A 49,058-nucleotide genomic window follows, 5' to 3' on the forward strand; every position below is an offset into this window, starting at 1 on the left:
GCTCGTGCTGGTCGAGGACATTGTGTCGAGCGGCGGTGCAATTTCCGACGCCGTGGCGAAACTGCGTGCCGACGGCGTGCCGGTCTCGCTGACGTTATGCGTGATCGACCGTGAAAGCGGCGGCAAGGAAATGCTTGAGGGAATCGGGATTGAATTGAGGTCTCTGTATACCTTCTCGCAGATAGAAGCGGGGCAGTAAGTGGGCCAGTAAGCGGGGATTTTGCTTAGCCGTCCCTCGCTTTCCAGCTCTGCTTCTAGTGCTATTAAGCACTCCACCCTGAGCCTCTATTCCTGAGCGGCCGAGCATGCAGCTTCTCGATCATGTTTCCATCGGTGTTCCCGATCTCGACATTGCGCGGCGTTTTTACGACGCGATCATGAACACGCTCGGCGCAGCGAAGGTGTACGACCTTCCTCACGCGCTGGGATACGGCGAACGATGCACCCCGCAAGATTTTGCGTCGACCTGTCTCGCGGTGTACCTGGATCAGGGTGCGATAGGCGAGAACAAGCGCCACTGGTGTTTCAAGGCCATGTCCTGTGCGCAGGTCGATGCGTTCCACGCGGCCGGTCTTGAGGCCGGAGGCCGCTGCGATGGCCCTCCCGGACTACGATCCGACTATTACTCAGGTTATTACGCCGCGTTCCTGCGTGATCCGGCGGGCAATCGCGTTGAAGCGGTATGCCATATCGCCGGCTAACGGCTAACGACTGATTTGCCCATGCTTGGCTAGGCATCTGCACTCCCAGAAAAATAGTTGTAGGCGCCGGAGAAGTCATCGGCAGAGATGGCTTGGTCGCCGGTTTTATCGATGAGCGTTTTGCCGTGCCGCTGCAGCACAAAACGGGGCGTGCCGGCCCGCGCATCCACGCTGACGTGCGTGACGCCCGCGGGCACATCGAAGCGCTTAGCGGCGTCCTGAACCGACCCCAGCGAGACGACAAGCACGGCCGGCGCTGTCAGGAACACCGACACATGGATCTGCGACGACAGCGGTTCGCTGGTGCGCGGTGGTGTCCTGGCATCGTGTGCGTCCGACGACCCTGGATGATCCTGCCCGAGCAGATTCAACCGATAAAAATAAAACAGCCGATCCTGCATGATGGTTGGCTTGCTGCCCGACTTGAACCATTCGATGTAGTACTTGCTCGCATCGAGATAACCGGTATGCGAGAGCAGATCACCGAAGCGGTCGTCGTAGACATGAGCGCGGCCATTGCCACCGATGGGCGCGACATACGTGGATTCGGCCCAGTCATTCCAGGTCACGATCTGCACCCACGTCGCACCCGACGTGATCGCCGCTTCCCATTCAGTCGCCATGCCGGAGAAGCCGCTGGTTTCGAACGCGCGATAATTGGTGCCCGCCGACAGCCCGCGATAGGTCGGCGTGACTGGCGCCATGAAAACCTTGCTCCGGCTCTTGAGTTCTGCACTTAGTGCTTTAGTGGACTCCGCGATCAGGTTGGGCGAACCTGCCGCGCCGAAGTAGAAATAACCATCAGCACTACCAAGCTGTTCTGCGATCTGGGCGGCGTCACGTGCGGATATCTGCCGCTCGCCCGAGGACGGGAAAAAGTGCGGAACGAAGAAAGCGCCTAGCCGGCCTGCTTCGCGCATAAGCGCGGCGCCACTCGTGAAATCCTTGCCTCCCGCGGCATAGGCTGATAGCACTGGCTTGTTATCGACGAGCAATTGCGCCTTCAGGCCGCGCGTAGTGGCGACAATATCCTCGATTTCGTCCTGCGCCCGGCCGTCGGCGGAGACGAACAGTTTGAAGTCGAAGTCCAGGTGCGCGGCAGCGTCGTAGAGGTGCAGCACGCGTTGTTTGTAATGCGGCTCGCTTCGATTCCAGCCACCGCAATTGAGCGCGAAGCCATCGATCCCGCGCGCGTGCGCGTCGCGGCACTCTGCCTCATAGGAGGCGACAGTTGCGTGCGGGCCGCCGCGCGGCCACGCGACCATGTAGTGGGCGAAAACACGTTTGCGACGGCTGTCCGCTCCGGGCGGCGGTACGGTTGCGTCAACGTTGAGGGGGACAGTGCAGGACAACGACAAGCAGGCAAGCATAAAGCGACGGCGGCCCGTGATCGGACATGATGGCATGGAGGGCAGGCTCAAAGAGTATCTGCTCCGATAGTATCGCGATCATAAGGACTGCATGGGGAAGTCGTGCATGTGGACGCCAAGCCCGAAACCAACCTCGAGATTATGAACGCGAACGCGCAGTATGCCGATTCAAACGAGGTGCGTCAGCGCTTGCAATCCAGACATCCGGCGAGTGTTTAGCCGGCGTCTGGAGAACGGTAAACACTTGAGAAGGATGCGTTGTTGCTACTGAGTTTGATCGGCGCCAGTCGAAGCTTGCTGATGCCTATGCCCATGACCTCTTCCGGTTGCGGCAGGAGCACTGGCTTGAACCGGCGCTGCGGGCGGGTGGTTGATGTACTGGAAGTTCTGTGCGATCGCCGAGTTGGACGTGTCCGGAGTGGACTGTGCGTAGGCGGAAGAAATTGATAACAGACAGGCGATACCCGAAGCAAACAAGATACGGTTCATTAGAGACCCGGTTGTCATGATCAGCCCACGATGTTCCGGGCACGATTCGGTCGAATGGAAATAGCATGCTTCCCGCAGGCAGTGGCCGCTGATCTGGCCTCTTGAACGTGGTCAAAGCAATGTGATCAAGCGGCATGATCAAAGCGTGAAGAAAAAACGGCCCACCCAAAAGGGCGGGCCAAGCTGCAGTCACTTGCATCACTCACAACCGCGTCCTGGGAGAAGACGCATGTTGAGTGTATGTCGTGCTTTGCTCTCTTGCGTTGCAAGGCTGCTTACATGCGTTACGCCGCATGACAAGCAATGCTTGGACTAGGAGGAACACGCCTTGCGAATGGATATTCGCGTCAATTGGATAGCTCCCCCGAACTGGACGGATTACAAAATGCCGACATAGAACGTGGTTCGACTCAAGTACTGCCCAGGCCAACTCTGTATTCCCATCTTCGTCCTGATCCCATGCCCGATCCTCGTAAACCCCAACCGTTTTATTGCAAAAAATCTCGAAAAGTTGTTATCCATTTCGAATTTGCGCCGTTAACAGGGGAGTAGGTGAACAACCATCGACCGGCGGAATTTCTTGGGATCGTGATCAACATCATCAACCGCGGAAGTCAGGTTGATCTGGTTGAAATCGTCTGCCGATGTCGGCGTCTGTATTACCTGTGCACGAAGCCACCCTTTGTGAAGCCACTACATTTTTACCTGCCTCACACTTTTGGAAAAGACCATGAAGAAAATCGCCATCGCTCTCGCTGTCGCAGCAACCACGTTCTGCGCTATCGCCCCGGCCTACGCTGCGCCGTATCATCATCACCGTGAGTGCCACAAAGTGCGGGTGCATCATCATTGGGAAAATCGCTGCCATTGATACGAGGAGCTGACCGGTTGATCGATGTGCCGGCCCGACATCGATAACCGGCAATTCCGCGGCATCCGCAGCGAGATCTTCAAGATCTCCAGCATCGCGATTAAGCAGTTCTTGAAAAAGCCGTTCCGCATTTCGCCGGGACGGCTTTTTCGTATCCGGCATTTCGCTGTTGAAGAGCGAATTGACGCTCTCTTAGTGCAATAACTGACTTGACGGGCAAGCGCGTACAAGAGAAGGAAACAAGAGAAGCGAGCAATTAAAGAAAGATCGTCGCGGCGCGGCCTGGAACGCATAGAATATTTGCACGATGAATAGGCGGCGGAGCGCACACTAAGGGCCAGGAACAAGTAAGGCAGGAAAAGGCGAGACGCGCAGGCAGGGCAATGACGGATTGCGCGAAGAATCGAAGAATCAAGGCATCGAAGAATCAAGGCATCGAGTAATTGCTGCTTTAAGGAAAGCGTTTCCTGCAAGCGGCGAGGGTCGATCGGCGGAGTGCGAACCAGCGCGGGCCGACTCGGATCCGTTTCCGCGCCAGACAATAGCGCCTTAGCGTTGGAAGCCTTCGAATGTTAAAAAGACCGACTATTTTCTTTCGGCTAAGAGCGGCTTTAGCGCGCCATCCGAATGCAATAGGTTTAGGCAGCATCGCTTTCTCGGTGATCGTGCTCGGGTTCGCCCTGGCGATTCTGGTGCAGGGGCATCAGGACGCGACCGCTCGCGCGATCGAGAATGCGGACAACCTCGCGCGCGTGATTGAACACGACATCGCGTACACCACCGAGCTCACGGACCTCTCCGTCCAGGCGGCCGTGGATGGTGCTCAAGACGCAGATGTCATGCGGCTACCGGATCGCCTGCGCCGCGAACTTCTCTTCGACCGCTCCGCGACGGCTAGCCAATACATAGGCTCGTTGTTGTGCCTCGATTCGAAAGGCAAGATCATTGTGGATTCCACCAATGCGATTCCACGCAGCGTCGATCTGGCCGACCGAACGTGGTTCGTCGTTCATCGCGACAATCCGAAGCTGGGCCTGTTCGTCAGCCGTCCGCTGCAGTCGCGCCTGAATCCCGGCGAGGTCGACCTCATGTTCAGCCGGCGCGTGAACCATCCTGATGGCTCGTTTGCCGGCGTGGTAGTGGCGGCGTTCCGCCTTGACTACTTCGAGAACTTGCTATCGGGCGTCCAGCTCGGCCCGGGAGGGAACATCACGCTCTTGCAGGACGACGGTCATGTGATCCTACGTTATCCGAACGATGGAAATCCGGTCGATGAGAACTTCACCGGACGAAAGAATTTCGAGCGCTTCCAGAAGACGCATGAGACGTCGTTCATCGGCAAGTCTGGAAAAGACGGCGAGGAGCGGCTCTATAACTTTCGCAGGTTCGACAAGCTGAAGATGATCGTGATCATTGCGCCCGCGACCCGTTACGTCTTCGCGGACTGGACGAACCGGGCGTGGTTCATCGGCATTGTCACGGCATTGCTGATTGTCGCCCTGTTATTTTCCGCGCAACTTCTTTCCGTGGAGTTCCGGCACAGGCTGATCGTGGAGCAGCAATTGCGCGATATGACGCGTATCGATGGACTGACGGGCCTGAGTAACCGGCGCAGCCTCGACGATCGTCTCATGCTCGAATGGCATCGTTCAAAACGCTCGGGAAAACCATTGGCGCTTTTGTTCGTCGATATCGACCGGTTTAAAAGCTACAACGACACATACGGCCATCAGGCCGGTGACGACGCATTGACTGCCGTGGCACAGGCAATCGCGCGCAATAGCCAGCGGCCGGGCGACATTGCCGCGCGCTTCGGCGGCGAGGAGTTTGTCGTCGTGCTGCCGGAGACGGACAGCGTCTCCGCGGCCGTGGTGGCCGCCGCCATTCACGCGGCTGTCCGCGGTCTGGAGATCGAACATAACGGCAGCGAACACGGGGTCATCACGGTAAGCATCGGCGTAGCTTGCACCGATACCGAAGAGGTGGCCGACGCGCTCGCGCTGATCAAGGTGGCGGACCAGGCTGTGTATCGGGCAAAAGCCGCAGGCAGGAATCAAACGAGCGTGGCCGAGCCATTCGACGGAGCGGCTGTTACGATCTAAGCGGAGCTGCTTGACGCCTGGCGACCGCCGATGCGCCCTGGCGTCTTCGTTGAGAGCACTTCTAGTCGAAGACGCCAGGGCGGCAACATCCTTTCAACCGCGCGCTTTCATGCGGCGCCGGTCGCCGGACCTTTCTCGCGAATCAGCGTGACATGCTGCCGGGCCGCCTCGTTGCCATGGGCTAACGCGCGTACGGCAAGGGAAAACGCTAGCTGGGTATCGTGGGCGACTGCGCTTCGGTCATCGTCGAAAAGTTTGGCTGCGTGGCGCAAATGCTGCGCCGCTTGACCATGAAGTTCCGCCGCCGTTGCGTGATGCTGCGCTGCGGTCGTGCTCTCGGCTGTACCCGTTGGCGCCGGCAATACCGTCGACGCACCCGCGTTATGTTTGACGACGCTGTTGGCTTCGTCTATGGCGTGAAGCGCGTAGCCGTGCGCCATGACCGCCTGATGGGCGGCATGGTCGTAATCCTTGCCGGCTCCGAAATGATGTGACGCCTCGCGATGAAATCGTGCGGCCTGCTCATGATGCGACGCTGCGGCTTCGAGATGTCCCTTTTTACTTTGTTTTGTATTCATGGTTGCTCCTCCTGTACTGCTTGTCCGACTTCGACGTTTGACCCATTGCGTGAGCCGTGCAACTGCCCCACAACCGGCCGGAACCTATCCAATGAATTTACGCTTGTTCGGTTCGCGGAGGTCTTTTTTTTCGCCAGGCGGCGTACGTCAGCCGTTATCAGAAAGTTGTCAGGAAAGTGCATCCAGCAAGCCGTACCACGCCACGCCCGCACTGATATAAACGCGCTGCAGCGCATGAAAGGGAATGGGCTTGATCGATGTGGGCGGGAGGGGCAAACCCTGTGCCGCACCGCTCATGAACGCGGCCAGATGTTTGCCCAAGGTTGTCGCCATTGCAATGCCGCGTCCGTTGTAGCCCAGCGCGATGGTCAAGCCCTCGGCCGGCGTGTGCACATGCGGCAGGAAATCGCGTGTAATGGCAATGCGTCCCGCCCATCGGTACTCGTATTCGATACCCTCGAGTTGCGGATACATCAACCGCGCCGCGCGTTCAAGATGCGCCCAATCAGCAGCAGTACGCGGCTCGCGGAAGGGGCCTCGACCGCCCATCAGCAAGCGGCCTGCAGCGTCCTTGCGGAAGTACAGCAAGAGCCGCCGCGAGTCCGACGCAACCTCGCGTCCAGGCAGAACGGTCGCTGCAATATCGTCGGGTAAAGGCTGGGTTGCAACAATGAAACTGTTCGCCGCAATCACTGATTGGGCGAGGCCGGGCCAAAGCGCATCGGTATAACCGTTGGTCGCGAGCAGCACCTGTTTTGCATCGATGACAACACCGCTTGCACATCGCACACGCCAGCCGTCGGAACTTCGTTCGAGTGCAACAGCGCGCGTGGCCCCGTGAATAGCGACACCTGCCGCCTTCGCCGCACGTGCCAATCCTCGCGCGTAACTCAAGGGCTGCACGCTGCCGGCGCGTTTGTCGATCCAGCCGCCTATGAAGGTTTCAGTGCCGAGCCGCTTCGCAACTTGCGCGCGGTCGAGTAGTTCGACCGGCGCACCGCGCGCTTCCCACTGCCGCGCGCGGGCGTGCAGCGTGCCAAGCAGCTTGTCGGAATGCGTAGGTTGAATCCAGCCGTGGCGCGTGGCATCGCATTGGATCTGGTGGCGTTCGATCAGGTCGAAAACCGTATCAGCGGCCTTGCCCGCGATCTGCGCGAGGGCTTCGCCATCGCGTGAACCATATCGGCGGACGAGTTCATCTGGATCGTATTTGAGCCCGGGGATCACCTGACCGCCGTTGCGGCCGGAGGCGCCCCAGCCCGGTTCGCTGGCATCGATCACGCAGGTTTTCAAACCCTGCGCGGCGAGATGCAAGGCGCTCGACAGACCGGTATAACCCGCCCCGACAATCAGCACATCGGTCTTGATGGAGGTATCGAGCGGCGGGGTATCGACGGCCGGTTCCGCAGTCGCGGCCCAGAGAGAGGGCGGCAACGGTCGTGCAACTTCAACAAGGCTCATGGTGGATATTCAGGTCGAAGGCGCATCGGAGGAGGTGAGCACCCGGCGCAGGAAATCGCGCGTGCGAGGATGTTGAGGACGTTCGAGCAGATCGGCTGCGGCGCCTTCCTCGCAGATCGTGCCGTCGTAGAGAAAGCACACCCTGTCGGCCACTTCGCGTGCAAAACTCATTTCGTGCGTGACGACAATCATCGTCATGCCGTCGTAGGCAAGTTGGCGCATCACGCTCAGGACTTCGCCGACCAACTCGGGATCGAGAGCAGAGGTCGGCTCGTCAAACAGAATGGCCTTGGGCTCCATGGCGAGCGCGCGGGCGATCGCCACGCGTTGCTGCTGTCCACCCGACAGCTCCGACGGATAGGCATCCATACGATGCCCCAGCCCGACCTTGTCGAGCAGATGACACGCCTTGTGGCGGGCTTGCACCCGGTCTTCTTTTTTCACGAACACCGGGCCTTCGCAGACATTTTCCAGCGCGGTACGGTGAGGCCACAGGTTGAAGCGCTGGAACACCATGCCTACTTGCATGCGCAATTCGTGAATGTGTTTCGAGCGGGCATCGACTGCATGGCCGTCCACGGTGACCGTGCCGGCGTCATGCGTTTCCAGGCCGTTGATGCAACGCAGGAGCGTCGATTTACCCGACCCCGACGGGCCGATCAGACAGACCACCTGACCCGCTTCAACGTTGAGGCTGACGCCCTTCAGCACTTCCTGATCGTGGAAACGCTTATGGATTGATTCGACCTTGATCATCGTTTCCCCTTGAGGCCGAGGCGGCGTTCGAGGCGGCGTTCGAGGCGGCGCAAGCCATAGACGAGCGGCAAGCTGAGCCCGAGGTACAGCAACGCGACGAGCGTGAATACCGTCATGTTCTGGAACGTCGACGATGCGATCAATTGTCCGGCACGCGTCATCTCAGCGACCGTGATGGTGGAGGCGAGCGACGAGTCTTTCAGCATCATCACGAGCGTGTTGCCGTAGGACGGCAGTGAAATCTTGAACGCCTGCGGCAACACTACCCGCCGCATGATCAGCGCGCCGCGCATGCCGATGGATTGCGCGGCCTCTATCTGCCCGTGATCGATCGCCTGGATACCCGCACGAAAATTTTCGGCCTGATAGACGGAATAAGCGATCCCAAGACCGATAAACCCCGCCTGGAACGCTGACAAACGCACGCCGAGATCGGGCAGCACGAAGTAGATATAGAAGAGCTGGACGATGATCGGCAGGCCGCGGATCACGTTGATGAACGTCGACGCCGCGTGCGAGGCGAACTTGTTCGACGACACGCGCATCAGCGCCAGCAGGAGCCCGAGCAGCGTGCTCAGGATGAACGAGCAGAAGGTGATCTCGATCGTGACGACCGCGCCTTTCAGCAGGATCGGCAGGAACTCGATGGCGTTCTGGAAGAACATGGCTCTATCCTCTATGTGCTGAGGATGTCTTTATTCCACCTGCCATTTCTTGATGATCTGCATCAGGGTGCCGTCCGCCTTGATCTTCTTGATGCCCGCGTTCAACTGGTCAAGCGTGGCCGTGTCGCCTTTGCGGACAACGAAGCACACCTGTCCCACCACCTCCGGCCGATACTCCTTGACCAGCCGCAATTGCGGATTCGGGTTGTGCTGAAGCTGGTAGGCAATGATCGGATGGTCGCCGAAGCCGGCCTTGATGCGCCCGAGCGCGACGTCGCGCATGATGTCGGCGACCGAATCGTAGGTACGCACTTCCTTGAAAATGCCCTTCTTGTTCAGCGCGTCGACGAACGCCGTGCCCACTTGAGCGCCGACCACTTCGCCTTTGAGCGAATCCATTGTCGGGTATTTGCCGGTGTCGTCGGCGCGCACGATGAGGCCTTCGCCATACGAATAAACGGTGTCAGAGAAGTCGACGACCTGCTGGCGCGCAGGCGTCTTCAGCATCGCGGCCGAAATGATGTCGATCTTCTTGGTCGTCAGCGACGGAATTAGTGAGGAGAACGTGGTTTGTTCAATGCTGACGTCAAAGCCTGACGCCTTCCCGGTCGCGGTGATCGCATCGACCAGCAAGCCCTGGATCGAGTTGGACTTGACGTCGAGGAAGGTGAACGGCACGCCCGTGGCAGTGGCTCCGACCGCATAACTAGGGGTGGCGGCCATCGACCGCGCCGGCGCGCCCGCGAGCAGCAATCCCGTTACGAAGACACAGGCGAAGCGTTTGACGAACTGGTACATGAGGCTCTCCACTCATTAGGAAGGAACAATTGGACAGACCAATCGAAAAATCGTTTATTGACGTTTTGAGTATCTTATTCGAGACAATAAAATCGTCAATCGAAATATGCGTATCGATATTCGATATGATAGTGTTGCATAATGATCTCGAAGCGTGAGCCACACAATTGGGTGAATCCATGAAGCGAAGCAAACCGGGCGTTCAAACGGACGTGCCTGCAATCACCGACGATGCACCCGACGCACTGTTTAATCAGTCGGTGGAGAAGGGCATTGCGGTGCTGCGCGCATTCAGCGCACAGCGGCGGACTATGACGCTTCCCGAAGTGGCGGAGGCGACGTCGATCACGAAGAGTTCGGCGCAGCGGATGATCTACACGCTGGAAAAGCTGGGGTATGTGAAGAAGCATCCGCGCACGAAGCGCTACCAGCTGGCGGCGAAGGCGATGCAGATCGGCTTTAACTATCTGGCCGCGGATACGCTGATTGATGTTGCCAATCCGTTCCTGTCGGAGCTGACAAACGTGACGGGAGAGACGACCAATCTGACGGAGCCTGATGGCGTCGAGATGGTGTATGTCGCGCGCTTTGTATGCACGAAATTCCTGCCGATTCACATGCCGATCGGCAGCCGCATCCCCATGTATTGCACTGCGTCAGGAAGGGCTTATCTGGCGGCATTGCCGGAGGACGAGTCACGTGCGCTGCTGGAGCGGAGTGACCGTGCGACGCATACGCAATACACGGTGACAGATCTCGGCGAGATTGATTTGCGGCTGGCGCAAGCACGGCTTAGCGGGTACGCGCCGAACAAGGAAGAGTTGTTTATCGGCGATATGACGATTGCCGCGGCCGTAGTTGATGGGGAGCGGCGGCCGGTGGGATCGGTGCATGTTGTTGCGCCCACGAGCCGCTGGACGCTCGCCGAAGCGGAACTGCGCCTGGCGCCGGCAGTCATTGATTGCGCGCGCGGAATCAGCAATTCGATCCGCACGCTGGGATAAGAATTTCGTTCGCACTCCACCAACAGAACCTCTCGACCGGGCGCGAACGAAATCAAGCTTTCTTCAATAGCCCGGCGGCGGAGGCGGCGGCATCCCCGGAGGCGGTGGCGGGGGCGGAGGCTGCGTCGAATAAACGCCCTGTGGCGGCGGTGCGCTCATCATGCGCCCACGCATTGGCACCCGGTCACCATTCGCATACATGCACTGCAGATACGCGTAGTCGTAGCGGCGCTGCACGTCATAGGCCGAACCTTGTGCGTTGGACGCGCCGAACATGCTGCCGGCCAGCAAACCGGCGCCGGCACCCACCGCTGCGCCCGAACCGCCGCCGAACGCCGCGCCTGCTGCCGCGCCCAGCGCCGTACCAACCACCGCACTGCCCACCGCGGTATTGGTCGTGGATTGATTGGCCTGGTCGCCACCCACCTGTCCATAGGCGAACTGACGACATGAACCATCGTCTGCGCGGAACTGGTCGAAAGTCTTGCCAGTACCGGGGAGGGCCATCACGCTCGGTCCCGATGGCACGACGGCGCAGCCGCCCAGAATGCCTAGCGAAACCCCCATTGAAACGAGTAATACAAGTCTTGGATACTTCATGACGCTTTGACCTTCCGTTCAAGAATTACTGAGAGTTGCCTGGTTGCGGCGCGACGGGGCGCCAGCCGGCCGGGCATTCCTTCACATATGGGTAATACGCTTTCGATGCCTCGCAGTAGTACCAGGAACCTCCTTGCTGTCCTGAGACATCAACTGACGGGCCCGGACCCTGCATGGGTTCTTGCACCTGTCCCTGTTCGACATAATTAACCGGCGGAGGCGCCGGTACGGTCACGATTGCAGGCGCGTAAGGGTAGTAATACGGAACCGGCGCGACCGGGTAGTAATAAGGCACGCCCACCCCGACACCCACGAAAACCCGTGCATTCGCCGGCCCGCAAATGCAGGCCGCGGTTACTGCCACCGCCGCCAGCGGTAGCCAAGAATTCAGGCGTTTCACGACATTTCTCCCAACCTGGTTTGACGACAAATCCTTAACCCTTGCTTCGTACTCTTTGTACTATAAGCAGTTATCGGACCGACTCGAAACACTGCATCAAGGGAGCACAACTGAACGCTAATTCAGTTGAACACGAAGTGCCATTACAGACGTTACGCGTCATTTTTCCGATCGTTACAAAACTGCGTTTTATGCGTCTATTCGAAAGATAATCGACAGCGTTAAGTAATATGTTTTGGGTGAAAACCAGTCGGAAAATCATTTGTTTTTTCGCGCGGCGGCGCGGGTTGCAGGCATTCGCTTAAGCGATCCAGCAGCACGGGTCTTACAACTGAAAACGATTATCTCGCCCGATAATTCCCGATGCGCAGTGTTGTTTACATGAGACGCTGAATAGCCTTCAGGCACAAGCGAGCGATTGGTTAGGGAGAATGTGCTGATGCAGCGACTAACGCTGCTGTGGAAGACGCAAGACCGCGACGCCTTCTGGCGCCGGTAAAAAAATCGCTAGCCGAGGAGAGCGCAAAACGCGATGACGCTGCGGCCCAGCTGCGGTTCGTCCGGCGATCAGCAGACCAATGCTCCGCAGACCGCCGTTATCAAAGCCAACGCATTCCCGCTTACTGCCGCGTGCCGGCCCTAATTGCTTCAGCGAACCGCTTGAGGTAGACCGAGGATGCATCGCTGATTGCCCAGTACACCATGCCGTCCTGGCGCCACTCGACCAGCGAATATCCATCGTTGGATTGCGTGGTCAGAGGCGTGGACGACGGTCCGCTTTTGCCATGATCTTCAGGGAAGACATACAAATCGATCGGATGCTTCAGGTACCGGTAGATCATCACGGCAACCGGGCGATGATCCACGTAATCGAGCCGGCCGCCGACCAGCGGAAAGCCTTGCGCCTGCGGATCGACCACCGGCGGCGCATAGTCGATGCGCCCGTTGAACCAGGGCTTGACCGTGTGCTGATCGGTGGACACCACATCTATCGGGCGCTCCGATATCAGCGCCCGCACATGGCTCGATACGATCTCCTGTTGCAGGTCACCGCCACGGGTTGGCTGCTGGGTCCAGAGCAGCGTCAAGAAGACCAGCGAGCACAAGCCAATCCCTGCGACTCCTCCGCCGACGAACGGCAGTCCTGACATATGCCAGGACCAGTTCCAGGGCGACGGACTTTTCTTCGCTGTTTCCGCTTTCAACCGGGCTTGTACCTGCGCACGCAGGGATTCCGGAGCCCGTTCGTAAAGCGAGCCGTCACGCAGCTTTTCAGCGAGCGTTACATTGGACGATAAGTTGGATCTAGTTTCCACGCTTGGACTCCTCGGGACCGGCGGGTGGTTTTTTGACCAGACGTATTGCCTGCTGTTCCGGGCCGCCTTGCGCCGCTCGTACCGCCGCGCACAACAGGCGGCGCGCACGCGAAAGCCGCGACATGACGGTCCCCATGGGTATTCCCGCCACCGCCGCCACGTCCTTGTAGCTCATGTCTTCCAGCTCACGCAACACAATAACCTCACGATATTCAACCGGCAACGTAGCCAGCGCGCGATGCACGAGTTCGGTCTCGTCCTGCCGCACGGCGAGTTTCTCCGGATCGTCGCCGCTTTCATCGGCCCAGCCGGGAAGCTGATCGTCGACATTGAGCGAGTCGTCGTAGGGCGTGCCATCGGCGCGGTTATGTTGCCTGCGCCACTCGGTGAACCACGTGTTGCGCACGATCGCCAGCAGCCAGGCGCGCGGATTGTCGCCCTCGTAGCCATCGAAGAAACGAAAGGCTCTCAGGAAGGCTTCCTGCACGACGTCGTCGGCATCCGTAGGACTGCCGCTCAACCAGCGGGCAAGGTTATACGCCGCGTCCAGATGCGGCAGCATCACCGCGTCAAAGCGATTCGGCGAGGGCTTCGCCATCGGTACTCTCCCTGGCAACCGATGTTGCCGCGGAACGTAATGAACAGGCGTCACGCGCTCATGCGAATGACGGGTCGCCGGTCGGCGCAGACCACGGTATTGCGGTACCGAAGCACCACGATGCAAGAGGCCGGCTCTCAATTGACCTTACCGGCCGGCTTCCCGATTTATTCCCGATTATGGGAGTTTGGCGAAAAAATTTACCGGGAATAAAGCGATGAACGCCTGAGTTTGGTGGGCATGGAGCGATACACACCGACGTGCAACTCCGTTTTGTACACCCACCCATCAGGAGCCGTTCATGCCCGACCTCGACAAGAAAATCCTACCACCGGAACCCCTCACGGAACACGGCGCCAGACGGCGCACCGCCCTGACTTGCATGGCGTGGGCCGGTGCGGGCATGCTGTGGACCATGAACGGCGGCGTGCCGGGCTCGAAGCTGATCAGCGGCACTGCGGAGGCGGCCGAAGTCAATCGTCATGCGTTTAGCTTCGTGCAGATCAGCGACAGTCATATCGGCTTCAACAAGGATCCGAACGTCGACCCGGCGGGTACCTTGAAAGAAGCCGTCGACAAGATCCGCACAAGCTCCGAGAAGCCCAAGTTCATCATTCATACCGGCGACATCAGTCATCTGTCCAAGCCCGACGAGTTCGATACCGCCACGCAGATCATCCAGAGCGCAGGGCTGGACGTGCACTACGTTCCGGGTGAACACGATGTTCTCGTCGACGACGGCGGTTCATATTTCGAGCGCTTCGCCAAACCGGCGGACCCGAAGTGGTACAGCTTCGACCAGGGCGGGGTGCATTTCATCGGCTTGACGAATGTGCTGGATCTGCGTGGCGGCGGCCTGGGATTTCTCGGCGATGAACAACTGACGTGGCTGAAGAAAGACCTGCAGGGGCGTACGAGCAGCACGCCAATTGTGGTGTTCGCGCATATCCCGCTTTGGTCTTTGTATCCGCAGTGGGGCTGGGGCACCGATGACAGCGCTCAGGCGTTGAGCATGATGAAGCGGTTCGGCTCGGTGACGGTGCTCAACGGCCACGTGCATCAGGTCGCGCAAAAGGTTGAAGGCGAGATCAGCTTTTACTCCGCGTTGTCGACCGCGTTCCCGCAGCCGGCGCCGGGCACGGCGGCAGGCCCCGGTCCGATGAAAGTCGCCGCCGACACGTTACGCAAGATGCTGGGCGTGCGTTCGGTCAACTATATCCCGGGCAAGGCTGATCTGGCCGTTGTCGACACGCGGCTCAGTGCATGAGCGCCAACGTGAACAAGTGGAGAACGGTGATGACAATGCCTGCGTCGCGGCGTGTGGGAATGGTTAAGCGGGTCGCTAAAACGATCACCGCATTGTGGGTTGCAATCGCACTGACGGCTGCGCCCGCATTCGCCGATACAAAACCGGCCACCGTGGTAATCGACAACTTTTCATTTAGTCCTGCTCAGTTGTCGGTCGCGGCCGGGTCGACCGTGACGTGGGAGAACCATGACGATATGCCTCATACCATCGTCGATGATGCAACGCCACGCGAGTTCAAATCGGCGCCGCTCGATTCCGGGGACCACTTCTCACAGACGTTCACGAAGCCCGGCACATACAAGTATTTCTGTTCGATCCACCCGCACATGACGGGCACGATCGTCGTGAAATAAGGGGCTATTGTTGTAGACCGAGCCGGTACCACGTGACTTGCCGGTACGGCTCACCGGGCCGCACGATCACGCTGCCCGCGTCCGCCATGTTGACCTGATTCGGGAACGCGCCGGCCTGGAGACAGAGGCCGGCGTGCTTGCCGTAACGCTGTCCATGCCGTCCCACGATGCCATCGAGATGATTGCCGGTGTAGAACTGAACACCGGGTGCGTTGGTGCCCATCGTCAATTCGCGGCCGCTGCCGGGGTCGTAGAGCCGCACGACAGGTTTGAGCGTCTTGCCGCTTTCGCCCACGACATAACAATGATCGAAACCGCCTGCGCGCGCGAGCTGATCGTGCGGCCAGTCGAGGCGTGCGCCAAGCGGAGCGCTGGCGCGAAAATCGAACGCATGGCCCGCGACCTGCGCGCGGCCTTCAGGGATCAGCGCGTCGTCGACTTCGAAGAACGTGTCGGCATCGATGGAGATGACGTGGCCGCGGATATCCGCGGTTTCATCGCCCGACAAGTTGAAGCACGCGTGGTTCGTCAGGTTGAGCGGCGTAGGCGCATCCGATACCGCCTCATATGCGAGCGTTAGCGTGCCGTCGTCGTCGAGCGTATAGCGCAATGTAGTCGATACGTTGCCAGGGAAACCCGCGTCGCCCTCCGGGGACTCATGGGTGAGGACCAGTGCGCCGTCTACTTCCTGTGCGTCCCACAGTGCGCGATGAAAACCTGCCGCGCCGCCATGCAGCAAGTTGTGGCCTTCGTTGCGATCGAGGGAATACGCGACGTTATCGAGTGCGAAACGCGCGTTCTCGATACGGTTTGCCCAGCGTCCGATCACGCCGCCCAGATAAGCATGGCCCGCGAAATATTCGGCAGGCGTGTCGTGACCGAGCAGGACATCGGCCACGCGTCCCGCGCGATCGGCGGTATTCCACGAGACCAACGTGGCACCGAGATCGCTGATTGCGACGCGCATGCCGTGCACATTGCGCAGCGTGAACAGGCGCGCAACATCGCCGCCGGGCAGCGCTCCCCAGCGTTCAACACTGACGCGCGCGGAGCCGGGGCGGAGAGGGGTGGGCATATCGGCGAGGTACATGAAGAGCGGGATCAGCCGGGTTGTGCACAGGGCGCGACCGGCAGGCGTTCCTGATATTCGCGCGGCGTGCAGTCCAGCTCGCGACGGAACACGGCGTACATGTATTGCAGCGACGTGAAGCCGCAGCGGATGGCTACTTCGGCACTCGATAGATCGTGACGCGCGAGGAGTTGCTTCGCGATATCGAGTTTGTGGTTCAGGATCTCCTGGTGGACGGTGCAGCCGAGTTCGCGGCGGAAGTGATCTTCCAGCGACGAGCGCGACACGCCGACGTAATCGGCCACTTGTTCAGTCTTGATGCCTTGACACCCGTATTGCCGGATGTAGTGCCGCGCACGCATGACATAGGGGCTTGAGACCGGTTGATGCTTGGTTGATTCAAGCACGTTGATACCGACCGGCGGCACGAGGATGCGCCTGCCGTGAAAGCGTGCGCCGCCCAGCATCTGGTGCAGCAGATGCGCTGCGGTCCGGCCCATTTCCTCGGTTCCCTGGATCACGGAAGACAGTGGAATGCGGGTGAGCGAGCGCGTCAGCGGGTCGTTGTCTATGCCGATGATGGCCACTTGCTCAGGCACGGGAATACCCGATATGAGGCACGCCTGCAGCAGATGCCGCGCGCGGGCATCGGTCACGGCGATCACGCCCACGGGCTTCGGCAAGCTCTCGAGCCACGAGGTCAGTTGCGCGCTTGCCTGGCTCCAGACTGGTGCGCTGGTGGGCAGGCCGCGATGGATATCTGCCTCCAGCCCATCGGCTGCCAGCAGCGCCTTGAAGGCCAGTTCGCGCTCTTGCGCCCAGCGGTTTTCGGGCGCTTCGGGCAGGCTGTAAAGCGCGAAACGCTGCAAGCCGGCGCCGATCAGATGCGTGTAGGCAAGCGACATCAGCTTTGCATTGTCGGTGGCGATATACGGCAGTCTGGCGGGATAACACGCCGGGTCCGCATAAGACGAACCTACGGCGACCACAGGCAATTGCGAATCGCCGAGCGCTTCGGCGACGGCTGGATCGTCGAAATCCGCGATGATGCCATCGCCTTCAAAACGTTCGATGCCGTTGAGCCGGCAGCGAAAATCCTCCTCGAGGAAGAGGTCCCATGCAACGCGCGTGGACAGCAAATAATTGCCGATGCCGGTAATGACCTCGCGGTCATACACCTTGTTCGCGTTGAACAGGAGTGCGATCCGGTGCGAAGCCTGAGCGGTCTGTGGTCGTGTCATCGGGCTCCAGGGGACTGTACGTGCCGCTGCGTTGCGATATCCACAATCGTCTCCGTTGCGGCGCAATATGCGCCTGTTATTTTTCGGGTGTTTTTAGTGTTTGCTGATTTTAGGCCTGTGCGTCGGCTGACCGCTAGCCTGATTTTCACTTAGCGGTGTTGTGATATTGGGGGGCGTTTGGGTCGGTTTGTGGGGGGGCAGGGGATTTGGGATTTGGGATTTGGGTCAGCGGTCGGGGTCAATGGCGGGTTGCACGGGTTCTGCGTTCGCGGTCTGGTTCATTGCCGGGTTGCTGCTTTCCAGGTCTTCCCGCATTTAGTGTTGGCTTATTTCTTTACCACTATTAGCCACTGCGCGTGGCGGCGCGTCATTTCTTTGTCCAAAGCGACAAAGAAACGAAGCAAAGAAAGCGCTTTTAAAACACGCTACCCTAAGTGTCCACAGCGTGCAGTTCCATTTCATGGGTGCCCCAAAAGCACGGTGCTCGCCAGAGCCACGGATGTGTGAACCCCTCTTTCTCCGAACACGGATACCCCACGCTTCGCCACCAGTGACTGAACCTGCCAAGGAGCACCCCGCGCTATCCGCCTAGAACCATCCTCCGAATTTGTACGCATCCCGAACGACAACGCTAACCCACCTTGAGACAAGGCCTCCAAAATGCGTGGGGCCATATCTAACGAAAACGTCTATGCACCGTCCAACCGAGTCACCGCAATTTGAAGCAGTAAATGCACGTCAGGCTGTGATCCGCGAAGCTGGCCACGCGCCTCTGCTGCGCAGGCCACTCAACCACGCTCCTAAGAAACAAAGCCTCAAAAGCGCGTGAGGCCGTGCTGGTTTGTGGAACACTGGTGCTAGCCCGAGAGCGTACGGGGCGAAGCGTTTTACTGTCAGGATTCGCGAGAAGGAGGGGTTCACACATCCGGTGCTCTTGCGAGCACCGTGCTTTTGGGGCACCCATGAATCAAAACTGCACGCTGTGGACACTTAGGGTAGAGCGGTGAAAGCGTTTTCTTTGCTTCGTTTCTTTGTCGCTTTGGACAAAGAAATGACGCGCCGCCACGCGCAGTGGCTAATAGTGATAAAGAGAAAATCCGACTCTCGCAGACCACTAACCGTGAAAGCAGCAACCCGGCAATGACCCAGACCGCTAACCCAGAACCCGCGCACCCCGGCATAAACCCCAACCGCTAACCCAGAAACCTACCACTCCAACACTCCCCGACCGCCCCCCATCAAGAAACACCATGAACGCTGGCGGATTTCGCAATTGCCCACCCATCGACGATGCTGGCAGCATGGTGTCACATCAAAAAAGAAGGAGACGCCATGTCATATTTCGAACATCTGCCGGCCGTGCGGTACGAAGGCCCCGAGTCCAACAATCCTTTTGCCTTCCGTCATTACGACCGCGACAAGCTGGTACTCGGCAAGCGCATGGAGGATCACTTGCGGCTGGCGGTCTGCTACTGGCACACATTCGTATGGCCCGGCGTAGACATGTTTGGGCAGGGAACCTTTCACCGCCCGTGGCAGCAACCCGGCGACCCCATAGAACGAGCCCATGTAAAAGCCGACTCGGCGTTCGAGTTTTTCTCGAAACTGGGCGCGCCGTACTACACCTTCCATGACACAGACGTGTCACCCGAAGGTGACAGCATCAAGCACTACGTGAATAACTTCAAAGGCGTGACGGACTATCTGGCGGCCAAGCAGGAAGAGACAGGCATCAAGCTGTTATGGGGTACGGCGAACCTGTTCTCGCATCCGCGTTACGCAGCCGGCGCAGCCACCAATCCGAACCCAGAAGTGTTTGCGTTCGCGGCCACCCAGGTATTCCAGGCGCTTGAGGCCACCCACAGGCTCGGCGGCGAAAACTATGTGCTATGGGGCGGCCGGGAAGGATACGACACGTTGCTGAACACGGATCTCAAACGCGAACGCGATCAGCTTGGCCGCTTCCTCAACATGGTGGTGGAGCATAAGCACAAGACGGGTTTCAAAGGCGCCTTGCTGATCGAGCCGAAACCGCAAGAGCCGACCAAGCACCAATACGATTACGACGTCGCCACGGTCCACGGTTTCCTCGCGCAGTTCGGCTTGCAAAATGAAATCCGCGTGAACATCGAAGCGAATCACGCAACGCTTGCAGGACATTCGTTCCATCACGAGATCGCGACGGCTTACTCACTCGGCATCTTTGGCAGTGTCGACGCAAATCGCGGCGATCCGCAAAACGGCTGGGACACAGACCAGTTTCCGAACAGCGTCGAAGAGGTGACCCTGGCGCTCTATGAAATCCTGCGACACGGCGGCTTTAGCAGCGGCGGCATGAATTTCGATGCCAAGGTACGGCGCCAAAGCGTAGCGCCGGAGGATTTGTTCTTCGGGCACATCGGCGCCATCGATGTCATCGCCATCGCGCTTGAACGGGCAGCCACGCTGGTCGAAAACGACAAGCTCGCCGAGTTCAAGACCCAGCGTTATGCGGGTTGGGACACGGAATTTGGCCGCAAGATACTGTCGGGCGGTTACTCTCTCGAATCGCTGGCGATGGATGCGCTGGCACGCCGTGTTAACCCTCAGCATGTGAGCGGGCAACAAGAGCAACTCGAAAATATCGTCAACCGGGCTATATACAAGTAACCCGAACAAATAGTTAGTAAAACCGACGACCGCGAACATTCGATTCGTGGCGCAAGCAGCAGGCGCACGCAGTAGGTTCCGCCGACGTCCCTTCTCTCGCACATGCGTTGCCCTGACCGGCCGCGCAGGGAGACGTATCGGCCCGTCAACCATAAAAAAGGAGTGAGACATGAAGTCTGTGAAGCGGTCTGTGAAACGCCGTGCCGTACTCGGGACGCTGGTCTGTGGAGCGATGTTCGCCACGCTGACCGTGCTTCCTACCCTGGCTCATGCGAGCAAGGACAAGCCTGAAATCGGCTTCTGTATTGACGATTTGCGAGTCGAGCGCTGGTCGCGTGACCGGGATTATTTCGTGGCCGCCGCCACGAAGCTGGGCGCCAAGGTATCCGTCCAATCCGCCGATGCCAGCGAAGAACGGCAGATATCGCAGATTGAAAACCTGATCTCGCGCGGCGTCGATGTCATCGTGATCGTGCCGTTCAATTCGAAAACCCTCGGCAATGTAGTGGCCGAAGCGAAGAAGGCGGGCATCAAGGTGGTGTCGTATGACCGCCTGATCCTCGACGCGGATGTGGACGCCTATATCTCCTTCGACAACGAAAAGGTCGGCGAAATGCAGGCGCAAGGCGTATTCAATGCGCAGCCCAAGGGTAACTACTTCATGCTCGGCGGCGCACCCACCGACAACAACGCAAAGATGCTGCGTGAAGGGCAGTTGAAGATATTGAAGCCGGCCATTGATCGCGGCGACATCAAGATTGTCGGCCAGCAATGGGTGCCGGAATGGAGCGCCGCGACCGCGCTGCGCATCACGGAAGATGCCCTGACCGCGAACAACAACAAGATCGACGCCATTGTGGCGTCCAATGACGGCACCGCAGGCGGCGCCATTCAAGCGCTGGCCGCGCAGCACCTCTCGGGCAAGGTGCCTATCTCCGGACAGGATGCTGACCTGGCGGCAGTCAAGCGCCTGGTGGACGGCACGCAGACCATGACTGTCTATAAACCGCTGAAACTGATTGCGGGCGAAGCGGCCAAACTGGCGGTGGATCTGGCGAAAGGACAGCAACCGGCCTTTAACGCGAAATACGACAACGGCATGAAGCAGGTCAACACCGTGTTGCTGCAGCCGACGCTCCTGACCAAGAGCAATGTCGATACCGTGGTGAAGGACGGCTTCTATACGCAAGCCCAGTTGGCAGGGAACTAAGCACTCTGCTGCGTCATGCCGGGCGTGAGGGCTCCTTAACGTTTAACGTATAACGCTTACGTTGGGGCCTTCACGCTGATTCACTGTCCAGGATAAAAACCGCATGGCAAACGCGCTGCTGGAAATGCACGGCATCGTCAAGACGTTTGGCGGTGTGAAGGCGCTTGATGGTATTGACCTCGTGGTCTCGCCCGGGGAATGCGTCGGTTTGTGCGGCGAAAACGGCGCAGGTAAATCGACGCTGATGAAAGTGCTGTCCGGCGTCTATCCGCACGGTACGTGGGAAGGAGAAATTCTCTGGGAAGGTAAGCCTTTGCAGGCATCGACTATCCGCGAAACAGAGGATGCCGGCATTGTCATCATCCACCAGGAATTGATGCTCGTGCCGCAGTTGTCCGTCGCGGAAAACATCTTCCTCGGCAATGAGATCACGCTGAGCGGCGGCCGGATGAACTACGCCGCCATGTATCAGCGCGCCGACGAATTGCTGCGCGAACTGAACATCAGCGGCATCAACGTGGCTCAGCCGGTGATGAACTATGGCGGCGGCCATCAGCAACTGATTGAAATTGCCAAGGCGCTGAACAAGCGCGCGAAGTTGCTGATCCTCGATGAACCATCGTCGTCGTTGACAGCGAGCGAAATCCGCATCTTGCTGGACATCGTGCGTGATCTCAAGAAGCGGGGCGTGGCTTGCGTGTACATCTCTCACAAGCTCGACGAGGTGGAAGCGGTCTGCGACACCATCACGGTAATCCGCGACGGCAGGCATGTCAGCACGCAGCCCATGAAGGATCTGAGCACCGACAAGATCATCGCGATGATGGTCGGCCGCGAGATCAAGAACCTGTTCCCGCGCGAGCCGCACGACATTGGCGAAGTGATCTTCGAGGCGCGTCATGTGACTTGCTTCGATGTGACCAACCCGCGGCGCAAGCGCGTTGACGACGTCTCGTTTTCGCTGCGCAAGGGCGAGATTCTCGGCGTTGCCGGACTGGTCGGCGCAGGGCGCACCGAGCTGATGCAGGCGATCTTCGGCGCGTACCCGGGCGTCAGCGAGGCTGAGGTTTATCTGAACGGCAAGCGCCTCAAGATCAAGACCCCCGCCAATGCAATTGATGCCGGTATCGGCATGGTGCCTGAAGACCGCAAGCGTCACGGCATCGTGCCGCAACTGGGTGTGGGGCATAACATCACGCTGGCCGTGCTAAACCGTTTTGCAAAGGGCGGCCGCATAGATTCCGCTGCCGAACTCGACACGATCCATACAGAAATGAAGCGGCTTTCCGTGCGTGCCGCGACGCCAATGCTCTCTATTGCCAGCCTTTCCGGCGGCAATCAGCAGAAGGCCGTGCTGACCAAGATGCTGCTGACCGACCCAGAAATTCTTATCCTCGATGAACCCACGCGAGGCGTCGACGTAGGCGCCAAGTTCGAGATCTACAAGCTCATGTTCGCGCTGGCCCGGCGCGGCGTGTCGATCATCGTGGTGTCGTCGGAACTGAACGAAGTGCTTGGCGTGAGCGACCGCGTGCTCGTCATAGGCGAAGGCCAGCTGCGCGGCGACTTCATCAATGAAGGGCTCACGCAGGAACACATCCTGGCGGCAGCCATCCGCGCGACCCCACAGACAAACTCTTTTCAAGCGAGCGTCGCATGACTCCTGACGTCACCTCGTCGCCTAAACGCAGCGCCACCGGCAGCTCCAACTCCACATCCGGGCAGCGCTTCAAGCAGCTTTTCACGCGATACAAGTTGCTCGCATTGCTACTGGCTGTCACGGTCATCTGGATCTTCTTTTCCTTCCTCACGGATGGCGCGTTTGTCACGCCACGCAACCTGTCGAACCTGCTGCGGCAGATGTCGATCACCGGCATGCTCGCGTGCGGCATGGTGTTCGTGATCATCTCGGGCGAGATCGATCTATCGGTTGGATCGCTGCTCGGACTGCTCGGCGGCGTGGCCGCCATTCTCGATGTCTCGCATCACTGGCCGATCCAGTTCACGGTGCCGGCGGTCATGCTGCTCGGCATCGCCATCGGCATGTTCAATGGCTGGTGGTCGACGTATCTGCGGGTGCCATCGTTCATCGTCGGGCTTGGCGGCATGCTGGCTTATCGGGGTGTGCTGCTCGGCGTGACTGGCGGTTCGACGATCGCGCCGGTGTCCAGCAACCTAGTGTTTATCGGCCAGGGATATTTGCCGCGCATGGCGGGCAATGCGCTGGCTGTCGTGCTGTTTGCGTTGCTCGTTTCGCTCACTGTGCGCCAGCGTCAGAACCGCCTGCGTTACAAGCTGCCGGTCGTGCCGCTGTGGCAGGACGGCGTGAAGATCGTAGCGGCGGGGCTCGTGCTGGTCGCGTTCGTGACTACGCTTAACCGGTACGGCGGTATTCCCGTACCGGTGTTGCTGCTGCTCGCGTTGCTCGGTATTTTCACCTATATCGCTACGCAGACCGTGTTCGGCCGACGCATTTATGCAGTCGGTTCAAACCTCGAAGCAACGCGTTTATCCGGCGTGAATACGAACCGAGTGAAGCTGATGATCTTCGCGTTGATGGGCCTGATGTGCGCGCTTGCCGGACTCGTCAACACGGCACGGCTGGCGGCCGGGTCGCCATCGGCGGGAACGATGGGCGAGCTCGACGCTATCGCCGCGTGCTTTATCGGCGGGACGTCCATGCGCGGCGGGTCAGGGACCGTCTATGGCGCGTTGATCGGGGCGCTGGTCATGGCGAGCCTGGACAATGGCATGTCCATGCTCGATGTGGATTCGTATTGGCAGATGATCGTGAAGGGCGGCATCCTCGTGCTCGCGGTATGGATCGATGTCGTGTCGGGCTCCAATCAGCGTTAGGGTCAACGTTAAGATTAAAGATAAGGTCAGCGTCTGAGGGTTTCCGCGGACGGTGCTTCTTGCGCTCAAGTGTCACAAAACTTGGCGCATAATTCGAGCACCGAACGCGCCAGACCGGGAGACGACATGCTGACCAAGAGCGAAGAACGCGTTGCGCACCTTCTCACCGACGTAGTCGACTTTGCACGGGGACGGCTTCCAGAGCCCGCGTTCAATGTCGTTGAGCCCCTCCTGAGCCACTACTACGAGCTTGCAGACCCAGAAGACGTCCAGAGCCGCGATATAGCCGATCTCTACGGTGCGGCCATGGCGCATTGGCAGACGGCGCAGAAATTCACGACGGGCCGCGAGGTCCTGCGAGTCTACAACCCCAACCTCGAACAACACGGCTGGCATTCCGATCACACGGTAGTCGAGATCGTCAACGACGACATGCCGTTCCTCGTCGACTCGGTCACCATGGCGGTCAACCGTCTCGGTCTCGCGATGCATTCAGCCATTCATCCGGTGTTCCGGGTCTCTCGCGACGCAAGCGGGGCGATCACGCGCATTGCGCTGGGACACGTCGACAACGGCGATCCGCAATCGCGCCTTGAATCGTTTATCCATTTTGAAGTGGACCGTTGCGGCGAAGCAGCAAAACTCGACGGGTTGCGCAGCGACATCGCGCGCGTACTGGGCGACGTACGTGCATCGGTTGAGGACTGGCCGAAGATCGTCGAGGTCGCGCGTTCAACCATAGGTGAGATGAAAGCGCGCGAGACCAGCGCGGACGGCGTGGAAGCGCGCGCGTTCCTGGAGTGGATGGTGGCGGATCATTTCACCTTCCTCGGTCACCGCGACTATGAACTCATCACGCAAGACAACGGCTTCGCGTTGCGCGGTGTGCCGGGCTCCGGCGCGGGACTGTTGCGTGAAAGCCTGCGCCCGTCTTCAGCTGATAACACCACGCCTCTGCCTCCAGCCGCCGCGGCCATCATCAACGGCACCGCGCCGATCTTTCTCACCAAGGCCAACTCACGCGCGACCGTACATAGGCCGGGTTATCTGGACTACGTTGGCGTGAAGCGCATTGGCGCGGACGGCAAGGTGATCGGCGAGCGGCGGTTCATTGGCTTGTACACGTCCACTGCGTACCTGGTTCCTACGTCCGAGATCCCGATCGTCCGGCGCAAATGCGCGAACATCTTCAGGCGTGCAGGGTTTCTTGCGAAGGGGCATCTGCATAAGTCGCTAGTGACCGTGCTCGAACAATATCCGCGCGAAGAACTCTTCGAAGCGGATGAAGACGACCTGTTCGATATCGCGCTCGGCGTGCTGCGTTTGCAGGAGCATCAGCGCACACGGTTATTCGTGCGGCGCGACCGGTTCGACCGCTTTGTTTCATGCCTTGTGTTCGTGCCGCGCGACAAGTTCAATACGGACTTGCGCAAGCGTATCGCGAAGGTGCTCATGGAGGCGTTCAACGGCAAGAGCATCGAGTTCACCCCGCTGTTGTCAGAGTCTCCACTCGCGCGCATCTACATTACGGTGCGCTCCGATAAAGGCACGATCCCCGAAGCCGATACGCGCGAACTCGAGCAGCGGATCGTGCAGGTCGCGCGCCGCTGGCAGGACGATCTGGCGGATGCGTTGATCGACAGCTTCGGCGAGGAGCAGGGCAACCGGCTTCTGAATCGATACGCGGATTCGTTTCCGGCGGGTTATCGCGAGGATTATCCGGCTCGCACAGCAGTACGCGACATCGAACTGATCGAGCAGACGCAAGTGAGGGAAGGCGGTCTGGCGATGAGCCTTTACAGGCCGATTGAAGCGGGACGCCGGGCGTTTCGATTCAAGGTGTACCGCGTGGGCGACCCGATTGCGTTGTCTCATAGCCTGCCTATGCTGGAGCATCTCGGCGTGCGTGTAGATGAAGAACGGCCGTACCGGATCGAACCGCTAGGCGCGCCGCACGCGTGGATACACGACTTCGGCCTGGAGCTTGCCGACGACGTGGAATTCGATATCGATCGCGTCAAGGAGCTGTTCGAGAACGCGTTCGCCAGCGTCTGGACGGGTGAAGTCGAGAACGACGGATTCAACAGACTGGTCCTGCGCGCGCAACTCGGCGCCCGTGACGTGACTATCCTGCGGGCTTACGCGAAGTATCTGCGGCAAGTGGGGTCTACCTTCAGCGACGCCTATATAGAACGCGCGCTCACCGGCAACCCGGCGATTGCGCGCAAGTTGCTTGAACTGTTTTTGGTGCGCTTCAATCCAGCGCTTCCCGGGGTGGTCGGTGATAACCCTCAAAGCCGTGAGCTTCGCGACACGCGCACGCAACACGTGCTGGCCGAAATAGAAACCGCGCTCGACAACGTACCGAATCTCGACGAAGACCGCATCCTGCGGCAGTTCCTTGGCGTGATCAACGCGACCGTCCGAACCAACCACTTTCGTAAGGATGCCGAAGGTAAGCCCAAGCATTATTTGTCGTTCAAGCTCGATCCGTCGATGGTGCCGGGTCTGCCCGAACCCAAGCCGATGTTCGAGATCTGGGTCTATGCGCCGCGGGTTGAAGGCGTGCACTTGCGAGGCGGCAAGGTGGCGCGAGGCGGCTTGCGATGGTCGGATCGGCGAGAAGATTTTCGCACTGAAGTGCTCGGCCTCATGAAAGCGCAGATGGTGAAAAACACCGTGATCGTGCCGGTAGGATCGAAGGGCGGCTTTGTGGTGAAGAACCCGCCGCCGGTCACGGATCGCGAGGCATTCGCGCGCGAAGGCGTGGCGTGCTACCAGATGTTCCTGCGTGGTCTGCTCGACGTGACGGACAACCGCGTGGCCGGCGTAATCGTGCCGCCACCGGATACCGTGCGTCATGATCCCGATGACCCCTACCTTGTTGTCGCCGCCGACAAGGGCACAGCCACCTTCTCCGATTATGCGAACGCCATCGCGCACGAATACGGCTTCTGGCTCGACGACGCATTCGCGTCGGGCGGGTCGGTAGGCTACGACCACAAGAGAATGGCGATCACCGCGCGCGGCGCGTGGGAATCGGTCAAGCGCCATTCGCGCGAGATGGGCGTGGATACGCAGACGACCGATTTCTCGGTGGTTGGCATTGGCGATATGTCAGGCGATGTGTTCGGCAACGGCATGCTGCTCTCGCGCCATATCCGCCTGATCGCGGCATTTGATCATCGTCATATCTTCCTCGATCCGAACCCCGATACCGCAGCCAGTTTCAACGAACGCGAGCGGCTGTTCGCGCTGCCGCGATCGAGCTGGGCGGACTACGAAGCCTCGCTGGTTTCGGCCGGAGGCGGAATATTCCCGCGCACCGCGAAGACCATTGCACTGTCGCCGCAAGTCCAGGCCGCGCTCGACGTAACCGCGACCACGCTTGCGCCAAACGAGTTGATCCGCGCGGTCCTGTTGGCCGATGTACATCTGCTCTACAACGGCGGCGTGGGCACGTACGTCAAGTCGACGCGCGAGACGCCTGCACAAGTTGGCGATCGTACGAACGACGCCGTGCGCGTCAACGGTTCCGAACTGCGTTGCAAGGTGCTTGCCGAAGGGGGCAACCTTGGCGTGACGCAGCTTGGCCGTATCGAATACGCACAGCATGGCGGGCGTATCAACACGGACGCCATCGACAACTCCGCCGGCGTCGATTGCTCGGACCACGAAGTCAACATCAAGATCCTGCTGGGCCTGGTCGTAGCCGACGGCGAAATGACTGAAAAGCAGCGTAACGCGCTGCTGGCCGAGATGACCGATGAAGTCGGCTTGCTCGTCCTGAACGATAACTACGCGCAGACGCAGGCGTTATCGATTGCGAACCGCTACGTGGCCGAGATGCTCGACGGCGAGGCGCGGCTGATGCGCTGGCTCGAACGCGCAGGGCGGTTGAAACGCAAGATCGAGTTCCTGCCGTCGGATGAAGACATCACCGAACGTCAGGCGGCAAAGCTTGGGCTCACGTCGCCCGAGCGCGCCGTGCTGCTGGCTTACAGCAAGATGTGGCTGTATGACGAACTGCTCGCCTCCGATGTTCCCGAGGACGTGCTCGTCGCAGGCATGCTGCCTGACTATTTTCCGCTGCCCCTGCAGGCGCGTTACAGCGAGCCGATGCAACGCCATCCGCTCCGGCGCGAGATACTGGCCACGCACCTGACGAATGCGCTGATCAACCGGGTTGGCTGCACCTTCGTGCATCGGCTGATGGAAGAAACCGATGCGTGTCCGAGCGAGATCGTGCGCGCCTGCATCATGGGGCGCGATGTATTCGGCCTGAACGAGGTATGGCGCAATATCGACGCGCTCGACAATCGCGTGGCAGACGAAGTGCAGGCGAAAATGTTCGTCGATGTCGTGCGTTTGCTGGAGGGCGCGACGCTCTGGTTCCTGCGTCATCTGAAGGTCTCGACGCAGGACACGTGTCTCGCGACTGAACGTGTCGCGCGTTGTCGCGAAGCGGCTCAGAGGCTTGCGCCGCAGTTGCCGCATTTACTGCCTGCCGATGAACTCGATGGATGGACGGTGCGGCGTCGCGTGCTGGAGGAGGCGGGAGTTGAAAGTCCGCTGGCGGCGCTGGTGGCGAGCGGCGGGTTATCGACTGCGGTGCTGGACAGCGCTGAAGTGGCGGCCAGTTGTGACCGTAGCCTGGAGACCGTCGCGAGCGTTTATTTCGCCATCGGCACGTTGTTGAATTACAGCTGGATCGCCGAGCGGGCGATGGCGTTGCCGGCATCCACGCATTGGGATTTGCTGGCTCGCGCGGCTGCGTTGGAAGAGCTGGCTCGGCTGAAGCGTGCGTTGACGGTCAGTGCGCTCGAACAAACACGCGATATCGATACGCCGGAAGTGATCGTGGAAAACTGGCGGGCTAAAAGAGAAGCGGCGGTCGAACGCTATGCGCGTTTGCTGGCGGAATTGCGTGCAACAAGCGGCGCGAGTCTTTCGATGCTGCTGGTGGTGGTGCGTGAGATAGCGACGCTGGAACGTGCGTAGCTGCACCGGGCTGGAATCTCGCAGACATGACTCCAGCCCGGCAAAATCAAACCGTCCAGTCCAGAATCACCTTGCCGCTCTGGCCTGAGAGCATGGTCGCAAACGCCTCTTCATAGTCGTCCACCGCGAAGCTGTGCGTGAGGATAGGAGAGAGATCGAGTCCGCTCTGCAGCATGGCGACCATCTTGTACCAGGTCTCGAACATTTCCCGGCCATAGATGCCCTTGATCTCCAGCCCCTTGAATATCACCTGGGTCCAGTCGATCGCCATGTTCGCGGGCGGGATGCCCAGCAATGCCACCTTGCCGCCGTGATTCATCGCTTCGAGCAAGCCCGTGAACGCGCTCGGCACGCCGGACATTTCCAGCCCAACGTCAAATCCTTCGGTCATGTGCAGTTCGGCCATGACGTCGCGCAGTGACGTCTCGGACACATTCACCGCCTGGGTCGCCCCCATTTTGCGTGCGAGTTCCAGCCGGTAATCGTTCACATCGGTGATCACCACATTGCGCGCACCCACATGCTTGGCAATGGCCACTGCCATGATGCCGATGGGCCCTGCGCCCGTGATCAGCACGTCCTCGCCGACGAGATTGAACGACAGCGCTGTATGCGTCGCGTTGCCGAACGGATCGAAGATAGCGGCGAGGTCGTCGGAGATTTCCGGTGGAATCTTGAACGCGTTGAACGCCGGAATGACGAGAAATTCAGCGAACGCGCCGGGACGATTCACACCCACGCCCACCGTATTGCGGCACAGATGCCGACGTCCCGCTCGACAGTTCCTGCAGAATCCGCAGGTGATATGACCTTCACCCGACACGCGGTCGCCGATGGCGAAGCCGCGCACTTCCTGCCCCATCTCCACGATCTCGCCAACGTATTCGTGACCCACATGCATGGGCACGGGAATGGTCTTCTGCGCCCACTCGTCCCACTTCCAGATATGGATGTCGGTGCCGCAGATCGCCGTGCGCGTGATGCGGATCATCACATCGTTATGCCCGACTTCAGGCTTCTTGACGCGCGTCAGCGTCAGCCCCGGGCCACGTTCCAGTTTTGCGAGTGCTTTCATGGTTGTCCGATATGTCCCGATGTTTCAGATGATGCCCAGTGAACGGCCGACGCGCGCAAACGCATCGACCGCGCGATCGATCTGCGCCGGTGTATGCGCGGCGCTCATCTGAGTGCGGATACGGGCGCGTCCTTTCGGCACCACGGGGAACGAAAACCCGATGACGTAGACGCCTTCATGCAGCAGCGCGTCCGCCATGCGCGACGCGACCTGGGCGTCGCCGAGCATCACGGGGATGATCGGATGTTGGCCGGGCACAAGCGTGAACCCGAGCTTGCTCATGGCATCGCGGAAATGCGCGCCGTTCGCGGCCACGCTCGCGCGCAACCGGGCGCCTTCGTCGCTCGCCAGCAGTTCGAGCACCTTGAGCGTGGCGGCGGCAATGCTGGGTGTCAGCGTGTTCGAGAACAGATACGGGCGCGAGCGTTGCCGCAACAGTTCGACAATCTCGCGGCGCGCAGCCACATACCCGCCGGACGCACCGCCCAGCGCTTTGCCCAATGTGCCGGTGATGATGTCGATGCGGGACAGCACGCCGCAATGCTCTGGCGTGCCGCGTCCATGCTCGCCGATAAAGCCCACCGCGTGCGAGTCGTCGACCATGACCAGCGCGCCGTATCGATCGGCGAGGTCGCAGATGCCGGCAAGATTCGCGATGATGCCGTCCATCGAAAACACGCCGTCGGTGGCGATCAGCTTGAAGCGCGCACCGGCAGCATCGGCTTCGCGAAGCTTCGTTTCAAGATCGGACAGATCGTTGTTCTTGTAGCGATAGCGCTTGGCCTTCGACAAACGCACGCCGTCGATAATGCTCGCATGATTGAGTTCGTCGCTGATGATGGCGTCGGATTCATCGAGCAAGGTTTCGAACAGGCCGCCGTTGGCATCGAAGCAACTCGAGTACAGGATGCAATCGTCGGTCTGCAGGAAGCTGGCGAGTGCTTGCTCCAGTTCCTTGTGAACAGTTTGCGTGCCGCAGATAAACCGCACTGACGCCATGCCGAAACCGTCTCGGTCGAGGCCTTGTTTGGCGGCTTCGATCAGGCGGGCGTCGTTCGCAAGACCGAGGTAATTGTTCGCGCAGAAGTTCAGCATGTCGCTGCCGTCCGCCAGGCGGATATCGGCCGACTGCGGACTTGAGATCACGCGCTCGGACTTGTAAAAACCGTCGGCGCGAATTTGATCGAGCGTGCTGCGCACATGCGCAAGATAAGAATCATGCATGGATCATGCTCCTAAGTAATACGACTACCGCATACGACGACCGCACGGCAACGCCGTTTCGATGCTGAGGCTGCCAGTATGAAGGAAAATGCCATTCGCGCGAATAGTCACCGTAGTGCCGTTCACATGACTTGACGCCTGTGGCGAGAGACGCGCCGCGGTGCCAACGAGCCATTCGGGTTTGCCCCGGCGTTGCGAATCAATCTGGCGCGACTGCGCGCACAAGGGAACGCCAGGCATCATGCCGATGCCTGGCGTCTGCTTGGAAAACCGGCCCCACGTTGTAGGACCGGTAACGAAATGCTCTTACTTCACGACCACTTTCACGTCGAAGTATTTCGAACCAAGTTTGTCGATAGTGCCGTCGGACTTGAGATCCGTCAGCGCCTGATCGAGGGCGTCTTTTAGCGCGTGGTTGTTCTTCGCCACGCCGAAACCCACACCCGCGCCGAGCAGCTTTTCATCGACCACGGCCGGTCCGGCGAACGCGAAGCCCGCACCCTGCGGCGTCTTCAGAAAGCCCTTCGATGCCGCTTCCGCATCCTGGAACGCAGCATCCAGACGACCGGCTGCGAGATCCGCATAGACCTGGTCTTGCGCCTGATACGACACTACATCGATACCGGCCGTCGCCCACTTGGCCTTCGCGTAGGTTTCCTGGATCGACCCTTGCAGAACGCCGACGTGCGCGCCCTTCAGTCCATCGACCGTGGGCAGGATCCTAGTGCCTTTCTTCGCGATCAACTGGTTCGGAATGGCGTAGATCGGATTCGTGAAATTGATGGCGGCCTTGCGCTGGTCGGTGATGGTCATGTCCGAGTTGATCGCGTCGAACTTGCGTGCTTGCAAGGCCGGGATCAGGCCGTCGAATGAGTTCTCGACCCAGACACATTTGACCTTGAGCTTCGCGCAGACGGCGTTGCCGACATCGATATCAAAACCAATCAGCTCGCCGCTTGGCGACTTCGATTCGAACGGTGCATACGACGCCTCGACGCCAAAGCGGATTTCCTTGATATCCGCTGCATGCGCGCTTGACGCGGCGAATGAGGCGGCGAATGCCGTGCTGGCGGCAAGTGCGAAAGCAGCGACTTTATGATTCATCTGATAAACCTTCTTCAATGCATACCTCTCAGGAGTGGGGCGATGATTTTACGCGTTTGCATGATTGGTGCCGGCGAACGGGAGATGGGTGCGATGCGCGAGCTGGCGAAAAGAGCTTCAAACAGGCTCACGTAATGAACCGAGCAATGCGCCGCCGCGTGGTTCGTCGGGGGCTTGTCCGCTATGTTTTTCGATCCAGTTGCGGCGTTCTTCGCGGGGTGTCACACCGAAGCGGTCGCGATAAGCATTGGAGAAATGCGCCGCCGATGCAAATCCGCACGCGAGGCTGATCTGCACCACCGACTTGCTGGTGCGCTGCAATTGCGTGCGTGCTTTGGTGAGGCGCAGGTTGACGTAATACTTCGATGGCATTGCGCCGAGGTACTGTCGAAACAGGCGTTCGAGCTGGCGTCGCGAGATGCCGACAAGGCCGGCGATTTCATCGGTGGCGAGCGGATCTTCTATGTTTGCTTCCATGAGTTGCAGTGCGTCGTTGAGCTTTGGATGACGTTCGCCGGGCGCTGTCACGAACGGAATGCGCTGGCGTTCTTCGCCCGAGCGCAATACGCCGATGCCCAGCGAATCGGCGATCCGTTCCGCCAGATCCGCGCCTTGGTCGCGCGCGATCATGGCGAGCATGAAGTCGACGGTCGCCTGACCGCCGGTGCAGGTCGAGCGATCGCGATCGATTTCGAAGATCTGCTGCGTGACGATCGAACGCTCGAACTCCTCGGCGAATTGCTGGTAGGTTTCCCAGTTCACCGCCACGCGGTAGGCGCTCAACTGGCCTGCCATTGCGAGCCACCAGACGCCGTGGTGAATGCCGGTCACGCGTGGCGTGCGGCTGCCTACGCGAGCGAGGCTTTGGAGGAATAACCGATAGTCGGCGAATTGCTGATAGCGCTCGCTGACTACGATCAGCCAGTCGCAGCTGATGGCGTCGCCGAATGCGGTGTCGGCGTGGAGTTGCGCGCCGCCTGCGAAGGTGAGGGGGCGGCCGTCCCATGAGCAGATTTGCCAGTCGTAGAGTGCGTGGCCGTCGATCTCGTTGGCGAGGCGCAGGCTGTCGAGGATCATGCCGATGCCGCTCATGGAGCAGGGGGGCAGCACTGCTATTGCGACTTTGAGAGGTTTGGCGCCCGGGCCGGGGTTAGTGCTCATTTGCTTTTCGTTCGCACCAGGGATCGGGGGAGGTTACGGGGCGTAGGGCGGGGGCGTGGGGTGGTCGGTTTGGCGTGCGGGGGCGGGGTGGTCGTTTTGGCGTTAGCGGTCGGGGTCAGTGCCGGGTTGCTGCTGCTTAGCTTGGTGGTCTGCGTGACTTGGATATTCTCTTTATCACTATTAGCCACTGCGCGTGGCAGCGCGTCATTTCTTTGTCCAAAGCGACAAAGAAACGAAGCAAAGAAAGCGCTTTTAAAACACGCTACCCTAAGTGTCCACAGCGTGCAGTTTCTATTCATAGGCGCCCCAAAAGCACGGTGCTCGCCAGAGCCACGGATGTGTGAACCCCTCTTTCTCCGAACACGGATACCCCACGCTTCGCCACCAGTGACTGAACCTGCCAAGGAGCACCCCGCGCGATCCGCGGAAAACCATCACCAAATTTGTATGCATGCCGAATCACCTCGCCAACCCACCCGGAAAACGAAGTCACCAAAATTTGTGCGGCCGTACCCGATGAAAAAATATCCATGCAACCCACCCACCGACTCACCATAAACTGAAGCAATAGATACATCACGCCATTATCCGCGAAGCCGCCAAGAAGCCATTTACCCAACCCATTTCGCGCGGGCCAACCAATCATCCAACCTTTCAAGCAACAAAGGCTTGTGCGAGCGTGGGGCCGTGCCGGTCCGTGGGGCACCGGTGCTTGCCCGAGAGCGTACGGGGCGAAGCGTTTTACTGTCAGGATTCGCGAGAAGGAGGGGTTCACACATCCGGTGCTCTTGCGAGCACCGTGCTTTTGGGGCACCCATGAATGAAAACTGCACGCTGTGGACACTTAGGGTAGAGCGGTGAAAGCGTTTTCTTTGCTTCGTTTCTTTGTCGCTAAGGACCAAGAAATGACGCGCCGCCACGCGCAGTGGCTAATAGTGATAAAGAAATCCGCTAACGTAAAACGCGCGAAGACCTGGAAAGCAGCAACCCGGCGATGACCCTGACCGCTAACGCAAGAACCTAGCATCCCGGCATCCCTCGACCGCCAACCCAACCCAAAATCCCCGCCCCCTATCCCCAAGTGCCAACGACTCACTTCAAACTTCCGGAAAGAAACTGCCGCAACCTCTCACTCCTCGGCGCACTGAGCACCTCCCCCGGCGCACCCTCCTCCTCAGTGCGCCCTTGATGCAAGAACATCACATGATTCGAAACATTGCGCGCAAAACCCATCTCGTGCGTAACGACAATCATCGTGCGACCCTCTTCAGCAAGCTTCTGCATCACCTTCAGCACTTCACCAACCAGCTCCGGATCCAGCGCCGAAGTAGGTTCATCGAACAGCATCACATCCGGATGCATCGCCAGCGCACGCGCAATCGCCACACGCTGCTGCTGCCCACCCGACATATGCGAAGGATATTGCTTCTCGATGCGAGGCGCGAGACCCACCTTCTCAAGGTACATCCGGGCCCGCTCTTCCGCCTCTTTCTTCGATAGACCCAGCACATGCCGCGGCGCTTCCATCACATTTTCAATGGCCGTCATATGCGACCACAAATTGAAATGCTGGAACACCATCGCCAGCTTCGTGCGCACACGCTGCAACTGCTTGCGATCAGCCACCTCATAGTTGCCCGCGCGATCGGCCTTGACTTGCACCGTCTCGCCATCCACCTCGATCTGCCCCGCGTTCGGCCGCTCAAGGAAGTTGATGCATCGCAAGAACGTACTCTTGCCCGAACCACTCGCGCCGATAATGCTGATGACGTCGCCGGCTCGCGCGGAAAGCGACACGCCCTTGAGCACCTCATTGTCGCCGTAGCGCTTGTGAATGTCTTGCGCGACCAGCTTTGTCGCAGCATCTTTGGCTGTTGGCTCCAACTCATACTCCCGGGATAGTTGACTGAACTGCAATCCAAACCAGCATAACGCTCTAGCTGGCGGATTTTAAACGATGACCTCAAGCACCGACCTGCAATGCAGACCCCTAACGCCGGCTCGTGCCCAGATATCCAAGCCAGCGCTTTTCCGCCCGCCGGAACGCGCCGATCAACACAAACGACACCGCCAGGTAGATCAGCGCCGCAAGGCCGAACGATTCGAACGATTGATACGTGGCCGAATTGGCATCGCGTGCGACCTTCAGGATGTCCGGGACGGTGGCGGTGAAGGCGACCGTCGTAGCGTGCAGCATAAGGATCACTTCGTTGCTGTACAGCGGCAACGCGCGCCGCAACGCCGACGGCAGGATCACGCGCCGATACACCGTGAAAGTACTCATGCCATACGCGCGTGCGGCTTCCACTTCACCGTATGGAGTCGAGCGGATCGCCCCGGCGAAAATCTCGGTGGTGTACGCGCAGGTATTGAGCGCGAAGGCCAAAATCGCGCAGTTGAAACCGCTGCGAAAGAAGGCTTCGAGCAGCGACTGCGAGCGCACGAACTCGAGACCATACACACCCGTGTAGAGCAGCAGTAACTGCACGTAGAGCGGCGTGCCGCGAAACACGTAAGTGTAAAGGCGTACCGGCGTGGCGAGCCATCGGTTCTTCGATACGCGCGCGCACGCAAGCGGAACCGCCGCGATAAAACCGAGTGCAAGCGAGCTCGCCAACAGCCACAAAGTGACGACAAGTCCCGAGGCGCGCATGCCGTCGGAGTAAAGAAACGGGCGCCAGTAATCGGCAAGTATCTGGATCATGATCGGTCGCGTTTCCCTGTTTGCTGAGACGTCGCTGAGAGAAGTAGCTGAGAAGTAGCTGAGAAGTAGCCGAGGCAGCTTAGAGGTCGGCGTGCCGCACGCCCGTCGAATAGCGGCGTTCGAGATACAACAGGACGATGTTCGAGACAGTCGTGATGACGAGATAGGCCGCCGCTGCAACCATGATGAAGAAAAACATCTTGTAGGTGCTCTTGCCGGCGTCTTGCGCGGCCTTGACGATATCGGCGAGACCAATGATCGATACTAGCGCCGTCGCCTTGATCATCACTTGCCAGTTGTTGCCGATCCCCGGCAGCGCGAAGCGCATCATCTGCGGAAACAGGATGCGCACGAACACCCGCGCACCGCTCATGCCGTAGGCGCTGCCGGCTTCCAGCTGGCCGCGCGGCACCGCGAGAAATGCACCGCGAAACGTTTCGGTGAAGTAGGCGCCGTAGATAAACCCGAGCGTAAGGACGCCGGCCGTGAAGGGATCAATATCGAATTGATCCAGGCCCAGCGCGTCGGTCAGGTTGTTGATCGCGATCTGGATGCTGTAGAAAAGCAGCAGCATCAGGACCAGGTCGGGCACCGCGCGAATCAGCGTGGTGTAGGCTGTGGCAATGCCGCGCGTGACGCGATTGGCCGATAGCTTCGCGCTTGCACCGGCGAGCCCAAGCAGGATGGATACCGCGAGAGACAGGACCGCGAGCGCAATCGTCTGTTTCGCGCCCGCCAGCAGCAGTGGACCGTAGCCGTATAGGAACAAGTGCGTGTCTCCGTCCGTTGAAGGGATCGTCTGGACACGCGCCTTATGACGGCGTGTTGCCCGGACGACTGGCGCCGATAATCACCAACGAAAATTAATTGCTCAAACGCGGTACGGATGTTTTATTGCGCCGCAACAATCGACCCGATCCACGCAGATGGCAAGCAATGAACCATGGGGCAGGGCCTTCAGGTGCTTTGCGGCTGTTGTTCGACGTGACAGTCGACATTGGCCGGCGAGCGGAATGCACAGGTTTTGCGTCGCTTTTCCGATAGAAACAAAGTGGTCAGAAAGGGCGTTGGCCGTGGCTAAGTTATGAAATTCCGTTGATCCGATCATGTGCGGACGAAAGGTCGATGGCGTCGGTATGCTCTTTTATCGCGCGTTTGTCCGGCTATCAGAGCGCGTGAAGCAGCCTGAGGCCGACCACGCTATGAAACCAGACATGGTCTACCGCCGCGGCCGCCGCGATCCATGCCGCGCCGACGATCAACGCGTCGCATCGACCGCTGTTCCACCAGTTCAGGGAGTGTCGCGAGACGAGCCAGGGTACGCCCAGCGGATTGGGCCAGTCGGCGAAGAGATGCATCAAGCCGCCGCAGGCAAAGCCGAAACTGACGGCAGCCCATGGATGAACGCCGAGAAAATGGTATGAAACTCCGAGCAACGCGAACCAGCCGACACCCCAATGCGTGAGCGTGCGATGCGTGATCCATAACCTTCGCGCCCGCGTCCACCATGCCACTTCGAGCCAGTCCGGCGCAGTGCCGCCAAACACGCCCGCACAAAAACTCAGTACGCCCCAGAGGTGATACGGACCGGCCGCGCCGGCCTTGCTGACGACCGCGGCAGCGATTAAACCTGCTGCCCAACCGGTCGCGTGATGCGCGTTGCTCGAAGCCATGAAAGAGATGCCGCGTGTCGCGAAAGAAATGAAGTCGCGCATGTTGACACAATAGTTGCGTACTGTGCGCACTGTCCGGGAGGCGGCACGGCCGAATGTTCGAGGATGGATGGTGAGCCGCAGTGCGAGTACCAGCCGGCTGTCATCCGGTCAAGCGCCGTCAAGTACTCAAATCCCTGCCCAGGCACCTGGCAACAGGGGCTGGCGCGCGATTTGCTGAGCAAGCAATATCGCTACCTTTTGTCCACGCCTATGTCCCGTTTTGTCTTCACCGCTGTTTCTTTACTTGGAATTCTGATGGGTAGCACAGCGTTTGCCGCGACCCGCGACGAGCAGACCGCGGCCTGCAAAGGCGACGCGCTTCACTACTGCGCGGCGCAAATTCCGAACGAGCAGAAAATCACCGTCTGCATGAAGGCGCATCTTCAGCAACTCAGTCCTGAATGCAAGGCGATGTTCAAGCAACCGGCATCGAGCAAACACAAGAAGGTGCTCAAGCCCGCATGAACAAGGAGTAATGATGCTGACGCAGACGTTCGAAACGGTTCTTGCGCTGCTATCGCCAGGATTTATTCGCCTGTCGGCGCTTACACCGGTAAGTGTCGCGCAGGTGTTTGGATCGGTACTGGGGATCGTCGTTGGCATTGCGATTCCGCTGGGAATAGCAATGACGACGCGCAAGCAGTTGGAAAGGCTTTGAAAATTTGACGGATGTTCGATTGGTTAAGCAGGGCAGCGAGCGGGGTGTTCTCCGGCGTTGCCCGGCCTTCAAATAGTGCGCGGCCGCAGCCGTGGTGTGCCGTATCGCGCAACGATCTTTCAACCGTCCCGCACCATTCTTCAGGCACGCGCGGCTGCGTAACGGCGCTCAACTTCCGGCCAGTGGATCACGTGATAGAACGCGGCGATGTACTCAGGCCTGCGGTTCTCATACTTCAAATAGTACGCATGCTCCCAGACATCCAGCCCGAGAATAGGGTGGTTGCCTGACATCGATCCAGCCATTAACGGGCTGTCCTGGTTGCCCGTATTTTCGACAACCAGACGGCCTTGCTTATCGACACAAAGCCAGGCCCAGCCGCTACCAAAACGCGTCAACGCCGCCTTGGTAAAAGCCTCCTTGAAAGCCGCAAATCCGCCGAGATCCGCATCGATGGCTTCTTTGAGTTCACCATCGGGTTCGCCGCCGCCCTGAGGCGACATGACCGTCCAGAACAAGCTGTGATTCGCATGGCCGCCGCCGTTATTGCGCACCGGCAATTTCAGTGGTTCGGGCAGCGAATCGATTTGCGCCACTAGCGACTCAACCGGCAGGTCTTGGTACTCCGTGTCCTTCACCGCTGCATTCAGATTGTTGACGTAGGTCTGGTGATGCTTCGTGTGGTGAACCTCCATCGTGCGGGCATCGATGTGGGGTTCGAGTGCATCGAAAGAATAGGGCAAGGCGGGCAACGTGTAGGGCATCGCGAGTTTCCTTTTCCGGTTTGGGTTTGAGTGTTTGAGAATCAGTGCGGTGTCGAGTGGGCTCTGCTCAAGGCAAGGCAACCTGCGCCAAGTGCGCGGGTCACGAGCGGATGCGCTCCATGCGCGCGGACGTGGTTCAGCAACGCGAAGTGTGTTTCGCGGCTGTGGCGCAATGCGGCTTGTTGCAGGCTTCTGTCCCGACTAACGTCCAGAAACAAGCGGATGAGGGTCTCGTGAGCGCGGCAAAGATGGTCGGCGGCGCTGTCGATATCGCCTTGTTCAGCGTGTACGTCGGCTAGATTGTGATGTGAAACGACCAGTGCGGCGACGCAGTCGTCGGCTCGGCCTGGAGGCGGTTGCCCGATCAATCGATACGCAATTTCAAGCGCTTGCTGTTAAGTGTTCAGCGTGACATTGCTTGGCGCAGCGCGAGAGGTTCGCACGGCTTCTCGCATTACGTTCTCCCACACGGACAGATTTGGTCCGTGGTCAGAAGAAGATGCGTTTTCCGCAGGATTGACGATTTGCTGGTGCATGAAAAGGGCTCCTGTTCTGCACCCTTTTCGTTGACGGACGCCTGCGGACTCGGGATGTCAAATGGTAATCATTCGTGTTAGAGATGTCCAGTTATGTCGATGGCGGCGAGTCGGCGGGAGAAATTTTGAAGGCCGATGCCGCATGAACAGCTTTCGCCGATCCGTTTGCCGCGCGTTTCCCGGTAATCTTCAGGGGTGTGCTAGCGCCAAGCCGCGCTGGAATTTCATCGATCATCTGGAGACCGCATTGGAGTTTCTAACACCTGAAGTCTTGACTGCGGCATTACAGCAGCACGCGGCGATGGCCGTGTTTGTCGCGGGCAAAAACGTGCCGAACCCATGGGGAGTTGCGGCGGGAATAGCGGACGCGTCCACTTCCCGATTGCTTACCACTGATACGCCGATGCGCGTTGCCAGCAACACCAAGACTTTCGTCGCCGCGACGGTGCTGCGGCTTTGGGAGCAGGGACTTATTTCGCTCGATGCCCCCATCGTTTCGTTGCTTGCGCCAACACTGGAACGCTTGCTGACGTCGCGCGGATATCGCACTGACAAGATCACGGTTCGCCATCTGTTGAACCATAGCGCTGGCATCTACGATCACGCCGATGACCCGCGCTATTTCGAGGCGGTGCTCGCCGACCCTACGCATCATTGGACCCGCGAGGAGCAAGTCGAGCTTTCGTGCCGATACGCAGGTCCGGCCGGCGAGCCTGGCCAACGGTACGAGTATTCCGATACCGGATACGTGTTGCTCGGCGACATTGTCGAGCGTGTGACTCAAGCGCCGCTGGCTCATAGCGTCCGGCATCAGTTGCGTCTTGATGAGCGCGGGCTGGCATCGACATGGTGGGAACTGGTCGAGCCACAACCTGCGCAAGCGCAACCGCGAGCGCGCCAGTTTCTCGACGACGTCGCTGGCACTGATGTAACTAATCTGAGCGCGACGCTGGATCTTTATGGTGGTGGAGGTCTCGTCATGTCGGTCCGTGATCTTGCTATGTTTCAGCGGGACCTTTTCGAGCATCGCGTATTCGATAACCCCGCCACGCTCGCCGAAATGCTGCGCAAAGATGAGCATGACGGCGCTGAAGAATATCGGTTGGGAATTTTAGTGAAGCGCGTGGATGGGCGCGAATGTTATTTGCACACGGGCTATTGGGGAACCGCGGTGTATTACTCGCGGGACGCTGGCGTATCGATTGCGGGCCTTACTACACACCGGGCATCGCGACCGGCATTGGTCAAGGTTTTGGAGGACGCGCTAAGGGCGGCCGCGCGTGGGCTTGGTTCGGGTGGTTGAGGCGAGCAAAGTTTCGACTTTGTCGCAACTCGCCTTGGGGCTATCGTTTGATGGCGGCGCGGGTCTGCCTGGTCGTTCGAGACGGCTAGGCATGTAGGACGGGACGCTCTGCATCAGAATGGCCACCCGGACCGTGTCACGCGACGGCCATGCTGCGTTCGCCGAGACGCGCCGTACCGTGGTTCCGACGTATATGCGCGTGATGCTGGATTCCTCCGTTGAGAGGGCCTTGCTCTCGCGACTCAATACGTCATCAACGTCCGGTCGTCAATTCGCCGACGCCGGCGAAGGGCGCCCTGCTGATCCAGGCGTCCAGTTCGAACCTGCCGGCGATTCCCAACGGGAAACCGGTACTGGGTGCGTTGCGCGCAATTCCCGCAGTGCGTCTTGCATTTGAAAGCCGAGCGAAAATATCTGATCGGCGTAATCAGCCGCGATGCGACCCGCATCGGTCAACTGGATGTTACGGCCGTTGCGCTCGAATAACTCGCAGCCCAGCCGCTCCTGGAGCAGCTTGATCTGTGCACTCAGGGTCTGCGGCGTCACATGCAGGTGCACTCCGGCGCGATTTATGCCTCCTATGCGAGCGGTCATCCAGAAGTAGTACAGATGCTTGAAATTCATTCAATGCTCCATAACAAGATCGATGAGTAGCCGCGGGCGACAAGCTCTTCAACCGTTCTTTCATACCGGACAGTGGTGCCGCGCAAAGAAGGCTGCAGCCGAAAGCGATTCGTCGCCGCACATACGGGCGGCTGATCACTGGAGTCCATCGTATAGGTCGAAAATGAGAAGGGAATGAGCACGCCGCGAGCGCCGTCATAGGGCTGACAGACTGTAAATAAAAATCGAATATTCGGATCGCTGACCTTTTCCTAGAATCGCTTCTGTCAACGGCCACCATCGATTAGGAGATTCCTGTGGAAATCAGCATTCAGACATCCGGCATCCAACTTTCCCGCAATGAGATGGAGATCTTTCGCGAGCACGTGCGTCAGCGCGTCGAGGAGAGCTTCGCGCGTCTCAAACGACGCATAACCCATGTCGCTGTTCATCTTAAGGATGACAACGGTCCGCGCGGAGGCGTGGACAAGCACTGCATGGTGAAGGTAAGCCTGGGCGGAGCGACAGCCGCCCTCGCGCAAGGACGTGACAGCAATCTGTTTGCGGTAGTCAACCGGGTCTCGGCCTGCGCCGCGCACGTGACGCTCAAGCGTCTCAAGCGGCGCAGCAATTACGCGAAGAATGGCAAGACTGTTAGTAATGCTGAAATTTGAAATTGCATGCGACGGCTCGCGCGCCTCCTTCGCAATGTTGCCTTTTACGATCGGCGCCCGTGCAGTTGGATTGAGAGAAATGGATGCCTCTACGCCATATTCGCGATATGACTTTTCTGCGGGGTACCGAGCACGCCGAACGGGATCCTGCCTTGACAGGGCAGCAGTTTGCCCTATGGGTCTCGGGGCTCCCCTTCTGTGTCAAAAGCCGTCCTTGATGCGACATCCAACGCTCACGGCGCGTTGGCTATTGCCATCGGTCAAGGGATGCTCCCGGCATATCACGCGATGAGTTGAGCGCATCTTTACTCGTAGCGGGCCATCAAGTCCCGGTGAGATGACCGAATTCGCGCGGTATGCGAGCCCGCAGGCGCGGCGTGACAAAGTCAAGGAAAGCACGCAGCTTCAGCGGTAGCGGCACTTGTCCCGTATGCAGCAGACTGACCGGCAACGGCGCGGGTTCGAAGGTGTCGAGCACCACGCGAAGTGCATTGCTGCGCACGGGGTCCGCGACCTGGTAGTACAGGACCCGTGTCAGTCCAGCGCCGTGAATCGCAGCTTCGATCGCCGCCTCGGCCGTGTTGGTGACAAGTCGTGAACGAATGGGTACGGCTTGCTCTGTTTTGCCTGACCCGAATCGCCACGCGCGAGCCGATTCAAGACCTTCGAACGTGATGCATTGCTGGCTGGCGAGATCACGGGGCTTTGCCGGCTCGCCATGGATATCCAGGTACGCCGGACTCGCGCAGACCACACGCCGGATTGCCCCAATGCCGGTCGCAACCAGCGCGCTATCCGGCAGACGGCCAATCCGGACCGCGACGTCGACATGCTCCTCCATAAGATGCACGACGCGATCCGCGAGTACGAGGCGAATATCGATCTCAGGATACTGGGCGAGAAATTCCGCAACGACGGGCACGACATGCAGGCGCCCGAAAACCACCGGCGCCGTGACGGTGAGATCGCCTTTGGGGACCGTGTATTCACCCGTCGCCGCGCGCTCGGCTTCCTCAATTTCCTCGAGAATGCGCCGGCATGCGGCCACGTATGACCGCCCGGTTTCGGTGAGCGAAAGCTGTCGCGTTGTGCGGTGAAGCAGGCGCGTCTTCAGATGCGATTCGAGTTCTGCCACCTTGCGGCTGAGCGTCGCCAGCGGCATGCCGAGCCGGCGCGAGGCAGCCGAAAGACTGCCCGACTCGACAACGGCGACGACAATAGACATGGATTCAAGCCGGTCCATTCGACTCTCTCATATATTGGCAGGATGATTCCCGATATTGCTGGATTCTCTTCGGAACTGGAAGCGCGTAACGTTCGGCCTGTCGTTATCCCTGTCGTTACCTCTGTTCTTTCTTCCACAGGAAATTGCCATGTCCCGTCTCCATACGCCCGCCACGATCGCCGATACGCCTGCTGCTTCCCAGCCGCTTCTGGAGGCCGTCAACAAGCAGTTGGGCGTCGTGCCCAACCTGTTCCGGCTTGTCGCCAACAGCCCGGCGGCGCTCGAAGGCTACCTGAGTCTTTCCGGTGCGCTTGCAAAAGGTAAGCTTGCGGCCCCGACGCGCGAGCGTATTGCGCTTGCCGTCGCCGAAGTCAATGGCTGCGACTATTGCCTGTCGGCTCACACGTATCTGGCCAAGAACCTCGCGAAACTCGACGATGCGGAAATCGCCGCGAATCGTAGCGGCGGTTCGAACGAACCGAAAGCGGATGCGGCCGTGAAGTTCGCGAAGCAGGTCGCCGAGGCTCGTGGCCGTGTATCGGATGCCGATTTGCAAGCAGTCAAGTCCGCTGGATACGACGACGCACAGATCATCGAGATCATTCAGCACGTTGCGTTGAATGTGTGGACGAATTACCTCAACGTAGTCGCGGACACGGACATCGACTTTCCGGTCGTGCACGCGCATTAAGTTGCCTGAACGTCATATTTCAGGCACCCACACCGCTGACCCGTAGTGACGGCGGTGTGGGTTTTGGGTCGCGCCAGCGACGCGGCCTGCCGGACAGCTTCCCGTATTGGCCGTCGACGTTCGCCATAACATTCGCTCAGGGCGTTCTGCAGGGACACAGGAAACACGCTTGCACGAAGCGACGATGGCCTGTCAATGTTCAAAGATAGTCATTCTGGCCGATAGGGTGGAGCGCAAGGTATAACCATAGAATCGCCAGCCTTGCAAGGCGCGCCTTCAATGCACGGCGTGTCCGCTCGGCACGCGTCGGCGATACTCCAAATCTATGTGATAACGGATCATTCAACTATAGTTGAGTGAAGCTTTTCCGACGGCGATAAGGCTGCGGTTCATCGATCGCGGAGGTCGGAAAAGGCCGTCATCGCTCGCGTCTCAATCGACGATGGCCCGATAGCCGACGCCGTCGTTGATGAACGAAGACTCCACGTTCCTGCTGTCAAGGGCATGGCGCCAGCGCCAAATTGCGCTTAAGGCGGATGTTTTTGTGCTCGCGCCCGATCGGGCTCGAGCACCAGGGGCGCGAGCCTTGACATCCGGATCGCTTGGACGTGCCGTCCCATTGTGCAACTCGCGATGCGGGTGCAACAGGACAAGGAGGCGCGGCGTACTTCATCAACTTGCTAATCAAATACGCCGGAAGTCGATGTTAAGGAGTGCTTCATCACCGTCAACTGCCAGAGAGCGCGGTCGGTCTGTTGATGGTTCATATCGCTGATCCAACTGCTCGATGACCAAGGAGCGCATGACCGTTTTGGCGTCCCATGTGACCACCGGCATTGCGCGGGCCGGTGACCTTTGCGAAACGACTCGAACTTCCAACGTCGCCAAAACGACACATCCCATGTAACCGGGTATATCCGTCCGCTGATTGCCGGTAACGCGTGGCATGCCGTAACTCAGCATCAGCGAGAACGGGGCTGTCAATGTCCATCTCCGTCATCGGCATCGTGACATGCGATACCTCGACGTCCGCCGGCCAGTGCTCTGCTGCTTGCAATGGATGAGCCGTTTTAACATTTCATGCATTCCTTTGGGTCGTGTAGACGAAGTTCCAACGCTACGGCAGCATTTCGGTTCAGGAAACGGCGTCCACTTCATTGTTCCAGAGATCCGTGATCGCTTTAGTGATCACCCGGCCAATGAGCGCAGCGTGAGGCTCGTCCAGTAACTCGCCGTGGGTTTGCAGTGACCTGACAATTGCGAATGTCACCGCAGACGTAAGGAGCCCATAGCTCGGGGCATTGCCGTGGCCCGTCCTGCTTTTGCTCTGTTGCTTCAAAGAATGAGACGTTTCCTTGAACGACGGCTGGCGAGTACTCGTACATCAGACGCGTGTTGTTGACTGTAATGTCGATGACCGCGTCAAGCTGCCGGTCGCTACCGATACCGATTTTTTGCAGCCCAAGCGTGTGAATCTGTTCGCGTAACTGATCCCGGCGGTCATCGAAGTTGATGGTGTTGCCTGGTTCAGTCCCCGACGGAAATCATCGAGAAGGCCGAGATAGGTGACGGTGTGCCCCTGTTGCTGCAGACGAGCGGCCATAGCGTGCGCGGCCACCGCGCCAAATGACCAGCCGAGCAAGTGATAGGGGCCCGCCGGTTGAAAGCGCCAATCATAATTTGACATAAGATAAATTATCAACATTTGTTGTAGGTCCCAAGTTCAGATGTCGCGTTTCCGCTAAATAGAAATGTCGGGTTTGGGCGTAGTTTCATTGCCAGGCAAGCACGTGTGGAGCGTAAGCGATGAACACCAATGGGACGATCACGATGACGATGCGCGAGTTGGACCGGTTCAAGGTGATTCAGTCCGTCGTCGACGGGTCGCTCAAGCCGTGGCGTGCGGCCGAGCGGCTGTCGTTGACCACGCGCCAGGTTCGACGCCTCGTGGCACGCCTTCGCGAACAAGGACCGCCCGGGCTGATCTCGGGCCGATGCGCCAAGCCGAGTAATCACCGGATCGATGCGGGTATCGCGGTACGCGCCGTGGCGATCATCAAGGAGCGCTACAGCGATTTCGGGCCGACTCTTGCCTGCGAGAAGCTGCGCGAGTGCCACGATGTTTTGCTGGCCAAGGAAACGGTCCGGCAGCTCATGATCGCGGCGGGTTTGTGGACGCCGCGCCGGCAGCGGCCGCCCAAGATTCATCAACCGCGCAATCGCCGCTCATGCTACGGCGAGCTCGTTCAGATCGATGGCAGCGATCACCGGTGGTTTGAAGAGCGCGCGCCGGCGTGCACGCTGCTGGTGTTCATCGACGACGCCACCAGCCGGCTGATGACGTTGCACTTCACCGCGACCGAGTCGACCTTCAGTTATTTCGAAGCGACACGTTATAGTTCATTGCACGCTCGATTTCCGTTTTTGATAGTTCACATATTGTTCTTTGCGTAGCCTGCGTTGCGAACAGGTTGACGCAATCCGGAATCGATCACATGCAGACTCCCGATCAAGATGCTTACCTGTCCTTCTGGCGCAGTAACTTCGAGCACGGGAACGGTCGGTGCCGGTCGCATAGCGGCCGATTGAACTAAGTGAAACCCCCAGCCAATACAATCACCACTAAACGGCCCGTTATCGTCATCCGTCGGCTGGCTCTCATTTCTGATATGACTTTCCGTGTCAAGCGTCGATGTTCAGATTTTTATTTCACTCATATTCGAGTGGGCGCTGCAATTTCCTGAGGGCGGCGTAGCAGTAAAACTCGACGGTGAATCAGGCTGATATTCGCGGGTTGGTTACCGCATTACAGAGATCCGTTTCGTGAGTCTGCCGCTAGCTTTGTGCGCAAGTCGGAATGAACCGTTGCCAAGAAATGACGCGGATAACTCGAATACCGGGCTACGCCGCCTTCAGGAAACTACCGTTTCATTGCGAACTGCTTTTTTGCTGCCTTCACCTGCCTTACTCCGAGCGCGGGCTCGCCTGCGCCATGCCCAACCGGCCGATGTCCCAGATGAAGCCCGCCAGTTCGCGAGCCACCGCGACGATGGCCACATTGGTGCTTTTGCCGCGCGCCACCAGCTTTCGATAGCGCCGGCACAGGCGCACCTGCGCGTCCCACGCCCGATCGACGATAACCTTTGGCAAGCCCTCATGACGACGCTGGATCTCGGGGCTCACTTTGGCCGTATGCCGATAACTCCAGGCCGCCTCGATGAGCAGTTTGCGGGCAAAGGAATTGCCGGTCTTCGTGATACCGCCTTGGCGCCGTTTGCCTCCCGAGGAATACTCCGAGGGCGTCACGCCAAGCCAGGCCATCAACTGTCGGGGGTGCGCAAAGCGACTCAAATCGCCTAACTCCGAGAGCAAGCCCACGGCAGCGGTGAACTGGATACCGCGCATCGATTGCAGAGCAAGCACGGCGGGATAAAAGCCCCAGCGTGGCACGGCATCGCGCATGGCCGATTCCAGACGCTGGCATTGTGCAAACCGATCCTCGATGGCGCGGCGTAACTCGTTAAACGCGAAATCCTGCCACTCGTTGCCAAACGAGAATTTGCTTAACCAGTTGCGGTGCGCCGGTCCCCAATTGGCCACCCCCACGTAGCGCACGCCGTGCGAGAGCAAAAATGCCTTCAGTGTCTGGCGCGCGCGCTTAAGCTCGTCGCGCGATTTTGCCCAGGTTCGGGCGAGATCGCGAAACGCTTCGTCTTCGACGGTGGGGATGTTGACGGCGCTGAGATCGCCGGCGCGCAGCGAGCGCACGAGCTTGATGGCATCGCGCCGGTCGGTCTTCACGCGATCGCCGGGTTTGCGCGGTATCTGCGTGGGGGCGCACACCATGCACTGGATGCCTTTGTCGCTCAGGCGCCGCTGCAAGACGTAGCCAAAGGGGCCCGCCTCATACACGACACGCACGTGCTTGGCCTTGGACAACAGCCGCTTGCACAGACGATCAAGATCGGCCTGAGTGGTGCCGATCTTGCCCAGCACCTCCACCTCACCGCCGTCCAGCGCGTAAGCGACGGTGATGGAATCCTTATGAACATCCAGTCCGACGAACAATGTGCTAACGTTTTGCATGCTGGCCTCCGGGTTGTAAATGAACACTTCGAGTGAGCGGTTCGCCCTCACTTTTACGGCTCTGGCTTTATGCTAACCCGCGCGGTTCAACTCTTCCTGTGGGGCCAGCCCTTACTTCCACGGAAGTCATACTGACTT

At 59.3% G+C, this 49,058-nt stretch carries 43 protein-coding genes and 2 pseudogenes (1 of these 45 only partly in view); 18 read left to right on the forward strand and 27 right to left on the reverse strand.

The annotated features are described in order from the left end of the window. Both pyrE and ACMX25_RS26050 read left to right on the forward strand, forming a co-directional pair. Positions 1 to 199, forward strand: partial view of an orotate phosphoribosyltransferase gene (pyrE, locus tag ACMX25_RS26045; RefSeq protein WP_414952888.1) — the 3' end only. 317 nt of this gene lie to the left of the window's left edge; only the last 199 of its 516 coding nucleotides appear in the window; its start codon lies off the left edge, out of view; its stop codon occupies positions 197 to 199. Positions 200 to 305: 106 nt separating this feature from the next. After that, the gene (locus tag ACMX25_RS26050) at positions 306 to 701 is read left to right on the forward strand and encodes a VOC family protein (RefSeq protein WP_414952889.1); all 396 of its coding nucleotides are present in this window, start codon (positions 306 to 308) and stop codon (positions 699 to 701) included. Between the two features lie 29 nt (positions 702 to 730). On the opposite strand, the gene ACMX25_RS26055 is transcribed toward ACMX25_RS26050, so the two are convergent. Both ACMX25_RS26055 and ACMX25_RS26060 read right to left on the reverse strand, forming a co-directional pair. Beyond that, the gene (locus ACMX25_RS26055) at positions 731 to 2,107 is read right to left on the reverse strand and encodes an endo-1,3-alpha-glucanase family glycosylhydrolase (protein ID WP_414952890.1); all 1,377 of its coding nucleotides are present in this window, start codon (positions 2,105 to 2,107) and stop codon (positions 731 to 733) included. Between the two features lie 1,054 nt (positions 2,108 to 3,161). Beyond that, complete coding sequence (locus tag ACMX25_RS26060; protein ID WP_414952891.1) at positions 3,162 to 3,593, reverse strand: hypothetical protein; 432 nt, start codon at positions 3,591 to 3,593, stop codon at positions 3,162 to 3,164. Between the two features lie 407 nt (positions 3,594 to 4,000). Between ACMX25_RS26060 and ACMX25_RS26065 the strand changes: the two genes are divergently transcribed. After that, positions 4,001 to 5,533 carry a sensor domain-containing diguanylate cyclase gene (locus ACMX25_RS26065; protein WP_414952892.1) on the forward strand — a complete coding sequence of 511 codons (1,533 nt, stop codon included), beginning with the start codon at positions 4,001 to 4,003 and terminating at the stop codon, positions 5,531 to 5,533. A 107-nt stretch (positions 5,534 to 5,640) separates the two neighbouring features. Here the strand turns inward: ACMX25_RS26065 and ACMX25_RS26070 are convergent, their stop codons facing one another. The 5 genes from ACMX25_RS26070 to ACMX25_RS26090 all read right to left on the reverse strand — a co-directional run bounded on the left by ACMX25_RS26070 (position 5,641) and on the right by ACMX25_RS26090 (position 9,791). After that, positions 5,641 to 6,111 (reverse strand): hypothetical protein, encoded by a 471-nt coding sequence (locus ACMX25_RS26070; RefSeq protein WP_414952893.1) that lies wholly within the window; start codon positions 6,109 to 6,111, stop codon positions 5,641 to 5,643. 168 nt (positions 6,112 to 6,279) lie between these two features. Continuing rightward, complete coding sequence (locus tag ACMX25_RS26075; RefSeq protein ID WP_414952894.1) at positions 6,280 to 7,572, reverse strand: NAD(P)/FAD-dependent oxidoreductase; 1,293 nt, start codon at positions 7,570 to 7,572, stop codon at positions 6,280 to 6,282. A 9-nt stretch (positions 7,573 to 7,581) separates the two neighbouring features. Further along, the gene (locus ACMX25_RS26080) at positions 7,582 to 8,328 is read right to left on the reverse strand and encodes an amino acid ABC transporter ATP-binding protein (RefSeq protein ID WP_414952895.1); all 747 of its coding nucleotides are present in this window, start codon (positions 8,326 to 8,328) and stop codon (positions 7,582 to 7,584) included. Beyond that, positions 8,325 to 8,993, reverse strand: a complete 669-nt coding sequence (locus ACMX25_RS26085; RefSeq protein ID WP_414952896.1) for an amino acid ABC transporter permease — start codon at positions 8,991 to 8,993, stop codon at positions 8,325 to 8,327. Before ACMX25_RS26085 ends, ACMX25_RS26080 begins: the two co-directional genes overlap by 4 nt. Positions 8,994 to 9,023: 30 nt before the next feature. Then, on the reverse strand, positions 9,024 to 9,791 hold the full coding sequence (locus tag ACMX25_RS26090) for an ABC transporter substrate-binding protein (protein ID WP_414952897.1): 768 nt from the start codon (positions 9,789 to 9,791) through the stop codon (positions 9,024 to 9,026). A gap of 179 nt (positions 9,792 to 9,970) precedes the next feature. Between ACMX25_RS26090 and ACMX25_RS26095 the strand changes: the two genes are divergently transcribed. After that, the gene (locus ACMX25_RS26095; RefSeq protein ID WP_414952898.1) at positions 9,971 to 10,795 is read left to right on the forward strand and encodes an IclR family transcriptional regulator; all 825 of its coding nucleotides are present in this window, start codon (positions 9,971 to 9,973) and stop codon (positions 10,793 to 10,795) included. A gap of 63 nt (positions 10,796 to 10,858) precedes the next feature. Here the strand turns inward: ACMX25_RS26095 and ACMX25_RS26100 are convergent, their stop codons facing one another. From ACMX25_RS26100 to ACMX25_RS26115, 4 genes are all read right to left on the reverse strand, one after another. Next, on the reverse strand, positions 10,859 to 11,395 hold the full coding sequence (locus ACMX25_RS26100) for a YMGG-like glycine zipper-containing protein (RefSeq protein WP_414952899.1): 537 nt from the start codon (positions 11,393 to 11,395) through the stop codon (positions 10,859 to 10,861). Positions 11,396 to 11,420: 25 nt separating this feature from the next. After that, a complete protein-coding gene (locus tag ACMX25_RS26105; RefSeq protein ID WP_414952900.1) occupies positions 11,421 to 11,795 on the reverse strand; it encodes a hypothetical protein in 375 nt (124 codons plus the stop codon). A 620-nt stretch (positions 11,796 to 12,415) separates the two neighbouring features. Further along, positions 12,416 to 13,111: an anti-sigma factor family protein gene (locus tag ACMX25_RS26110; RefSeq protein WP_414952901.1), complete on the reverse strand. Its 696-nt coding sequence runs from the start codon at positions 13,109 to 13,111 to the stop codon at positions 12,416 to 12,418. Next, positions 13,101 to 13,709, reverse strand: coding sequence for an RNA polymerase sigma factor (locus tag ACMX25_RS26115; protein ID WP_414952902.1), 609 nt, complete (start codon positions 13,707 to 13,709; stop codon positions 13,101 to 13,103). The genes ACMX25_RS26110 and ACMX25_RS26115 overlap by 11 nt, the downstream gene beginning before the upstream one ends. A 301-nt stretch (positions 13,710 to 14,010) precedes the next feature. On the opposite strand from ACMX25_RS26115, the gene ACMX25_RS26120 reads away from it, so the two are divergent. Next, the gene (locus ACMX25_RS26120; protein ID WP_414952903.1) at positions 14,011 to 14,976 is read left to right on the forward strand and encodes a metallophosphoesterase family protein; all 966 of its coding nucleotides are present in this window, start codon (positions 14,011 to 14,013) and stop codon (positions 14,974 to 14,976) included. A gap of 29 nt (positions 14,977 to 15,005) precedes the next feature. Further along, positions 15,006 to 15,371: a cupredoxin domain-containing protein gene (locus ACMX25_RS26125; RefSeq protein WP_414952904.1), complete on the forward strand. Its 366-nt coding sequence runs from the start codon at positions 15,006 to 15,008 to the stop codon at positions 15,369 to 15,371. A gap of 4 nt (positions 15,372 to 15,375) precedes the next feature. Here ACMX25_RS26125 and ACMX25_RS26130 read toward each other — a convergent pair whose 3' ends face one another. Together ACMX25_RS26130 and ACMX25_RS26135 are read right to left on the reverse strand one after the other, a co-directional pair. Beyond that, positions 15,376 to 16,461 carry an aldose epimerase family protein gene (locus tag ACMX25_RS26130; RefSeq protein ID WP_414952905.1) on the reverse strand — a complete coding sequence of 362 codons (1,086 nt, stop codon included), beginning with the start codon at positions 16,459 to 16,461 and terminating at the stop codon, positions 15,376 to 15,378. Between the two features lie 11 nt (positions 16,462 to 16,472). Continuing rightward, complete coding sequence (locus ACMX25_RS26135; RefSeq protein WP_299704489.1) at positions 16,473 to 17,681, reverse strand: XylR family transcriptional regulator; 1,209 nt, start codon at positions 17,679 to 17,681, stop codon at positions 16,473 to 16,475. Between the two features lie 1,332 nt (positions 17,682 to 19,013). Here ACMX25_RS26135 and xylA point away from each other — a divergent pair. From xylA to ACMX25_RS26160, 5 genes are all read left to right on the forward strand, one after another. Continuing rightward, positions 19,014 to 20,330 carry a xylose isomerase gene (xylA, locus tag ACMX25_RS26140; RefSeq protein ID WP_414952906.1) on the forward strand — a complete coding sequence of 439 codons (1,317 nt, stop codon included), beginning with the start codon at positions 19,014 to 19,016 and terminating at the stop codon, positions 20,328 to 20,330. A 169-nt stretch (positions 20,331 to 20,499) separates the two neighbouring features. After that, positions 20,500 to 21,540: a D-xylose ABC transporter substrate-binding protein gene (gene xylF, locus ACMX25_RS26145; protein ID WP_414952907.1), complete on the forward strand. Its 1,041-nt coding sequence runs from the start codon at positions 20,500 to 20,502 to the stop codon at positions 21,538 to 21,540. A 103-nt stretch (positions 21,541 to 21,643) separates the two neighbouring features. After that, the gene (gene xylG, locus ACMX25_RS26150; protein WP_414952908.1) at positions 21,644 to 23,200 is read left to right on the forward strand and encodes a D-xylose ABC transporter ATP-binding protein; all 1,557 of its coding nucleotides are present in this window, start codon (positions 21,644 to 21,646) and stop codon (positions 23,198 to 23,200) included. Next, positions 23,197 to 24,396, forward strand: coding sequence for a sugar ABC transporter permease (locus ACMX25_RS26155; RefSeq protein WP_414952909.1), 1,200 nt, complete (start codon positions 23,197 to 23,199; stop codon positions 24,394 to 24,396). Before xylG ends, ACMX25_RS26155 begins: the two co-directional genes overlap by 4 nt. 126 nt (positions 24,397 to 24,522) lie before the next feature. Next, the gene (locus ACMX25_RS26160) at positions 24,523 to 29,397 is read left to right on the forward strand and encodes an NAD-glutamate dehydrogenase (RefSeq protein ID WP_414952910.1); all 4,875 of its coding nucleotides are present in this window, start codon (positions 24,523 to 24,525) and stop codon (positions 29,395 to 29,397) included. Positions 29,398 to 29,443: 46 nt separating this feature from the next. Here ACMX25_RS26160 and tdh read toward each other — a convergent pair whose 3' ends face one another. From tdh to ACMX25_RS26200, 8 genes are all read right to left on the reverse strand, one after another. Further along, a complete protein-coding gene (tdh, locus tag ACMX25_RS26165; protein WP_414952911.1) occupies positions 29,444 to 30,472 on the reverse strand; it encodes an L-threonine 3-dehydrogenase in 1,029 nt (342 codons plus the stop codon). Positions 30,473 to 30,496: 24 nt separating this feature from the next. Beyond that, positions 30,497 to 31,696: a glycine C-acetyltransferase gene (locus ACMX25_RS26170; protein ID WP_414952912.1), complete on the reverse strand. Its 1,200-nt coding sequence runs from the start codon at positions 31,694 to 31,696 to the stop codon at positions 30,497 to 30,499. A 306-nt stretch (positions 31,697 to 32,002) separates the two neighbouring features. Beyond that, positions 32,003 to 32,800, reverse strand: a complete 798-nt coding sequence (locus ACMX25_RS26175; RefSeq protein WP_414952913.1) for an ABC transporter substrate-binding protein — start codon at positions 32,798 to 32,800, stop codon at positions 32,003 to 32,005. Between the two features lie 117 nt (positions 32,801 to 32,917). Continuing rightward, positions 32,918 to 33,961, reverse strand: a complete 1,044-nt coding sequence (locus ACMX25_RS26180; RefSeq protein ID WP_414952914.1) for a GlxA family transcriptional regulator — start codon at positions 33,959 to 33,961, stop codon at positions 32,918 to 32,920. A 1,092-nt stretch (positions 33,962 to 35,053) separates the two neighbouring features. Further along, positions 35,054 to 35,845: an ABC transporter ATP-binding protein gene (locus ACMX25_RS26185; protein WP_414952915.1), complete on the reverse strand. Its 792-nt coding sequence runs from the start codon at positions 35,843 to 35,845 to the stop codon at positions 35,054 to 35,056. A gap of 106 nt (positions 35,846 to 35,951) precedes the next feature. Beyond that, positions 35,952 to 36,665 carry an ABC transporter permease gene (locus tag ACMX25_RS26190; RefSeq protein ID WP_414952916.1) on the reverse strand — a complete coding sequence of 238 codons (714 nt, stop codon included), beginning with the start codon at positions 36,663 to 36,665 and terminating at the stop codon, positions 35,952 to 35,954. Between the two features lie 79 nt (positions 36,666 to 36,744). After that, on the reverse strand, positions 36,745 to 37,434 hold the full coding sequence (locus ACMX25_RS26195) for an ABC transporter permease (protein ID WP_414952917.1): 690 nt from the start codon (positions 37,432 to 37,434) through the stop codon (positions 36,745 to 36,747). Positions 37,435 to 37,831: 397 nt separating this feature from the next. After that, entirely contained in the window at positions 37,832 to 38,338 is a 507-nt protein-coding gene (locus tag ACMX25_RS26200; RefSeq protein WP_414952918.1) for a metal-dependent hydrolase, read from the reverse strand. Positions 38,339 to 38,443: 105 nt separating this feature from the next. Here ACMX25_RS26200 and ACMX25_RS26205 point away from each other — a divergent pair, with 105 nt between their 5' ends. Both ACMX25_RS26205 and ACMX25_RS26210 read left to right on the forward strand, forming a co-directional pair. Further along, positions 38,444 to 38,845: a hypothetical protein gene (locus ACMX25_RS26205; RefSeq protein ID WP_414952919.1), complete on the forward strand. Its 402-nt coding sequence runs from the start codon at positions 38,444 to 38,446 to the stop codon at positions 38,843 to 38,845. A 10-nt stretch (positions 38,846 to 38,855) separates the two neighbouring features. Next, positions 38,856 to 39,038, forward strand: coding sequence for a hypothetical protein (locus ACMX25_RS26210; protein WP_414952920.1), 183 nt, complete (start codon positions 38,856 to 38,858; stop codon positions 39,036 to 39,038). Between the two features lie 140 nt (positions 39,039 to 39,178). On the opposite strand, the gene ACMX25_RS26215 is transcribed toward ACMX25_RS26210, so the two are convergent. Then, entirely contained in the window at positions 39,179 to 39,802 is a 624-nt protein-coding gene (locus ACMX25_RS26215; RefSeq protein ID WP_414952921.1) for a superoxide dismutase, read from the reverse strand. 56 nt (positions 39,803 to 39,858) lie between these two features. Here ACMX25_RS26215 and ACMX25_RS26220 point away from each other — a divergent pair, with 56 nt between their 5' ends. Continuing rightward, the gene (locus tag ACMX25_RS26220) at positions 39,859 to 40,101 is read left to right on the forward strand and encodes a hypothetical protein (protein WP_414952922.1); all 243 of its coding nucleotides are present in this window, start codon (positions 39,859 to 39,861) and stop codon (positions 40,099 to 40,101) included. A gap of 484 nt (positions 40,102 to 40,585) precedes the next feature. After that, the gene (locus ACMX25_RS26225) at positions 40,586 to 41,641 is read left to right on the forward strand and encodes a serine hydrolase domain-containing protein (protein ID WP_414952923.1); all 1,056 of its coding nucleotides are present in this window, start codon (positions 40,586 to 40,588) and stop codon (positions 41,639 to 41,641) included. A gap of 372 nt (positions 41,642 to 42,013) precedes the next feature. Here the strand turns inward: ACMX25_RS26225 and ACMX25_RS26230 are convergent. After that, positions 42,014 to 42,265: pseudogene (locus ACMX25_RS26230) on the reverse strand (LysR family transcriptional regulator); the annotation flags it as partial. Between the two features lie 296 nt (positions 42,266 to 42,561). Here ACMX25_RS26230 and ACMX25_RS26235 point away from each other — a divergent pair. Next, positions 42,562 to 42,918 (forward strand): HPF/RaiA family ribosome-associated protein, encoded by a 357-nt coding sequence (locus tag ACMX25_RS26235; RefSeq protein WP_414952924.1) that lies wholly within the window; start codon positions 42,562 to 42,564, stop codon positions 42,916 to 42,918. Between the two features lie 322 nt (positions 42,919 to 43,240). On the opposite strand, the gene ACMX25_RS26240 is transcribed toward ACMX25_RS26235, so the two are convergent. After that, complete coding sequence (locus ACMX25_RS26240) at positions 43,241 to 44,161, reverse strand: LysR family transcriptional regulator (protein ID WP_414952925.1); 921 nt, start codon at positions 44,159 to 44,161, stop codon at positions 43,241 to 43,243. 130 nt (positions 44,162 to 44,291) lie between these two features. Here ACMX25_RS26240 and ACMX25_RS26245 point away from each other — a divergent pair, with 130 nt between their 5' ends. Next, the gene (locus ACMX25_RS26245; protein ID WP_414952926.1) at positions 44,292 to 44,834 is read left to right on the forward strand and encodes a carboxymuconolactone decarboxylase family protein; all 543 of its coding nucleotides are present in this window, start codon (positions 44,292 to 44,294) and stop codon (positions 44,832 to 44,834) included. A 684-nt stretch (positions 44,835 to 45,518) separates the two neighbouring features. On the opposite strand, the gene ACMX25_RS26250 is transcribed toward ACMX25_RS26245, so the two are convergent. Continuing rightward, positions 45,519 to 45,818, reverse strand: coding sequence for a hypothetical protein (locus tag ACMX25_RS26250; RefSeq protein WP_414952927.1), 300 nt, complete (start codon positions 45,816 to 45,818; stop codon positions 45,519 to 45,521). A gap of 400 nt (positions 45,819 to 46,218) precedes the next feature. After that, positions 46,219 to 46,539: a thioesterase domain-containing protein gene (locus ACMX25_RS26255; protein WP_414952928.1), complete on the reverse strand. Its 321-nt coding sequence runs from the start codon at positions 46,537 to 46,539 to the stop codon at positions 46,219 to 46,221. 101 nt (positions 46,540 to 46,640) lie between these two features. Between ACMX25_RS26255 and ACMX25_RS26260 the strand changes: the two are divergent. Then, positions 46,641 to 47,249 (forward strand): annotated as a pseudogene (locus tag ACMX25_RS26260) (transposase family protein); the annotation flags it as partial. Positions 47,250 to 47,798: 549 nt separating this feature from the next. Here ACMX25_RS26260 and ACMX25_RS26265 read toward each other — a convergent pair. Further along, positions 47,799 to 48,920, reverse strand: a complete 1,122-nt coding sequence (locus tag ACMX25_RS26265; RefSeq protein WP_414949685.1) for an IS110 family RNA-guided transposase — start codon at positions 48,918 to 48,920, stop codon at positions 47,799 to 47,801. Positions 48,921 to 49,058: the final 138 nt, after the last annotated feature.

This window comes from Caballeronia eucalypticola, from assembly GCF_047608185.1.
Taxonomy (GTDB): domain Bacteria; phylum Pseudomonadota; class Gammaproteobacteria; order Burkholderiales; family Burkholderiaceae; genus Caballeronia.

Excerpts from the sequence above, each read along its gene's own strand:
- ACMX25_RS26050 (WP_414952889.1), top strand. The coding sequence starts at position 306 with ATGCAGCTTCTCGATCATGTTTCCATCGGTGTTCCCGATCTCGACATT.
- ACMX25_RS26055 (WP_414952890.1), bottom strand. The coding sequence starts at position 2,107 with ATGCCATCATGTCCGATCACGGGCCGCCGTCGCTTTATGCTTGCCTGC.
- ACMX25_RS26060 (WP_414952891.1), bottom strand. The coding sequence starts at position 3,593 with ATGCCGGATACGAAAAAGCCGTCCCGGCGAAATGCGGAACGGCTTTTT.
- ACMX25_RS26065 (WP_414952892.1), top strand. The coding sequence starts at position 4,001 with ATGTTAAAAAGACCGACTATTTTCTTTCGGCTAAGAGCGGCTTTAGCG.
- ACMX25_RS26070 (WP_414952893.1), bottom strand. The coding sequence starts at position 6,111 with ATGAATACAAAACAAAGTAAAAAGGGACATCTCGAAGCCGCAGCGTCG.
- ACMX25_RS26075 (WP_414952894.1), bottom strand. The coding sequence starts at position 7,572 with ATGAGCCTTGTTGAAGTTGCACGACCGTTGCCGCCCTCTCTCTGGGCC.
- ACMX25_RS26080 (WP_414952895.1), bottom strand. The coding sequence starts at position 8,328 with ATGATCAAGGTCGAATCAATCCATAAGCGTTTCCACGATCAGGAAGTG.
- ACMX25_RS26085 (WP_414952896.1), bottom strand. The coding sequence starts at position 8,993 with ATGTTCTTCCAGAACGCCATCGAGTTCCTGCCGATCCTGCTGAAAGGC.
- ACMX25_RS26090 (WP_414952897.1), bottom strand. The coding sequence starts at position 9,791 with ATGTACCAGTTCGTCAAACGCTTCGCCTGTGTCTTCGTAACGGGATTG.
- ACMX25_RS26095 (WP_414952898.1), top strand. The coding sequence starts at position 9,971 with ATGAAGCGAAGCAAACCGGGCGTTCAAACGGACGTGCCTGCAATCACC.
- ACMX25_RS26100 (WP_414952899.1), bottom strand. The coding sequence starts at position 11,395 with ATGAAGTATCCAAGACTTGTATTACTCGTTTCAATGGGGGTTTCGCTA.
- ACMX25_RS26115 (WP_414952902.1), bottom strand. The coding sequence starts at position 13,709 with ATGGCGAAGCCCTCGCCGAATCGCTTTGACGCGGTGATGCTGCCGCAT.
- ACMX25_RS26120 (WP_414952903.1), top strand. The coding sequence starts at position 14,011 with ATGCCCGACCTCGACAAGAAAATCCTACCACCGGAACCCCTCACGGAA.
- ACMX25_RS26125 (WP_414952904.1), top strand. The coding sequence starts at position 15,006 with ATGACAATGCCTGCGTCGCGGCGTGTGGGAATGGTTAAGCGGGTCGCT.
- ACMX25_RS26130 (WP_414952905.1), bottom strand. The coding sequence starts at position 16,461 with ATGTACCTCGCCGATATGCCCACCCCTCTCCGCCCCGGCTCCGCGCGC.
- ACMX25_RS26135 (WP_299704489.1), bottom strand. The coding sequence starts at position 17,681 with ATGACACGACCACAGACCGCTCAGGCTTCGCACCGGATCGCACTCCTG.
- xylA (WP_414952906.1), top strand. The coding sequence starts at position 19,014 with ATGTCATATTTCGAACATCTGCCGGCCGTGCGGTACGAAGGCCCCGAG.
- xylF (WP_414952907.1), top strand. The coding sequence starts at position 20,500 with ATGAAGTCTGTGAAGCGGTCTGTGAAACGCCGTGCCGTACTCGGGACG.
- xylG (WP_414952908.1), top strand. The coding sequence starts at position 21,644 with ATGGCAAACGCGCTGCTGGAAATGCACGGCATCGTCAAGACGTTTGGC.
- ACMX25_RS26155 (WP_414952909.1), top strand. The coding sequence starts at position 23,197 with ATGACTCCTGACGTCACCTCGTCGCCTAAACGCAGCGCCACCGGCAGC.
- ACMX25_RS26160 (WP_414952910.1), top strand. The coding sequence starts at position 24,523 with ATGCTGACCAAGAGCGAAGAACGCGTTGCGCACCTTCTCACCGACGTA.
- tdh (WP_414952911.1), bottom strand. The coding sequence starts at position 30,472 with ATGAAAGCACTCGCAAAACTGGAACGTGGCCCGGGGCTGACGCTGACG.
- ACMX25_RS26170 (WP_414952912.1), bottom strand. The coding sequence starts at position 31,696 with ATGCATGATTCTTATCTTGCGCATGTGCGCAGCACGCTCGATCAAATT.
- ACMX25_RS26175 (WP_414952913.1), bottom strand. The coding sequence starts at position 32,800 with ATGAATCATAAAGTCGCTGCTTTCGCACTTGCCGCCAGCACGGCATTC.
- ACMX25_RS26180 (WP_414952914.1), bottom strand. The coding sequence starts at position 33,961 with ATGAGCACTAACCCCGGCCCGGGCGCCAAACCTCTCAAAGTCGCAATA.
- ACMX25_RS26190 (WP_414952916.1), bottom strand. The coding sequence starts at position 36,665 with ATGATCCAGATACTTGCCGATTACTGGCGCCCGTTTCTTTACTCCGAC.
- ACMX25_RS26200 (WP_414952918.1), bottom strand. The coding sequence starts at position 38,338 with ATGGCTTCGAGCAACGCGCATCACGCGACCGGTTGGGCAGCAGGTTTA.
- ACMX25_RS26205 (WP_414952919.1), top strand. The coding sequence starts at position 38,444 with ATGGATGGTGAGCCGCAGTGCGAGTACCAGCCGGCTGTCATCCGGTCA.
- ACMX25_RS26210 (WP_414952920.1), top strand. The coding sequence starts at position 38,856 with ATGATGCTGACGCAGACGTTCGAAACGGTTCTTGCGCTGCTATCGCCA.
- ACMX25_RS26215 (WP_414952921.1), bottom strand. The coding sequence starts at position 39,802 with ATGCCCTACACGTTGCCCGCCTTGCCCTATTCTTTCGATGCACTCGAA.
- ACMX25_RS26240 (WP_414952925.1), bottom strand. The coding sequence starts at position 44,161 with ATGGACCGGCTTGAATCCATGTCTATTGTCGTCGCCGTTGTCGAGTCG.
- ACMX25_RS26245 (WP_414952926.1), top strand. The coding sequence starts at position 44,292 with ATGTCCCGTCTCCATACGCCCGCCACGATCGCCGATACGCCTGCTGCT.
- ACMX25_RS26255 (WP_414952928.1), bottom strand. The coding sequence starts at position 46,539 with ATGTTGATAATTTATCTTATGTCAAATTATGATTGGCGCTTTCAACCG.
- ACMX25_RS26265 (WP_414949685.1), bottom strand. The coding sequence starts at position 48,920 with ATGCAAAACGTTAGCACATTGTTCGTCGGACTGGATGTTCATAAGGAT.